Source organism: Thermopolyspora sp. NPDC052614 (assembly GCF_040678635.1).
In the GTDB taxonomy this organism is placed as follows: Bacteria; Actinomycetota; Actinomycetes; order Streptosporangiales; family Streptosporangiaceae; genus Thermopolyspora.
In genome coordinates this window covers 116,682-174,352 of record NZ_JBFATZ010000006.1, presented here as the reverse complement: position 1 = coordinate 174,352, position 57,671 = coordinate 116,682, and the positions used below count along the sequence as shown (strand labels likewise).

Here is a 57,671-nt window from a genome sequence, read left to right as displayed (position 1 = left end):
CACCCCCGCGTACGGCGAGCGGACCGATCGGCCGTGGACCGCCCCGGGCCGATCGCGGGCGAGGCCGAAATCGAGGTGCGGCTGCCGGCCGAATGGCTCGTGCCGGGACCGCATCGGCTCGCGGTGACCACCACGCTGGACCGAGCCGCCGCCACCGGCCTGCCGGAGGCGCTCGCGCGGAGCCTGGACGACGAGGCGGGGCGGGCGCGCGAGCAGTACGGCAACTGGTTCGGCAGCGGAATCACCTGGCGGGAGATCGTGCTGGTCGAAGCGCCGTCCGGGTCGGCCGAGCCCGCCGACGACCCGGAGACCGAGCCCGCGATCACGCCTGCCGAGTCCGCGATGACGCCTACCGGTACCGTGATGATGCCTGCTGGTTCCGCGATGATGCCTGCCGGGTCCGAGATCGCGTCTGCTGGTTCCGCGATCGCGTCTGCCGGGTCCGAGATCGCGTCTGCCGGGCCCGCGCCGACGCCGACCGAGCCGGGGAGGCGCGGAGCCGAGGCCGATCGTGGGGCACACGCGCCGTCAGTCGTGCCGGGCGCGCTCGCGGCGGATCTGGTGGCCACGCCCCTGTACGTCGAGCGCGAGGGCGAGCCGCAGGAGCTGATCGAGCTGACGGTGACGGTGCCCGCCGGACATGCCTGGCCGAAGACGGCGCTGGTGCGGATGGGCGGGCGGGAGGAGACACTCGGGCTGGAGCGCGACGGGCGGGCGTTCGGGCAGGTGCGGGTGCGGTTCCCGGTGCCGGAGTGGGACGGCGAGATCACGGCCGAAGTGCTGGTGGACGGGCGTCCGCTGGGGCGACGGACGCTGCGGGCGGCGCGTAAGTGGACGTTGCACCTGATCCCGCACGTGCACCTCGACGTCGGCTTCACCGACACGCAGGGGAAGATCCTCGAACTGCACAGCCGCAACCTGGACCGCGCGCTGGCGGCGGCGGACGGTGACTTCGCGTTCTCCGTGGACGGCTCCATGATCGTGCGGGAGTACCTGGCCACGCGGTCGCCGGGGCGGGCGGCGCGCGTGCTGGCGGCGCTGCGGGACGGGCGGATGGCCGTCAACGCCTTCGACAGCCTGTTCCTGTCCGGGGTGGCGGGGCTGGAGGAGATCTACCGCGCGGCGTACGGGGCGGCGCGGCTGCGCGAGGAGCACGGCGTGCCCGTCACCTACGCGAACCTGACCGACGTACCCTCCTACAGCGTCGCACTGCCGTCGATCCTGCGGGCGCTCGGCATCGACGCCTTCGTGGGCATCGCCAACCACGGCCGCGGCGGCAACGCCGAAAGCGACGGCCAGCACCTGCTCAGCCCGGTGCTGTGGGAGGGGCCCGACGGCTCGCGGGTGCTGGCCCACTTCGCCGACCACTACTCCCAGCTGCGGTTCATGGCCGCCGACCCGCAGACGATCAGCGGCGGCGCGCAGGCGATCGAACGCTACGTGGCGGCGTACGACCGTCCCGACCACCTCCCGTCCGACCTGGCGATCATCGGCACCCACGCCGACAACGAGGACCTGGGCGACGGCGACGCCGGCTTCGCCGCCCGCTGGAACGCCGTCTACGCGTACCCGCGGATCCGCGTCTCCACGCTCGCCGGATACCTCGACGCGGTACGCCCCCTGGCCGACCGGCTGCCGCTGTGGCGCGGCGACGGCGGCAGCTACTGGGAGGACGGCGTGGGCACCGGCGCGGCCATCACCGCCGAGCACCGCGCGGCCCAGGCGGCGCTCCCGGTCGCCGAGGCGCTCGGCGCGCTCACCACGCTCGCCGACGACGCCTACCTGCCGCACCGGGCCGAGCTGGACCGGGGCTGGGAGAACCTGCTGTACGGCTCGGAGCACACCTGGACCTGGGCGCACGGCTCCGCCCACCCGCACGGCTCCCAGGTGGGCGACCAACTCGACTGGAAACGGCACCGGGTGCACGACGCCCTGCGCGTCGCGATCGACGAGACGCGGCGCGCCATGAGCAGGCTCGGCGAGCTGGTGACCACCGAGGGGACGGCCCTGCTGGTGTTCAACGCGCTCAACTGGACGCGGCCGGTCGAAATCGAGACGGACGCGTGGCAGGGGACCTGCTACGGCGGGCTGCCACAAGAGATCATGACGGACTGCGGCGGCCTGCGCCGCGTCCGGCTCACCGTGCCCGACGTCCCCGCCTTCGGCTACCGCGTCCTGCCGCAGCGCGCCGCGCCACCCGAGGAGCCCGATTTGTCGGGTCGCGGCACGGGAGATTCCCCAGACGCCGGGGAGCACGCAGGGGCCGGGGGAGGGACCGGGGAGCCCGAAGGCGCGGCCGACCTCGCGCATGAGGGGAATGCAAGAGGCTCAGGGGACGCGGCGGACCCGACCGGCGCCGCCGCATACCGGCCCTCGCCCGAATGGCACCCGGTCCCCGCCACCCTGGCCACCGAGCGCTGGGAGGTGAGCTTCGACCCCTCCACCGGCACCGTGAACGGCCTGCGGCACCGGCGAACCGGGCGCGAACTCCTCGATCCGGACTCGCCATGGCGACTCGGCCAGGTGTTGTACGTCCTCGCTGCGGACGGCGATCCCGGCCCATCCCGCGCGGAGACGGCCCAGACGGGTACGGGCCAAACGGGTCCGGGTCAGGCGGGTTCGGGCCAGTACGCCTCTGGCCCCGGCCTGGCGGTGCGACCCGCGCATTCGGGGGTGCCGCACGAGCATCGCCGAGCCCCCGCCGACCGGCTTACCGACCGGCTCGTCGGAGGGCCGCCCGACCTGTCGGTCACGGTCGTGCCGACGCGACCGGTCGGCCTGCGCCGTACCCACGACGGCTGGCGGCTGCGCACGGTCGGACGGGGGCCGAGCCTGCCGCACGTGGAGGTGGACGTGCTGCTGCGGGACCGCGACGACCGGGTGGACGTGGCCGTGCGGCTGGAGAAGGAGTCGGTGCTCGCCAAGGAGTCGGTGTACGTCGCCTTCCCGTTCGCCGCGGACGAGCCCCGGCTGAGGTACGACCGGCAGCAGGGATGGGTGGATCCGGCCGTGGACCATTCGCCGGGCGCGTGCCAGGAGTGGTTCACGACGCAGCACGGGGTGGTCGTGGAGTCGCGGCAGGGCGCGATCGCCTGGTGCTCCGCCGACGCGCCGCTGTTCACGGCCGGTGACGTCGTACGCGGCACCTGGGCCACCCGGTTCGAGCCGCGCAACGGCACCGTGCTGTCGTGGGTGATGAACAACCACTGGCCCACCAACACCCCGCCCGAGCAGGAGGGCTCCCTGACCCTGCGCTACGCCTTCACCCCCATGCCCGCGTTCGACCCGGCGGCGGCGTCCAGGTTCGGCCTCGAGGTCCGCGGCGCCTCGGCGGTGTCCCGGGTAACCGCCCTGGACAAGTTCGACCGCGAGCCGAGGCGGCTCGGCGACTCCGGCTCGCTGGCAGACCTCGACGCGCCGCACGACCTGCACGTCACGATCGCCGAACCCCGCGATCGGCTGGGGCTCCTGCTGCGCGTGCGGGATCTCGCCGGTACGGCCCGCCAGGTGACGCTGCGTTCCCCGTACGGAGGATCCGGACGGGCGATACTGTGCCACGCCGACGAGCGGGAACTAGGCGACCTGCCGGTCCGCGACGGCCGGTTCGCCCTCGATCTGCGGGCATGGCAGGTTGCGACCGTGCGACTGCGGCCCTGAGCCGCCAACGACAAGAAACGGTACGCCCTGGAGAACGATCGCATCCGCGCCAACCAGGGCCACACCGTCCACGTCGACCTGGACCAGCCCGCCGTCGAGCCCCCCGCCCACCTGTACCACGGCACCGTCGCGGGCAACCTGCCCGGCATCCGCGCCGAAGGACTGCGCCCGATGAACCGGCACCACGTCCACCTCTCGCCCGACCGCGAGACCGCCACGCGCGTCGGCGCCCGCCGAGGCAAGCCGGTCGTCCTGACCGTCGATGCGGGCGCGATGCACGCCGCAGGCCACACTTTCCATGTGAGCGCCAACGGGGTCTGGCTGACGGCCCACGTTCCGACGGCCTTCATCGCGTTTCCTGCCGCCGGAGACCCGGCGCTGCAGCCCCGGAAGGGCGGGTGAATCCCCGGCGAAGCGGCACTGGACGTGCCGGGTCCTTCCGATGCGGTGGGCCCCCGATCATCGACGTCCGCTACCTTGAGATTCTCCCCCTCCCCGACGGAGGCCCCCGCCTCTCCTGCGAGGCACGCCTCCCCGACGAAAGCCACGAACTGCGCACCGAACCGCTCCCCGCTCCGGTCGGACCGGCCTCATGGCCGGACCCTCCGGCTCGCCTGCGGCCGGAGGCGGTGCGACCGTGCTCGCAGGCTTCCCAGCGACACGCCGTCGGCGGAAGCTGTGCAGCAGGCGTGGGCGCGATCGCCTCGCGATCGATCGTGCGTGACCAGCCGTCGGACGGACGTACGCGTCGTCGGCGGCGCGAAGATGAAAGGAACCATGATGAAGACGAGCGTGATGGCGCCGTGAACGTGATGCAGCGGTTCTCGCTGACCGGCCGGAAGGCGCTGGTGACCGGAGGCAACCGGGGGCTGGGGCAGGCGTTCGCGACGGCGCTCGCGCAGGCGGGCGCGCAGGTCGCGATCGCGGCGCGGGACGCCGGGCGGAACAAGGCGGCGGTGGACGAGGCCGCGGCGGAGGGCCTGCCGATCACCGCGTTCGACGCCGACATCACCGACGACGGCGAGGTCGAGCGGGTGGTGCGGGCCACCGTCGAGGCGCTGGGCGGCCTCGACATCCTGGTGAACAACGCCGGGGTCTGCTTCCACAACCCCTCCTGGGACGTCACCGACGAGGAGTGGTCGCAGGTGTTCGACCTGAACGTCCGCGCGCTGTGGAAGTGCAGCCTCGCGGCGGGGCGGCACATGGCCCAGGCCGGCGGGGGGTCGATCGTGAACATCGGATCGATCTCCGGCTACATCGTCAACCGCCCGCAGTGGCAGCCCGCGTACAACGCCTCCAAGGCGGCCGTGCACCAACTGACCAAGTCGCTCGCCGCCGAGTGGGCGAGCGTGGGAATCCGGGTGAACGCCGTCGCGCCCGGATACGTGAAGACCGACATGGCGCCGGTGGACCGCCCCGAGCTGCGCCGCTACTGGATCGAGGACGCTCCGCAGCAGCGGTACGCCCTGCCCGAGGAGATCGCCCCCAGCGTCGTTTTTCTCGCCAGTGACGCGGCGTCGTTCATCACCGGCTCCGTCCTGGTCATCGACGGCGGATACACCATCTTCTGACCCGCCGCGCCACCGTCGGCCGGCCCCGGCGGGTGGAAGGACCCCGCGGGGCCGGGCCGGGGCGGTGGAACGGGCCGTGCCCGGCCCCGGCGGGTGGAAGGACCCCGCGGGGCCGGGCCGAGGCGGTGGAACGGGCCGAGGCGGTGGAGCGGGCCGTGCTCGCGACGTAGGGTGGACGGGTGATCGATGACCTGTCCTCGCTCCCGTCGGATCTTCCGGTGCCTGAGGACGACGGGGCCTGCGATCACCTGCCTGGTACGGTCCTGCCGCCCATCCCCCTGCCCGCCACCGACGGCCGCGAGATCCGCCTCGACGACCCGGCCGAAGGCGCCCCCCGGCTGGTCGTGTACGCGTACCCGCGCACCGGCAGGCCGGGGGAGGACCCGCTGGTGGCGAACTGGGACGAGATCCCAGGGGCGCGCGGCTGCACCCCGGAGTCCTGCGGCTTTCGCGACCACGCGGCCGAGCTGCGCGGCGCGGGCGCCGCCGTGCTCGGCCTGTCCACGCAGGACACCGCCTACCAGCGTGAGGCGGTCGAGCGGCTGCGCCTGCCGTTCCCGCTGATCAGCGACGCCTCGCTCCGGCTCACCCGGGCGCTGTCGCTGCCGACCTTCGAGGCCGCGGGGCAGACCCTGCTCAAGCGCCTCACCCTGGTCATTCGCGACGGTGTGATCGAGCACTGCTTCTATCCGGTGTTCCCGCCCGACACCCACGCCGCCGAGGTGCTCGCCTGGCTGCGGGCCGGCGGGTGACCCGGCCCCTGGCGATCCGCCGGGCCTGAGCTCCGCCGATGCCAGAGGTTGCCGATATCGCCGCACGGCGTGCGGGTTTTTCGTAGGGTGAATGCCTGGTGTCATCGGAAGATTACGTGGCGTAGACGAATGCGTGGGGGAGCCTCGTGGACGGCTGGGGTCGTGGCGCGCCCTTGTTGGCCGGGCGGTATCGGCTCGACGAGCTGATCGGCCGGGACCGGATCGCGGAGGTGTGGCGGGGCCACGATCTGACGATGGGCCGATCCGTCACGATCAAGCTCCTGACGGGCCGGCAGGGGCCGTCCGAGGGAGACGTCCAGCCCCGGCTGCGCTCGCGCGTGAGCCGGCGGGTCGGGCATTCGATCGGCGACCGGGTGCTCGACGTGGGCACGCAGGACGGGCGCACGTTCGTCGTGCTGCTCGCCGACGACTCCGGCCTCGGGGCGGCGGCGTCCGGCTGGGCCGGTCCGCCTTCGCCCCATCTGGATCCGTACGGGGACAGCCACGGTCACGAAGGCTGGCCGACCGGATCCGCGCGACCGCGCGACCCGGCCGACCCGCCGCGGCGCAAACGATCGGACGGCTCGGCGGACGGCCCATCGGATCCGGGACACGACGCCGCGCCCGCGACGGCCGCGGGCCCCGCCGCCGAGGACGTCCCGCCATGGGAGGGCGGGGGCCTCTCCCTGTCTTCCGCCCACGCCCGGACGCCACGGCCTCGCCGGCTCCGGGTGGGCATGATCGTCGTCCAGGGCGCGGCGGCCATCGTCCTGATCGGCTCGTCGATCTGGCTCGTGACCACCGCCACCCCGTCGCGGCCGAGCGCGGCCCCACCCGTCCCCTCCGTCGTCGTCCCGACCTCGCAGCCCTCCCTCGTGCGGCCCACGGCGTCCCCGTCCCCGGCCTCGTCGCCCGCAGTTGTGCCGCCCGCCGTCACGCCCGCCATCACGCCGCCCGGGTCGGCTCCGCGCAGCCCGGCTCCGTCCGGCTCCGCACCCGCCACGTCCGCCACGCGGCCCGCCGCCGTGCCGACCACCAGGTCCACCGGACCCGCCACCAGGTCCACCGGGTCCGCCAGCGGGCCCGCCACCAGGCCCGCAGCCCGCCGTACGTCATCCCGGACCGCCCCGACGACCCGCAACCGCGTGAGCTCCCGGTCGTCCTCCGAACCCGAACCGTCCTCCGCCACCCGGGCGGCCTCCCGCAGCCCAAAGGTGTACGACCGGTCGGCCACGGTAGGCGGTCCGCCGAAGCAGCCACCAGGACGGTCGAAACATTCCGACAACGGACCGAAACTTCCGAACGGAAAGACCCCGCCGGGAAAGGCCAAGGGCAGGGTCCCGCCGGGCCTGGCAGACTAAAACATCGTTCGGATGACCGTCGCGCGACACGTCACGGCAGCCAGGACACCTTGCCCCGCAGCACGGCATAGCCGACGAAGGCGACCGCGTCGATGAGGGTGTGGGCCACGACCAGCGGCATCGCGCGCCGCCACCGGCGGTAGAGCCAGCCGAACACCACCCCCATCACCACGTTGCCGACGAACCCGCCGAACCCCTGGTAGAGGTGGTACGAGCCGCGCAGCAGCGACGAGACGGCGATCGAGCGCAACGGCGACCAGCCGAGCTGGTCCAGGCGGTGCAGCAGATAGCCGCAGACGATCATCTCTTCCAGCACGCCGTTCTGCGCGGCGGCGAGCAGCAGGACGGGTACGCGCCACCACTCGTCGGGCAGCGCGCCCGGCACCACGGTGAGGTTCACCCCCGCCGCCCACACCACGAGATAGAAGGCGAGCCCGGTCCCCCCGATCAGCGCCGCCACGGCCGCCCCGCGGACCAGGTCGCGCCCCGGCTCCCGCGGGTCCACCCCGATCGTGCGCATCGATTCGCCCGACCGGACCAGCAGGTAGGCGACGAGCGCGACCGGCGCCACGGAGATCGCGATGTCCGTCAGTTGCAGCGCCAGGTCGAGCCAGGGCCGCCCCGGCGCGAGCGACCCGACCAGGACCGCCCGCTGCCCCTGCAGCGATCTCGGCGCGGTCAGCGCCCCGATCAGCCGCACGAGCGCCACCAGGCCGCTGGCGCCCAGCGACACCGCGAACACCACGAAGATCTCGGCCCGGAGCAGTCTCGGGCCGGGGACGGTCATGTCGAGCTCACGCGGCTGAGTGTGCATGCCAGGAGCGTAGCCACCGGACGAGGTGGGCGGTGCGCGGTGGCCGGTCAGCGCCAGTCGACGGTCTCGGCCAGGAGGGTGCCGTCGAGGGCGGCGGCGTCGGCGTACTCGTGCATGTGGTCGCGCATGAGCCGCTCGGCCTCGTCGGCGTCGCCGGCGACGATGGCCTCGGCGATCGCGGCGTGGGCGCGGCGGCCCTCCCGGCACGACTCGGTGACGGCCATGTTCGGGACGCGCTCGACGAAGATGTCGCGTACGGCCTGGGCCATCAGGTTGAGCGGCCGGTTGCCCGGCGTGGACAGGATGACGTCGTGAAAGGCGTGGTCGGCCCGCCACTGCTCGTCGGCGTCCCCGGCGTCGAAGCCGGCCCGCACGAGGGCGCGCAGCCGCTCGTCCCGCTCCGGGTCGCGCCGTTCGGCCGCCAGCCGCGCCATCACCGGCTCCAGGATGAGCCGGGTCTCCATGAGCTCGGCGACCCGGATGTCCAGGGCCTGGAAGAAGAGGGTGGCCATGCGGCCGAAGTCGCCGCTGTCGATCCGGGTCACGACGGGACCGCCGCCGGGGCCCGGCTTGATCCGGATGATGCCGTGGATCTCCAGGATGCGCAGCGCCTCACGGAGCGAGGCGCGGGCGACCCGGTACCGCCGCAGCATCATGCCCTCGGACTCCAGGATGCTCCCCGGGGCCAGTCGCTGCCGGGCGATGTCGCGGACGATCTCCTTGGCGATGATCACTGAGACCTTCTCGGCGCGCCGCTCCCACGGCGGGGGGTGCGCCACCTGACTGGCTTCGCTCATCGTGCGCTCCTTCGCTGGGGACCCGGGCGTGCGCTCCGGGGAGAAAGCGAAACCGCTGCGTAGCGGCACAGGGGACGTCGGTGCGCCGCCGAGGCGGACCGGCAGGTCGGGCGAGTCGGGCAGGTCGGGTAGGTCGGGCGAGTCGGGGTGTGGCGGGGTGAGTCGGATGAGGCGTACGGCGGGCGTCGGCCGTGCGAGCGGCCGGCGGTCCCGGCGGGGACGACCGGGGCGGGGGAGGGCGGTCGCGCGGGATTCCCGCCCTCCCCCCGTGCCTGCACCCCTGGTGGGCGCGGCCATCACCGCCGGCGGCCTGTTCATCCTCGCCGGCTCAGCCCCCGGTCAGCCCTTGGTCGCCCCCGCCGTGAGCCCGCCGATGAGCTGGCGCTCGGCGATGGAGTAGAACGCGAGCGCGGGAACCATCGCCAGCACCACGTAGGCGAGCACCCGCGCGGTGTCCTCGGTGTACTGGCCGCTGAACTGCTGCACGCCCACCGGGATCGTCCACCAGTCCGCCTCGTTGAACACGACCAGCGGCAGGAAGAAGTTGTTCCAGCTCGTCACGATCGCGATCACGGACACGGTGGCGATCGCCGGCCGCGCCATCGGCAGCAGGATCCGCCAGAAGAACCCGAACGCGCTGCACCCGTCGAGCGTGGCCGCCTCCTCCACCTCGCGCGGAATCGTCCGGAAGAACGTCCGCAGGATGATGATCGTCATCGGCAGGCCGAAGGCGACCTGGGGCAGGATCACGCCGAACGGGTTGTCCAGCAGCCCGAGGGCCCGCAGCAGCACGAACAGCGGCAGGATCGCGACCGCGAACGGGAACATCAGCCCCATCGCGAAGATGGTGAACAGGAACTCCCGGCCGCGGAACGCGAAACGGGCGAAGACGAACGCCGCCATCGCCGAGATCACGACGACGAGCAGCGCCGTCATCAGGGCGATGAAGGTGCTGTTGAACAGCGGCCGCCAGAAGGTCTCAGAGCCGAGGATGCCGAGGTAGTTGTCGAACTTCCACGGGCTCGGCAGCCCGAACGGGTTGTCCGACAGCTGGCCCATGTCCTTGAAGCCGCCGAGCACGCCGTACACGATCGGCACGACGATGAAGGACCCGAGCCCGATCGCCGTGACGTGCAGGGCGATCGATTTGCCCACGCGTCGCCTGCGCGGGGACGTCGGCCGGGCGTGGGTGTGCGCGCTCATCGCAGGCCTCCCATCGAGGTGATGGCTCCCTGGGTGTCGCGGCGCAGCACGAACCGCTGGTAGGACAGCGCGAAGATGAGGCTGATGATGAACATCGCCACGCTGATCGCGCTGGCGTATCCGAACTGGTTGCGGTTGAAGCCGAAGTGGTACATGGTGACCGCCATCGTCTCCGAGGCGTGCACCGGACCGCCCTGGGTGAGCACCCAGACCAGATCGAACAGCTGGATGCTGCCGATGATGGACAGGAAGACGCTCATCCGGATCGTCGGCCCGAGCAGCGGCAGCGTGACGTGGCGGAACTGCTTCCACGGGCCCGCGCCGTCGAGCGCGGCGGCCTCGAGCAGCTCGTTGGGGATGCCCTGCCGCCCCGCCAAATAGAGGATCATGTGGAAGCCGAAGTACTTCCAGGTGATCACCAGGAACACCGAGTAGAGCACGATGTCCGGGTCGGCGAGCCATTCGGTGGCGCCCTCCGTGATCCCGAACAGGCCCAGCACGTGGTTGGCCAGGCCCGTCTCGGGCGAGAACACCATGGTGAACAGCACGCCGGTGATCACTTCGCTCAGCACGTACGGGGCGAAGAAGATCGCCCGATAGATCGCGCGGCCCCGCATGCGCTGGTTGAGCAGGAGCGCCAGGCCGAGCGCCATCGGGAGCTGGATCACCAGCGACAGGATGATGAGCACCGCCATGTGCCGCAGGTCGCCCCAGAAGATCGGGTCCTCGAACAGCCGGGTGAAGTTGCCCAGCCCGAGGAAGTTCTGCGCCCTGGGCCACCCTCCCAGGCCGTTCCAGCGGAACAGGCTGGTATAGGCGGCGATGACGATCGGCAGCAGCACCAGCAGCAGGAACAGGGCCAGCCCTGGCAGCAGGAACAGGGTGATCGTCGCCACGGTGCGCAGGGCACGGCGGCGACGCGTCGGCTCGCGGCGGCGGCTCCCTTTGACGGGTTTCGGCCGCGGCGGGCGGTCTCCGGTGGTGGGGACCGGGCGGACCTCCTGCAGGCGCCCGCCCGATCCCTTGCGCATCTCGACCACGAGGGTTACTCGGCCGTCTTCGCCGTCTCGGAGATCTCCTGCACGATCTGCTCGGGGGTCTTCTTGCCCGCGATCAGCTCGGCCACGCTGTCGTTCACCTGCTGCCCGACCGCCGGCGGGTAGGCCTGGTCGAGGTAGAGCTGGAACCCGCTCGCGCCGGCCAGGGTCTGACCGACCGTCTTGAGGTTCTCGTCCTTCAGGGCCTCCTCGGCGCCCTTGACGACCGGCTGGATCGCGCCCTCGGCCGCCAGGCGCTTCTGCTCGTCGACCGAGGAGATGAACTTGAGGAACTCCACCGCCGCCGGCGGGGCGTCCGCGGAGACCGCGTAGCCGTTGCCGCCGCCGAAGGCGTCGGCGCCGTTGCCCTTGCCGCCGTCGACCGCCGGGAAGGGGAACCAGCCGAGGTCGTCGCCGATGCCCTTGCCGGAGGCCTCCTTCTGCACGTTCGGCGCCCACTGGCCCATCAGCTCCATGGCCGCCTTACCGCTGCCGACCAGGGCCGCCTGGCCGTCGGGGGTGTTGTACTTGGCGCCGAGGAAGCCCTTCTGGAACGGATCGAGCGCGACCAGCTCCTGCAGGTGCTTGCCGGCCTGGATGAAGTCCGGGGTGTTGAAGTTGTGGTCCTGACCCGCCTTGGCCAGCGCCTCCACGCCGCCGACCCGCATCGACAGGTACGACCAGTAGAAGTGGCCCGGCCACTTCTCGGCGCCGGCGAGCGCGATCGGCGTGATGCCGGAGTCCTTGAGCTTCTTCACCGTGTCGAGCAGCCCGGACCAGGTGGTCGGCGGCTGCTCGATGCCGGCCTGCTTGAACAGCTTCTTGTTGTACCAGAAGCCGACCATGCCGTTGTCGAACGGGACGCCGTAGATCTTGCCGTCGATCGTGTAGGCCGCCCAGGCGCTGGGGGCGATGGTGTCCTTCCACGAGGCGACGTCGGCGGTGATGTCCTTCACCAGGCCGGCGTCGACCTGCTGCTTGAGCACGCCGCCGCCCCAGGTGTGGTAGATGTCCGGCAGTTCACCGCTCTGGGCGACCGTGGTCATCTTCGTCTTGAACGCGTCGTTCTCGATCGCCTGGACGTTGATCTTCACGTTGGGGTTGGCCTTCATGAAGGCCTGGGCCTGCTGGGTGCGGACGGTCCGGAACGGCTCCTGCGTCCCGATGTGCCAGAAATCGATGGTCGTCGTCTGCCCCGACGCCTGACCGCCGCCACCACCGCCGCTCTGCTGCTCGCCGCCGCCTGCACCACAGCCGCTCATCACCAACAGTGCGGCCGTCGCCCACAGCGCCACATTGCGCCGACGCCACGTCATCGCATGGTCTCCTTCCTCATGAACCCGAAGAGGAACGCGTGCATCGGACTCCGGGCGTTTCCGGGGTGCCGGACGGTTCCTCGAGGGTGAGGCTCTCTATGTGCTTGGGGGACGGATTGGGCCCGTGAGTCCGCCTCTGAAACTTTCGGAAGGATTCCGATAGTTTCTATTTCGCCGCTGACGCTACAGTCGCGTTTCCTCAAGGTCAACGCCCCGTTGTAGAGCTGTTACCCGCAGGGTCAGGCGGGAGGTCGTTCACGCAGCGCAACGGCCATCCGGGGAAGGCGACAACGGGGTCGTGGGGGGCCATCGTGCGTGGAAGATGCACGAACTACCCTGGAGCCCGGGCCGCGGGCGCACCGACGACGAGGAGCTGAGATGGCCGACCGAACGGGAGCTGTGGAGGTCACCTCCGAGGAGGAGCTGCGCGAGCTGCTCGGCCCTCCGATGCCGAGGGCGATCACCAAGGAACGCGCCGCGCTGCACGAGGTCGACCGCCAGTGGCTGGCCGCGTCGCCGTTCTGCCTGGTGGCGACCTCCGCGCCGGACGGCACCTGCGACGTCTCCCCCAAGGGCGACCCGCCCGGCTTCACCCTCGTCCTCGACGACACCACGATCGTCATCCCGGACCGGCCCGGAAACCGGCGCGTGGACGGCTTCCGCAACGTGCTCGCCAACCCGCACGTCGGCCTGATCTACTTCGTCCCGGGCCGCGGCGACACGCTGCGCGTCAACGGCCGGGCGCGGCTGGTGCGCGAGGCGCCGTACTTCGACCGCTTGGTGGTGAAGGGCCACCGCCCGGACCTGGCCCTCGTCGTGGAAATCGAGCAGATCTTCTTCCACTGTGCCAAGGCCTTCATGCGCTCACAGCTGTGGAACCCCGAGACCTGGAACCCCGGCGCCCTCCCCTCGACGGCCTGCATCGTCAAGGCGGTGCAGCGGACCGAGGAGACCCTGGAGGACCTGGAACGCTACTACGGCGAGCAGTACGCGAGCTACCTCTACCGCAGAGCCCCCGACTCGGCGGCGTCCGCGCCGCCGTCAGCGGTGATCGGCACGTAGCACGATCACGCCCCCGCCGTCGCCCGGCACGCTCTCGATGAGGTCGCGGGCCTTGGCGGTGACGTCCTCCTTGCTCAGGCTCGCGCCCATCGCCATCGCCTCCTCGCAGGTCTCCGGCGCGAGCCTGGAGCGTACGGCGGCGACGTTGCGCGGCCCGTCCAGCGGATCCATCGCGGTGGGGGAGTAGCCGATGCGCGCGCCGATCGCCCCGACCGCGCCGAGCAGCACCGCGCCCTCCATCGCCCGGCCGGCCAGGCCGAGCGCCCCGGCCAGCACGTGGGCGCAGGCGAGCCAGCCGGTGATGTCCTCGCCGCCGTCCAGCCGTACGACCAGCCGCGCGGCCTGCTGCACCGCCCGGTCCACCCACCCGAGGTCGATCGCCGCCTTGGCGGCGATCCACAGGCACGAGATGTGCGCCCAGTCGTGGCCGCACGCCTCGGCGATGTCGGCGGCCTGCACGAGCTGGGCGATGGCGAGCTCGGGGTCGCCGGCGACCCGGCTGATCTGCCCGCGGACCATCAGCAGCTCGCACTCCAGCCACGGCAGCCCGGACGCCTCCACCTGCCGCAACGCGTCCCGCAGGACCCGGTCCGCCTGCTCCGGGTCTCCGGTGAGCTGCAGGAAGAACGCACGGTACGGCAGCGCCCGGGACAGCACCTCCACGTCGCCGCCGCGTTCCGCCTGCGCGATCGCGGCCATGACGTCGTCGTTCCCGCCGAAGGGGTCGCCGGCGAGATAACGCAGCAGGGCGCGGCCCACCAGGGCGTGCCCGTGGGAGGGGTGGTCGCCGGGCGCTCCGTCGAGGGCGCGGGTGAGCCATTCGATGCCCTCGTGCACGAATCCGGCGCGGTACCAGTACCAGGACAGGGCCGAGGCGAGCCGCAGCGCCGGGTCGGCGGCGCCGGTGGCGAAGGCGTGGGCGAGGGCGACGCGGATGTTGGCCTGCTCGTGGCCGAGCCTGCGCATCCACTGGTCGCCGTCGAAGCTGCGCAGCCGCCGCTCGGCGGTCTCGGCGAGGCGTACCATCCACTCCAGATGCCGGTCGGCCCACCGCCGCCGCTCCTCGTCGGCCAGCGAACGCTCGCCGTACTGGCGCAGCGTCTCCAGCATCCGGTAGCGGCGCGGCCCGCCGCCGGTCTCCTCGACCGCGACCAGCGACTTGGTCACCAGCGCCGTGAGCGCGGGCAGCACCGGCCGGCTCCCGCACAGCCACTGCGCCCCCTCGACGTCGAAGCTCCCCTCGAACACGGCGAGGCGGGCGAACAGCCGTCGCTGCTGCGGGGAGAGCAGGGCCACGCTGGACTCGATCACGGCCTCCAGGCTGCGGTGCCGTTCGGGGGCGGTGCGCGATCCGGAGGCCAGCAGCGCGAAGCGATCCTGCAGTCCCTCCGCGACCTGTTCCAGCGACAGCACCCTCGTCTGCGCGGCGGCGAGTTCGATCGCCAGCGGCACCCCGTCGAGTTCGCGGCAGATCCGTGCGATCAGCTCCCGTTCGATGCCGCGCGGGCTCCAGGCCGGGCGGATCGCCGCCGCCCGTTCGATGAACAACTCCGCCGCCGCGCCCGCCGGGTCGAGGGGACGCGCCTCGAAGGTGACCTCGCCCGGAATGGTCAGCGTCTCGCGGCTCGTCGCCAGCAATCGGAGGTTCGGGCACCGCGACAGCAGCGACTCGGCGAGGGCCGCCGCCGCGTCCACCAGGTGCTCGCAATTGTCCAGGATGAGCAGCGCGTCCCGGTCGCCGATCACCGCCGCGAGCCCGTCGGTGTCCCCGGCGAGGGGAGCGCCCATGGCCGCGCCGACGACGTCGGCCAGCAGCGCGGGGTCGGTGAGCTCGGCGAGCAGGGCCAGCCACGGCCCCTCGCCGCCCTCGCGGCGGCGGCCCACCTCCAGGGCGGTACGGCTCTTGCCGACGCCGCCCGGGCCGGTGATCGTCACCAGCCGGTGCGCGGCCAGCAGGCGCGAGATCGCGGCCACCTCCTCCTCACGCCCGATCAGCCTGGTCAATGGGATGGGCAGCCGGGGCGTGGGGGAGGCGGCGGCGATGCTCCGCGTGCCGTCGGCGTCGGCGGCGAGGGTACGCCTGGCCGCGCCTCCGGCCGATGGGCTTCCATCGGCGGAGTCACCGGCTCTGCCTGCGGAGTCACCGGCCCCGCCTGCGGAGTCACCGGCCGGAACCGCGGCGGGATCGGCCGTTGGATCCCCGCCGGGCCGTACACCGGATTCGGCGGGGGCACCCGGCCCGACAAACGCGGCACCTGATGAACCGCTTGGTCCACGGTCTGGTCCGCCGTATGGTCCACCGTCTGGCCCGACGCCTGCTTCGGCGTCCGAGCCGGGACGCGGCGCGGCCCCTGGCGTGACGTCCGGTCCGTCGCCCTGCGCGGCGCCTGCCGCGACGCCCGCTGCCAACGAGGTGCCCGGCGCGTGCCCGGCTGCCGCGTCCGGCGTGGAAGCCGAGGCGTGCCCTGGCGTGGAGGACGGCGCGGTGTGCCCCGTCGCCGACCCGACCCCCTCGGACGCCGCGCCGGGCATCCCGCCGTCGGCGGAGACGTCGGCCGGGCCGGGTGGCTGCGCCTGGGGGCCGCCGGGGCCGGGGGCGGCGGGTGCCACGGAGTAGGCCGGTGGCCGACCCGCCGAAGCCTCATGAGATGGAGCGTGCCAATCCAGCGCCGGATCCTGACGCAGCACGGCGCTCTCCATTGCCCGCAGCGCGGGCCCCGGGTCCACGCCCAGTTCGTCGGCGAGGCGTTCCCGGGCGGTGCGCAGGGCGGCGAGCGCGTCCCCCTGCCGCCCGCACCGGTACAGGGCCAGCACGAGCAGTTCCCAGGAGCGTTCGGCGAGCGGGTGCTCCCGTACCAGGAACTCCAGGTCGCCGACGGCCTCGGCGGCGGCCCCGACCGCCAGGCGTGCCGCGGCGTGATCCTGCCGCGCGGTGAGCCGGGCGCCCTCCAGTCGCGCGATCTCCGCCGTGGCGAACTCGCTGTCGGCAAGATCGGCGTAGGCGGGGCCGCGCCACAACGCGAGCGCGGCCGACAGGCTCTCCCCGGCGGCGAACGGATCCTCGCCCAGCAGTCGCGCGCCCCGCTCGGCCAGGGCCGTGAACCGCTCGGCGTCCACCGTCTCGGGCGCGATCCGCAGCACGTACCCCGGCCCCTGCCGGTCCAGCACCCCGTGCGGCGTACGCGGCCTGCGATCGGGTTCGAGCACCCTGCGGAGCTTGGTGATGTAGGCGTGCATGCTGCCGAGCGCCGACTCGGGCGCCCGCTCGCCCCACAGCGAGTCGATGATCCGGTCGACCGTCACCATCTTGCCCTGCGCGATCAGCAGGGTGGCCAGCAGCGCCTTGGGCCGCTTGCCGCCCAGGTCGACGCGCTCACCGTCACGGGTCACCGCGAGCGGGCCCAGCACCGAGAAGTGGAGATCCGTCCGTGTCGCGCTCACCGGTGCCGCCCTCCACGTTCCTCCCACCCCATGCGGGACATGGGTATTTATACCGTTCAGATGTCACAAATGCGTATTAAGTTCGCGTTCGTAATCAACGTTGTCCGGTGCCGGCGACGGAACGAGGGAACGAGGGAACGAGGGAGGGGCGGCGGGCCTCCTCACGCGAGGCAGGTGAGGGGCCTCCCGCCGTTGTACTCGATCATGTCGAGCACGGCGGCGGTGAGGTCGATCGGCGCCCCCGGCTCGGCCCCGTCGAGCTCGGCGTAGGCGCGGTGCAGATTGCCGACGATCCGCTCGGCGTCGAGCAGCTCCGCGTACTCGCCGAGGTCGGCCTCGCGCCCCGCCTGCAGCGGGGTCAGCCCCGCCGCCTTGGCCTCGGCGGCCGTGCGCCGTACGAACCGCAGGTATCCGAGCACGAAGTCGATCGCCTCCGGGCCGCACGGCTCGCCGTGGCCGGGCACGATCGTGCGCGCGCCGAGCGTCGTGAGCGCCTCCAGCGCCTCGATCGCCCCCGACACCGAGCCCATCAGCACGAACGGCGTGCCCCCGTTGAACACCAGGTCCCCGGAGAACAGGATGGACTGCTCCGGAATCCACACGATCGAGTCGTTGGTGGTGTGCGCCGCCACCCCGACGTGACGCACCTCGCACCGCAGCTCGTCGCGATAAAGCGTGATCTTGTCGGCGAAGGTCAGGAACGGCGGGCACGCCTCGATCGCCCCCCAGTCCACCTTCGTCCAGGCGAGATTGCGGTACTCCGGGATGCCCTCGGCGAGGATCTGCTCCCGGGTGCGCTCGTGCCCGACGATCGTCGCCCCCGGGAACGCGAAGTTCCCGAAGGTGTGATCGCCGTGGTGGTGGGTGTTGACCAGCGTCGTCACCGGCCGGTCGGTCACCGACGCGATCGCGGCCAGATAGTCCCGGGTGCGCCGCTCCGTCGCGCAGGCGTCGATGCTGATCACCCCGCGCGAGCCGGTGAGAAACCCGGTGTTGTTGATCCACCAGCTCCCGTCGGGCTGGACGTACGCGTAGACCCCGTCGCCCACCTCCTCGATACGCGGCGGGGCGATCGACCGGTCGCAGGGGGCATCGACATGTGATGAGGACATGAGCGCAAGTGTGGTCCCTGCGCGCCCCCGATTGCACCGGCTTGAACACATCCGCCCCTACGTGTCGCCCGGAACCATCGGCGATCCGGCCCGTCGCGGCGGTGTCGGCGGCGGGAATCCGGAAAAACGTCTGATCCTCCGGCGGAGGGGAATCATGCCCAGAGCGCGGCCCGCCGGATCGGGCCGCGGCGGAACCGCTACCGTGCTCTCGACGGCCCCTCCGGCCGGAGGGCGCCCACGTCGGCGTGAGGAGAATCGATGGTGCACGAGCGTGCCGGACTGCCTGCCCAACCCTCCGACCTTGTGGACGTGGCCCGGCTCGTCACCGCGTACTACGCGCTGCGGCCCGACCCGGCGCGGCCGGGGCAGCGGGTGACGTTCGGCACCTCCGGGCACCGGGGGTCCTCGCTCGCGGTCGGCTTCAACGAGGACCACATCCTCGCCACCAGCCAGGCCATCTGCGAGTACCGGGCGCTGCAGGGCGTGACGGGACCGCTGTTCCTCGGGGTGGACACGCACGCGCTGTCGGAGCCGGCCCGGGTGTCGGCGCTGGAGGTGTTCGCCGCCAACGACGTGACCGTGCTGCTGGACTCCCGCGACGGCTACACCCCGACGCCCGCCGTGTCGCACGCGATCCTCACCCACAACCGGGGCCGGACCACCGGGCTCGCGGACGGCGTGGTCATCACCCCGTCGCACAACCCGCCCTCCGACGGCGGGTTCAAGTACAACCCGCCCAACGGCGGCCCGGCCGACACCGACGCCACCTCCTGGATCCAGGACCGGGCCAACGCGCTCATCGCCGACGGCATGAAAGAGGTACGGCGCATGCCGTACGCGCGGGCCGTGCGCGCCGAGGGCACCGGCAGGTACGACTTCCTCGGCGCCTACGTCGACGACCTGCCCGCGGTGCTCGACCTGGACGCCATCCGCGCGGCCGGCGTGCGCATCGGCGCCGACCCGATGGGCGGGGCCAGCGTGCACTACTGGGGCGAGATCGCCGAGCGGCACCGCCTCGACCTCACCGTGGTCAACCCCGAGGTGGACCCGACCTGGCGGTTCATGACCCTCGACTGGGACGGCAAGATCCGCATGGACTGCTCCTCGCCGTACGCGATGGCCTCGCTGATCGCCGGCCGCGAGGCGTACCAGGTGGCGACCGGCAACGACGCCGACGCCGACCGGCACGGCATCGTCACCCCCGACGGCGGGCTGATGAACCCCAACCACTTCCTCGCCGTGGCCATCTCCTACCTGTACGGCCACCGGCCGGACTGGCCCGCCGACGCCGGGGTCGGCAAGACGCTGGTGAGCAGCGGCATGATCGACCGGGTCGCGGCGGACGCGGGACGCCGCCTGGTCGAGGTGCCGGTCGGGTTCAAATGGTTCGTCGGCGGGCTGCTCGACGGCTCGCTCGGGTTCGGCGGCGAGGAGAGCGCGGGCGCCTCGTTCCTGCGCCGTGACGGCTCGGTGTGGACCACCGACAAGGACGGCATCATCCTCGCCCTGCTCGCCTCCGAGATCACCGCGGTGACCGGGAGCTCGCCGAGCGCCCTCTACCGCGAGCTGACCGCCCGGTTCGGCGAGCCCGCGTACGCCCGGGTGGACGCCCCGGCCTCACGCGAGGAGAAGGCGCGGCTGGCGAGACTGTCGGCCGACGACGTCAAGGCCGGGACCCTGGCCGGAGAGCCGATCACCGCCGTGCTCACCGCCGCGCCCGGCAACGGCGCCCCGATCGGCGGCATCAAGGTCTGCACCGAGAACGCCTGGTTCGCGGCCCGGCCCTCGGGCACCGAGGACGTCTACAAGATCTACGCCGAGTCCTTCCGCGGCCCCGGCCACCTGGCGGAGGTGCAGCAGGAGGCGCGCGCCCTGGTCACCGCGTCGCTGTAGACGCCGTCGCCCGCCCGGCCGTACGACCCCTGCGGCGAACGGCGCGTCCCCACCCCGACGGCGGGGGACGGGGGCTGGGGAGGGCGCCGTCCACCGTGATGGGTGGTCCGGTGCCCGAGGCCGCACGTCGGTGGCGCGGCGTTTGACAGATCCGTTCGTGATGTTTACGTTTCGTGTGCGATTCGGTGCCGGGTGGCGCCGGCGCGCGGGGCCTCCGCTCCCCGGACCGACGGTCCGGGGCCTCTTCCCGCCGCCGTTCCCGGCCCGCCGGGCCGCACGGGTAACCGGCCTCCCGGGATCGGATCACGCGCACCACGCGTGCCGCCGTCCCGGGACGAGCACCGCCGGGACCGGTGTGCCCATACCGTTCGGGGCGCGCCGATGCACGGGTCCACTCCTGATTTCCGCCAAGGTCACTGCCAGGGAACGGTGGGGAGCGATGGGTTACGGCTATCGAATCAGTGCCGCGAGCGCCGGGGCGTCGCCGCCGGACGGCACGGCCGCCGGTATGGCCCTGCGCGCCACGACACCCACCCCGGCCCCGGCACCCACCCCGGCACCCACCCCGGCTTCGGCACCGACACCGCGCGGCGTGGCCGAGGCGGTGATGCATTCGCCGGACGAGCCGACCTTGCTGCCGCCGGGCCGTACCAACTCGATCGGGTACATGATCTCGGTGCTCGGCGACGAGTGGAACCTGCTGATCATCCGGTGCGCGGTGTTCGGGGTGACCCGCTACTGCGAGTGGAAGCGGAAACTGCCGATCTCCGACGCGGTGCTGACCCGGCGGCTGGCGGGGCTCACCGAGCTCGGCGTATTCGAGCGGGTCGAGTACCAGAGCCGTCGGTACGAGTACCGTCTCACCCGGCGGGGACGCGGCATCTGGCCGATCCTGCTCGCCATCTACTCGTGGGAGTTCCGGTGGGTCCCCGTGCGCCTGCACAAGCTGCCGCAGGTGATCCACCGGGGCTGCGGCGAGCTCCTGTCGGTCGTGGTCGTCTGCGCCGACTGCGGGCAGCCCGTGCGCCCGCGCGACGTGGACGCACGGCTCGGCCCGAGCGGCGACTGGTCGCGCTGGGCGCCCGAGTCGACGACCCGCCGCCGGGCCGCCCCGCCGCAGGAGCGTCCGCCGATGATGTATGCCCAGACGACGGCCCTGATCGGCAACCGTTGGTCGGCGGTGATCCTCGGCGGGGCCTTCCTGGGGCTGCGCCGCTTCCACGAGTTCGAGCAGGGCCTGAGCGCGCCGCCCACGATCGTCGCCGACCGGTTGCGGGCGTTCTGCGACATCGGCGTGTTCCGGCAGGTCGCGGAGGGCGGACGGGCCGACCGGCCGGCGTACCGGCTCACCGGGAAGGGGCACGCGTTCTTCCCCGTGATCCTCATGAGCACCGACTGGGCCGAGCGCTGGTTCCACGCCCCCGAGGGGCCCGCGGTCGTGGTGCGGCATCCCCGCGGAGGGCACCCGTTCCGGCCGCGTCTGGTCTGCGCCGGTTGCGGCGTGACGCCCCGCGCCACCGACGTGGACGTGGTGGGATGCACCTGACCGGGGATGAAACACGATCGGGCGCCTGACCGCCGGTCGGCCCCCGCGCGTCGCGCGCCGGATGTTTCGGGCTTGTTTCTTCCATGTCGCGATCAGGCTCTTGCCGCACCTCGGCGGAGGGGTGATGATGGCGAGCACCCAACCGAGCGTGGTTCTCCATGTCGGGCCGGCGACCCCTGCCGACCCGATCGGTACGGCCTCGGGCGAGGCCGATCGGGGAGGACCGTTCGGAGTTCAACCGGTTGACGTGCCCGTCGAGGCGCATGCCATCGAAGCCGAGAGGACGACCATGAAGACCAAGGCAGCAGTCCTGTGGGAGTACGGCAAGCCGTGGAGCGTCGAGGAGGTCGAGCTCGACGCCCCGAAGGCCCACGAGGTCCTGGTCAGGCTCACGGCGAGCGGCCTATGCCACAGCGACGACCACGTACGCACCGGTGACCTGCCCGTCCAGCTTCCGATGGTCGGCGGTCACGAGGGCGCGGGCGTGGTGGAGGAGGTCGGCCCCGAGGTCACCGGCGTCAAGCCCGGCGATCACGTGGTGCTGGCGTTCGTGCCCGCGTGCGGTCGCTGCAAGTGGTGCGCGACCGGGCACTCCAACCTGTGCGACCTCGGCATGTACCTGATGATGGGCGAGGAGATCGGCGGCGGCCACCGGGTGCACGCCCGGGACGCGGACATCGGCACCATGTGCCTGCTCGGCACCTTCAGCCCCTACACCACGGTGCACGAGGCGTCCGTCGTGAAGATCGACGACGACATCCCGCTGGACAAGGCGGCTCTGGTCGGCTGCGGCGTCACCACCGGCTGGGGGTCGGCCGTCTACCTGGGGGAGACCCGCGCCGGGGACACGGTGGTCGTGGTCGGCATCGGCGGCATCGGCGCCGCCGCGCTCCAGGGCGCGCGCATGGCCGGGGCCAAGAACATCATGGCCGTCGACCCGGTGCCGTGGAAGCGTGAGATGGCCCTCAAGCTCGGCGCCACGCACGTCGCCGAGAGCATGGAGGCGGCGCACGGCCCGCTGACCGAGCTGACCAGGGGCCAGATGGCCGACGTCACGATCCTCACCGTCGGCGTGGCCCTGGGCGAGCTGATCGCCCCGCTGCTGGCGCTGACCGGCAAGAACGGCCGGGCCGTCGCGACCGCCGTGGCCCCGGCCCTGCAGACGCAGGTCACGCTCTCGCTGGCCGACCTCACCTTCATGCAGAAGTCGCTGCGCGGCGGGCTGTTCGGCGGCGCCAACCCGCGCTCCGACATCCCCAAGCTCCTGGACCTGTACCGCTCCGGCCAGCTCCTGCTCGACGAGATGGTGACGACCACCTACAAGCTCGACGAGGTCAACCAGGGCTACGACGACATGCTCGCCGGCAAGAACATCCGCGGCATGATCATTCACGAGCACTGATTCGCGACGCGGAGGGGTCCCTCGCCCGCTGGCGAGGGACCCCTCTCCTCTTGAACCGCCACGTCACGCCCACATCGCGCCCACATCGCGCCGCGCGCCGCCGCGCCGGACGTTCCGGCGAGGGCCGCCCGCGGCGCGTTGCCTCGCGATCCTTGGGGGAAGGGTGCCGATACGGGCGCCGCGCGAGCAGGGCGGCGGGCGGTGCCCGCCGGGTGCCGCTTCCCGTGATCATCAGCGAGCGCGGCGCGGACCTGGCACAGTAGGCCTGAACAGTAGGCCTGAAGAGCACGGAGGGCGCCGCGGTGCGACGGCGGCCAAATCGGCGACCCCTGTCGCCGGGGTCCGGCGGAACCGGTGGAGGATCGGTGAGCGACGGTTCGACGTCACAGAGTGCCACGTCTCGGCAATCGGCGTACCAGCCCTTCGCGGAGAAGGCGCTCCGGAGCCAGGAGGCCGCGGACCGGGAGGCCGGAGGTCACGGCCCGGTCCGCCCGGACGCCGCGCCCCCCGGGTCGGTGTACACGGTCGAGCCCTGGCGGGTGCGGGAGCTCTCCCTCGACCTTGAGGTGCTCGCCCAGAGCGAGTCGGTGTTCGCGCTGTCCAACGGACACGTCGGCCTGCGCGGCAACCTCGACGAGGGCGACCCGCACGGCCTGCCGGGCACGTACCTGAACTCGGTCTACGAGATCCGCCCGCTGCCGTACGCCGAGGCCGGCTACGGCTACCCCGAGTCCGGCCAGACCGCGATCAACGTCACCAACGGCAAGCTGATCCGCCTGCTCGTGGACGACGAGCCGCTCGACGTCCGATACGGCACGCTCCACTCCCACGTACGCGTCCTCGACATGCGCGCGGGCACCCTGACCCGCGAGATGGAGTGGACCTCGCCGGCCGGCGACACCGTCCGCGTGCGCTCCACCCGCCTGGTGTCCCTCACCCAGCGCGCCGTCGCCGCGATCTGCTACGAGGTCGAGCCCGTGGACCAGGCATTGCGCGTGGTCCTGCAGTCCGAGCTGGTCGCCAACGAGTCGGTGCCCCAGCTCGGCAAGGATCCGCGCGTCGCCGCCGCGCTGGAGTCGCCGCTGGTGAGCGAGGAGCACGTGGTACGGCGGGCCGGCGTCGTCATGGTCCACCGCACCAAGGTCAGCGGCCTGCGCGTCGCCGCCGGCATGGATCACGTGATCGAGGGACCGAAGGGCAAATCGGTCGAGGTGGAGAGCTTCGACGACGTGGGCCGCGTCACCGTGCCGTGCGTGCTGCAGCCGGGGCAGCGGCTGCGCGTGGTGAAGTTCATCGCCTACGGCTGGTCCAGCCAGCGGTCCCGGCCCGCCCTGCACGACCAGGTGGTGGCGGCGCTGGCCGGGGCCAAGCGCACCGGCTGGGAGGGGCTGCTCGCCGAGCAGCGGGAATTCCTCGACGACTTCTGGGCCGGTGCGGACGTCGAGATCGAGGGCGACGACGAGGTGCAGCAGGCGGTGCGCTTCGCGCTGTTCCACATCCTGCAGGCCGGGGCGCGGGCCGAGCGGCGGCCGATCGCCGCCAAGGGCCTCACCGGCACCGGCTACGACGGCCACACCTTCTGGGACACCGAGTCGTTCGTGCTGCCGGTCCTCACCTACACCCGGCCCGCCGCCGCCGCGGACGTGCTGCGCTGGCGGCAGATGACGCTGCCGCTCGCCGCCGAGCGGGCCCGGCAGCTCGGGCTGGGCGGGGCCGCGTTCCCCTGGCGTACCATACGGGGGCAGGAGTGCTCGGGCTACTGGCCCGCCGGCACGGCCGGCTTCCACATCAGCGCGGACATCGCCGGGGCGGTGATCCGCTACGTGGACGCGACCGAGGACGTCCGCTTCGAGCGTGAGACCGGGCTGGAACTGCTGGTGCAGACCGCCCGGCTGTGGCGCAGCCTGGGCCACCACGACGCCAAGGGCCGCTTCCGCATCGACGGCGTGACCGGCCCGGACGAGTACAGCGCGCTGGTCGACAACAACGTCTACACCAACCTCATGGCCCAGCGGAACCTGCGCGAGGCGGCCGAGGCGGCCGACCGACACCCGGACCTGGCCGAGGAACTGGACGTCACCCCGCAGGAGATCGGATCCTGGCGGGACGCCGCCGACTCGATCTTCATCCCGTACGACGACCTGCGGCGCGTGCATCCGCAGAGCGAGGCGTTCACCGAGCACGCCGTGTGGGACTTCGAGGGGACCAAGCCGGAGCAGTACCCGCTGCTGCTGCACTTCCCCTACTTCGACCTGTACCGCAAGCAGGTGGTGAAGCAGGCCGACCTGGTGCTGGCCATGCACATGTGCGGGGAGTCCTTCACCTTCGAGCAGAAGGTGCGCAACTTCGCCTACTACGAGCCGCTGACGGTGCGCGACTCCTCCCTGTCGGCGTGCACCCAGTCGGTGATCGCCGCCGAGGTGGGCCAGCTCGAACTCGCCCACGACTACCTGGGCGAGGCCGCGCTGATGGACCTGCACAACCTGCAGCGCAACACGCGCGACGGGCTGCACATGGCCTCGCTGGCCGGGGGTTGGATCGCGGTCGTCGAAGGGCTGGGCGGAATGCGCGCCTGGCGGGGGCGGCTCAGCTTCGCGCCCCGGCTGCCGCGCCGGATCACCCGCCTGGTGTTCCGGGTGCGCTATCGGGGGCGGCTCATCCGGGTCACGGTGACCCCGCGGGAGGCCCGGTACGAGCTGCTGGAAGGCGAGCCGTACGAGATCGGGCACCATGGCGAGCGGCTCGTGCTCGACGAGCGCGGGGTGCGCCGCCCGATTCCTCCCGCGCCCTCCTACCCGCGGCCGACGCAGCCGCCCGGCCGCGAACCGAGGCGGCGCGGCGTGGAGCCGAATCCGGCCGATGAGGACGCCGGCGGCGTGTAGCGCGGTCGCCGTGCCTGCGCCACACCACTACGTCACACCACTACGTCACACCACTCCGTCACACCGCTCCGTCACACTGCGGTCGGCGGCGATCGGCCGGAGGGCCCGAAGGCTCGTCGACGGGGGCGGTCACTCTGGACGTCACTCCGGTGGCCGCCGAGGATGAGGCGACCGCGGACAGTGACCCCTCCGCCGAGGACCCCTCCGACTCCGCCGCGTCATCCTCCACCGACGGGCTGGTCTCGCGATGCGTGAACAACGCCAGCAGGCCGTCGATGCGCAGGTCGGACTCCGCGGGGTGGCGGAAGCGCCGCTTGGGATCGACGGTGTAGCGATTGCGCCGTCCCACCCGGGTGCGGGTGACGTAACCCGCCGCCTCAAGATCGGCGACGATCGCCTGTGCCGCTCGTTCCGTGATGCCTGCGACGTGCGCCACGTCCCGCAACCGAACATCCGGGTCGCGGGCGATCTCCAGCAGCACGCGGGCGTGGTTGGTCAGGAACGTCCAGCGACCTGTCGTTCGGTTATCACCTGGGCTCGCCATGCCCCCCAATATACGATGTCCTCTTCGTACGTCGCGTCCGACTGGCCGGTAAGCTGGAAGAACCGTTCCTGAAGGTCATATTACGAAATTTGTTTCGTGAATACGTTGACATGTATGGTGTTGGCCAGCGATGCTCTAGAGGTGGTGAGTATGGCCGGTGGTGCGCCGGGACTCACGGGATGACCGCCCGGCTGGGGTGATCGACCGCTCACGACCTTGACCGGCAGGTACCGCCGTCCGCAGGACGGCGTCGGCAGGTGACTTCGGGGGAAGGGGCAGGGACATGATGGACAATCAGCAGCTGGAACGCCAGGGGAGCGCCGCAGCGGATGTGATCTACCATGACGCCCAGTTGCGCGTCGTCCGCACCGGTGCCCGAGCGGTGGCGATGTACGGCGAGATCGACATCTCCAACAGCCAAGCCGTCGCCGACGTCCTCGCCCTGGTCCACGCCGATGCCGGAGATGTGATCGTGGCCGACGTCGGCGGGCTCGCCTTCGTCGACGTCTCCGGAATGCGGATCCTCGCGTTGCCGCACCTGGAGGTGACGGCGCGCTGGCTGTGGCTCTGCAACGTCCCCCACAACCTGCGACGGCTGCTGACCATCCTCGACTGGGACCCCGTCAGCGCGCTGCTGAGGTGAGCGCTCCTTTCCCGGCGGGTATGCGAATTCACCATGAGCGACGTATCCGACGCCCCACTGGCCGACCTCGACCCCTTCGACCTCTTCGACGCCGAGGCGGCACGACTCAACGACTTCTTCTCCTCCCTGGACCAGGACGGCTGGGCGCGGCCCTCCCGCTGCGAGGGCTGGTCGGTACGCGACGTCCTCGCCCACCTGGCGGGGGAGGAACTGTACAACCACGCCTGCCTCGACGGAGAGGTCGGCGGGCTGTTCGAGATGCTCGACCGGGAGGGCGTGTCCGGCTACGACGAGTTCAACGAGTGGTGCGTGCGGCAGCGGCGCGACCTGCCCGTCGGCGAGGTGCTGGAGGAATGGCGGGAGAAGAACGGCGAGACGCGGCGGCGCATGCGCGAGCTCGGCCGCCACGCCATGCTGGAGACCTCGGTCGGCCCCTACCCGGTCGGCCTGCAGACCTTCCACTACGCCTCGGAGTACGCCACGCACGCCGACGACGTGGGCGCTCCGGTCGCGGACGAGGAGGAGGCCGACAGGATCCACTGGCGCGTACGCGTCGGACTGTTCGTGCTCGGGGAGCAGGGCGCCAAGGCGCGCATCGAGCCCACGGCCGAAGGGCTCCTGGTGTACGGCGTCGGCAGCGAGGCGGTGCTCTCACGCCAGGAGTTCGTCGAGGCCACGGTCGGCCGACTGCCCGGCGACCATCGCCTTCCGGCTGAGATCAGGACCGCCCTGCGCGTCCTGGCCTGATCGCCGCGGTACCAGTGATCAGGCGGGTTTGCTGTTGGTGACCCGCCGCGCGGGCTTGGCCTTCCGCTCATGACCGGACGTCCTGGCCACCGCGCCATGCGGCGCCTGGGCCGCCCGCCCGGCACGCCGTCCCTCGGCTGCCTGGTCCTGAACCGCTTGGAGTCCTTGGGGCGCCGAGACAGGTGTGTCGTGAGCCGCCGCCTCGTGTGCCGCGTCGTCCCCGGCGCCGTCGGTGGCCGCGTCCGCCTTCTCGGCGCTCGCGGGCTTATCCGAGCGGCCGTCATCGCCGCGGGCACCGGCGGCCGAGCCGTTCGGCGCCTCGGCGGAGACGGCCGGCATCTCGATGGTCTGGTCCTGATCCACCGTGTTCCGCGCGACGCGTACCTTTGCGACAGGCTCCGACGCGAGTTCCGCGCCCTGATCCGGCTCGACGCGCAGCGGCATGGACGAGTTTCGTGGGGTGGGGCCGACGCCGGCTCGACGGCTCGCCGGGACGCGGATGGGAGTGATCGGGGCGGTCGCGGTCGCGAGGTCCGCAGCGTGTTCCGGCACCGACGCGGCGGGCTCCTTCGCCTGCGTGGACTCCTTCGCCCGTACAGGTTCCGTCGCCCGTACAGGCTCCTTGGCCCGTACAGGCTCTTTTGCCTGGACGGGTCCCTTGGCCTGAGCGGGAACGGTCACCCGCTGAACGAACGTGGAACCGCGTGGACCCACCCTGCCGCCGAGCCCGCCGCTCGGGGCGGGAGCCGTCGTGACGTCCGGCTTCGGGACCGCCCTTGACATGGTCCCGTCCGGTACGCTCGCCACCGTCGTCCTGGTCGCCGTGGCGGCCTTCTGCGCGCCGCCCCCGACCAGACGCCATACGCGGCGGCAAAGCCGTACCACCCGCTTGACGAGCGACGGTTTGCCGTCCCGGCCCGTGGCCGCGATCAACGCGGTCATGCACGCCAGGACCAGCACCGAGATTCCGAGCACCGCCGCGAGGATCAGCACCAGAACCGCCCCCAGTGAGATGGCGACGCTGATCAGTTCCAGCATCGGTTCCTCCCCTGTCCTGTCTCCAAACCTCCACCATGCCCCGGTTTGCCGCTTCGTTACCCAACGGAGGGATAGGACGTGGATCTCCCTATCCCTCACCCAATCAGATGGCCTCTCAACAGGACAGAGGGGGGTACAGAGAACTTCACGTGACGGGAACGATCCGTGCCTCGATCACCCGCCCGTCCGCCACGCGCAGCAACCCGATCGTGCCGTGCGGCTGGCGGCGGCGGTCGGTGGGCGAACCCGGATTGAAGATGCGCACCCCGTCGCCGGTCTCGTCCATGGGAATGTGCGAGTGGCCGAAGACCACCAGATCGGCGTCGGGGAAGCGACGACGCATCCGGGCGGTACGGCGGGCGGCGGGACCGGCGTCGTGGATCATCGCGATCCGCAGCCCGTCCACCTCGAACTCGGCGGTCTCCGGCGCGCCCCAGGCGGCCACGTCCGCCCCGTCGTTGTTGCCGAGCACCACCCGCACCGGCGCGTACGCGGCCAGTTCGTCGAGCACGCCCGCCACGCACACGTCCCCGGCGTGCAGGATCAGCTCCGCCCCGCGCAGGTGCTCGGCCACCCGGGGCGGGCACTCCTTCCAACGCCAGGGCGCGTGCGTGTCCGACAGGACCACGATCATCATCGTGCGATGCGCCCGCCGCGACCCGTGCCCGAGCGCGTCGGCACGGACCTCACGTGTCCGCCGGGGCGACGTCGATCAGCACTTTGCCCACGGCCCCCGCCTCCACGGCGGCGTGCGCATCGGCCGTGCGTTCCAGCGGGAAGCGATGCAGCGGCAGGCCCGCCGCCTTGCCGACCCGCAGCGCCCCCTCGGCGACCGCCGCCGCGACGTCCGCGACCGCCGCCTGCTTGGCGTCCTCGGGAACCGTGTAGACGAGCACGAACTGGTAGCGGACGTTCGGGCCCATCAGCGTGCGGATGGGCAGGACGAGCTGGTCGCCCCCGTTGTTGGCGTACACGGCGATGGTGGCGTGCGGGGCGACCACCTTGTGGTTCACCTCGGCGTTCACGGCGGGGGCCACCTCGACGATCATGTCCACGCCGTCCGGCGCGGCCAGGCGGATCGCGCGGGCCGCGTCCTCGGTCTTGTAGTGGACCACGTGGTGCGCCCCGGCGGCCCGCGCCAGCGTCGCCTTCTCCAGGCTGCTCACCGTCGTGATCACCGTCGCGCCCGACCAACGCGCGAGCTGGATCGCCGCGTTGCCGACCGCGCCCGCGCCGCCCGCCACCAGCACCGTACGGCCCGTAAGCGCCCCCGGCCCCAGCCGCCTCGGCCCCCCGCCGGCGACGGTGAGGCAGCGGTGCGCCGTCAGCGCCGGGATGCCGAGGCTCGCCCCCAGCTCGAACGAGGCCTCGTCGGGCAGCGGCACCACCTGGCGCTCCGGCAGCACGACGTACTCCTGCGCGGTGCCGTCGGCGCGTTGCCAGGCCGCCTCCCACAGCCACACCCGCCGCCCCGGCTCCAGGCTCTTCACCCCCTCGCCGACGGCGTCGACGACGCCCGCGCCGTCCTGGTTGGGAACCACGTCGGCGTCCACGGACCCTCCGGCTCCGCCGCCGCGCCGCACCTTCCAGTCGGTCGGGTTGACCCCGGACACCACGACCTTGACGCGGACCTCGCCGGGGCCGGGCTCGGGAACGGGCCGCTCGACCATGCGCAGCACCTCGGGGCCGCCGATCTCGGAATAAACGATCGCTCTCACGATGACTTCATCACCTGCCGTCCTGCGGTTATTCCTGGTCACGCTCGCCGTCCGGCGGCCAATCGGCCCGGTCGCCGGAGCGGTTGTCCGGCCGGGTCTCCACCGGGGTGCCGCCAGGGACGCTCGCAGCCGTGTTCTGCGAAGGCGTGTTCACCCAAGCCGTGTTCCCCCAAGCCGTGCCCGCCGACGGCACGGGGGCGGCGGTCGGCTCCGGCCCGGAACGCAGCGAGGCCAGTTCCGCGGCGGCGTCCGCGCAGGGGACGCCGAGCTCATGGGCGCCGAACTGGTACAGGTCGTCCTCGGTCTCGATCTCCAGCAACCGCCACCGCAGGCCGTACCGGGTGTGCTCGCGCACCTCGGTGCGCTCCACCTCGGCCCAGGCCAGCCGCCGCCGATCGGCGAAGCCGGACACGACGGTCAGGCCCGTGTGATCGGCGGCGAGCCGTTCGGGCGCGACCACGTCGCGCAGGGCGAGCACGCCCAGCAGCACCGCGGCTCCCGCGGCGAGGAACGCCCCCGCCTTGTCGAAGGACACCCAGGCCACAACCGCGAGGGCCCCGAAGGCGACCGCCCCGGCCGCCTTGGCCAGCATCAAGTCGCGGCGTACCCGCCAGCGGATGCTCACGCTCATCACGCCCACCCACCCAGACACGACGGTGATTCCGCCGCAAACGCCACCGGACCGGACAGGAATGCCCTCATGCCAAGAACGCTACCGGTATTCGCCGGCGTGGTGAGTGGCCGGCGGCGGGGGCGGAGGGGGCTTGTCCGCGGGTCAGCCGAGGCTTTCGACGGCCTTGGCGAGAAGGGGGAGCAGGGTGAGCACCTGCCTGCGGCTGTCGGGGGGCAACTCGTACCACACGTTGGTGAGCCGCCGGTGCACCTCGACCGTCTTGTCCCCCAACAGGCGGGCGCCCTCCTCGGTGAGGGCGACCTGGGTGCTGCGCCCGTCGCCGGGATGCCGGTCGCGGCGGACGAGCCCGCGCCGGTGCAGGGCGTCGAGGGTGCGGGTGACGCTGGGCTGGGCCAGCCCCGCCTCCTCGGCGATCGCCGAGATGCCGCGGCTTCCGGCGGTGCCGACGGCGGAGAGGACGACGAGCTGGGAGAGCGAGATCGCGGGATCGCCGACGGCGCGGGCGAATCCGCCCATGCGGCGCACGGTGCGGATCAGGTCGAGCACGGCCGTGACGAAGGTGGCGGAATCACACGGTTCGTCGAGGTCTGCCGGGAACGGGGGAACCGCTGAAGCGCCCGGACCGCCGGCGGGGCCGGGGTCCGGGGTGGAATCCGGGTTGGCGACCGGCATGCCCTTTCCCCTCCCGATCTCACTAGCGTACTATGAAGGGGGAAATATAGCATGCTATGAATATGTTCCCCGCACGTGACACGGGACGTGATGAGGATGATCTCCAAGCCGCGGCCGATCAGCGGTGACACCGGGAGTTCCTACGCGGACGGGACCGTGGTCGTGGGGGTGGACGGCACGTCATCCGGCCTGGCGGCGCTGACCGAGGCGGTCGCCGACGCGGTCGAGACGCATGCCCGGGTGGTCTGCGTCCACGTGCGTGCCGAGCCGATGTTCGCCGAGATGATGGTGATGATGGCCCCGTACGCCGCCGCCATCGCCAACGAGTGGCGCGACGCCCTGGAACTGGAGGCCTGGCTCCAGTGCGCACAGGTCGTGGAGCCGCACGGCCTCAAATGGGACTTCCAGGTCAGTCTCGGCCGCCCGGCCGAGGCCCTCGACGAAATCGCCGCCGCCCGCCACGCATCCGCGATCTACGTCGGCGCCCGGCGCCGCGGCGGCTGGGCCCGTCGCCTGCACCGCTGCCCCGCCCTCGAACTCGCCCGTTCCTGCCACTGCCCGGTCCGCCTGGTCGCGCACGCCGCGGACGACTCGCCTCAGCTCTGACCCGGCCCCGGCCCCGGCTCGGGTGGGGTCCGGCTCGGGTCGGGTCCGCGATTCCCTCGGGCCTCTCGCGTCGCCCGCGCGTTCCGCCTGCCGACACCGGCCGCATGCGCCGGCGGGCGCGAATCGGGGTAGGTGAGTCGCATGCCGCTGTACGTCGGGACCTCGGGGTGGCAGTACGCCGACTGGCGCGGCGTGCTCTACCCACCCGGGCTGCCGCTGCGCCGCTGGCTCGAACGCTACGGCGAGGCCTTCGCCACCGTCGAGAACAACAACGCGTTCTATCGGCTGCCCCGCCGGGAGACCTTCGAGGACTGGCGCTCGCGCACGCCGGAGGGCTTCGTGATGGCGGTCAAGGCCAGCCGCTTCCTCACGCACGTCAAACGGCTCAAGGATCCCGAGGAGCCGGTGCGGCGGCTGCTGGGCGTCGCCGACGGGCTGGGGGAGAAGCTCGGGCCGGTCCTGCTGCAGTTGCCGCCGACGCTCCGGGCCGACCCCGGGCGGCTGGAGCGCTGCCTGGCCTGCTTCCCCCGGCGGGTCCGGGTCGCGGTGGAGCCGCGCCACGACTCGTGGTGGACCGGCGAGGTCCGCGACGTCCTCGCCGCCCACGGCGCCGCGTTGTGCTGGGCCGACCGGCTCGGCCGCCCGCTGACGCCGTTGTGGCGTACGGCGGACTGGTGCTACCTGCGGCTGCACGAGGGCCGGGCCGAGCCGTGGCCCTCGTACGGCGACGCGGCGCTGCGCTCCTGGCTGTCCCGGCTGGGCGCGGACGGCGCGCGTGGCGACGCGTACGTGTACTTCAACAACGACCCGGGCGGCGCGGCCGTCCGGGACGCGGTGCGCTTCGCGGCGCTGGGCCGTACCGCCGGATGGGACGTCACCCGCACCCCGACCGCGCACGACCTGGCCGCCGCCTCCCGGAGCTGACCGCCCAAAAACACCCCAAAATCCCGACTTTTCTGCCCATAGCTTGGCATTTCGGCATGCACCCTCCTACGGGACTGATGCCGCTTCCCATTAGGCTCCGAAATCGACCATGCTGGAGCGTCAACCCAAATGCTCAACGAGGAGACGAACCCTATGCGCACCCTGCCCCCGTTCCGCGCGGATCACGTGGGAAGCCTGCTCAGGCCGCCCGCGCTGCTGCAGGCCAGGGAGGACTTCAAAGAGGGCCGCATCGGCGCCGAGGCGCTGCGGGAGATCGAGGATCAGGCGATCAAGGACGCCGTCCGCATGCAGGAGGAGGTCGGCCTGAAGTCGGCCACCGACGGCGAGTTCCGCCGTTCGGCCTGGCACATGGACTTCATCTACGCGATCGGCGGCATCGGCCAGGCCCCGGGCAACATCAAGGTGCAGTTCCGCAACGAGAAGGGCCTGATCGAGTGGACCCCGGCCGCGCTGCACATCGGTGAGCGCCTGCACCTCAAGGACACGATCTTCGGCGACCACTTCACGTTCCTCAAGGAGCAGGTGAACACCGCCACGCCCAAGCTCACCATCCCCTCGCCGAACATGGTCCACTACCGGGGCGGCCCGGCCTCCATCGACAAGGCCGTCTACCCCGACATCGAGGAGTTCTGGACCGACCTCGCCGCCGTGTACGCCGAGGAGGTCCGCCGCCTCGGCGAACTCGGCTGCACGTACCTGCAGTTCGACGACACCAGCCTCGCCTACCTCAACGACCCGGCGCAGCGCGCCGCGATCGCCGAGCGCGGCGAGGACGCCGACCACCTGCACCTGCGCTACATCAAGCAGATCAACGCCGCGGTGGCGAACAAGCCGGAGGGCATGGCGATCACCACGCACATGTGCCGCGGCAACTTCCGCTCCTCCTGGGCGGCGTCCGGCGGCTACGACTTCGTCGCCGAGGCGCTGTTCAGCGAGCTGGCGGTGGACGGGTTCTTCCTGGAGTATGACGACGAGCGCTCGGGCGGCTTCGAGCCGCTGCGGTTCGTGCCCAAGGACAAGATGGTCGTGCTCGGCCTGGTCACCACCAAGCGCGGCGAGCTGGAGTCGAAGGACATGCTCAAGCGCCGCATCGAGGAGGCGAGCAAGTACATCGACGTCGACCAGCTCTGCCTGTCGGGCCAGTGCGGCTTCTCCTCCACGGTGGAGGGCAACGCGCTCACCCAGGAGGAGCAGATCGCCAAGCTCCGCCTGATCATCGAGACGGCCGAGGAGGTCTGGGGCTGATCGGCCGCTAGCCGGGCTCGGCGCACGGAGGCAGGTTCAGCATCGCCTCCAGGCCGGTCCGGCGCAGGACGCTGCGCATGTGGGGCGTGACGGCGACCACGGTCACCGTCATGCCCCGCTCCTTCGCCTTGCCGTACAGGTTGACGAGCGCACCGAGGCCCGAGGAGTCGAAGAAGTCGAGCCCGGCCAGGTCCATCTCCAGCCGGTGGCCGTCGCCGGCGAGCAGGTCCGCGGCCGCCCGCGCCGGCTCCTGCCGGGTCGTGAAGCCGAGGTCGCCGCTGAGCACCAGCCGCGTGGTCTCCGGAGCGGGGCGCCGGACTTCGATGCTGAGGGAGGTCTGGTCGGGCATTCCTTCTCCGGTCGTGGATCGACCCGGTCGGCGCCCGGCGACGGGCGCGGGGCACTCGGGTCCTCTGTCACCACCCTGTCCTGCCAGGGGGCGGGGGAACAGGGGAGATCTCGCACTGTGATGAGGTTGTTCTCGTGCGTACGACCCTATATGTGACAGTTGGCGGCAAAGACGTCCGTACTGCCCAAGACGTCCGTACCATCTGAGTACGCTCGTCGCGTGCCCCGGGGCCACGCCGACGCGGAGGAGCGTCTCCAGCCGCCATGGAGGCGTGCGCGGTGTCAGAGAGGATCGTCATGCCGCTCGTGTTGGGCCTCGTCGGTCTGGTGTTCGGCCTCATCGGACTGTGGGTGCTGCTGTCGGCCAGGAACTTCAAGCGCCGGGCCGTACGGGCGCAGGGGCATGTCGTGGCGCTGCGGCCCGACAGGTCGGGCTCCGACGGCGTGGTCTACTACCCGACCGTGCGCTTCACCACCGCCTACGGCCAGGTCGTCGAGGCGGAGGCGAACTTCGGCAGCAAACCGGCGATCGGCCCGGTCGGCCACCCGGTCAAGGTGCTCTACGACCCCACGAACCCGGTCGAATACCGCATCGACAGCCTCTGGGGCCGCGGAACCATGTTCGCCGCCATCTTCCTCGGCATCGGCCTGGTGCTCCTCGGGGCGATGACCGCCGACGTGCTGTCCGGCGGATGAGACGCGCCGGGCGGGGAGTGGCCACTGAGGCAGGATGATCCTCGGCGACATCGGGCCGAGATCCGCGGGTAGTAGCTTTCGCACTATGAGACTTGGCGTACTCGACGTGGGCTCCAACACGGTCCACATGCTCGTGGTGGATGCCCACCAAGGCGCGAGGCCGCTGCCGGCCTACTCCCACAAGGTCGAACTGCGGCTCGCCGAACACCTCGCCGACGGCGCGCTGCTGTCCAAGGAGGGGGAGCGGCGACTGCGCGACGCCATCGACGACGCCCTGCGCATCGCGGAGGACAAGGGCGTGGAGGACCTGATGGCCTTCGCCACCTCGGCGGTCCGGGACGCGGCCAACGGCCTGGACGTGCTGTCCCGCATCCAGGCCGACACCCGGCTCGACATCCACGTGCTGTCCGGGTCGGCCGAGGCGCGGCTGACGTTCCTGGCCGTGCGGCGGTGGTTCGGCTGGTCGTCGGGGCGGCTGCTCGTGCTGGACATCGGCGGCGGCTCGCTGGAGCTCGCCACGGGCATCGACGAGGACCCGGACGCCGCGATCTCACTGCCGCTGGGCGCGGGCCGGCTCACCCGCGACCGGTTCACCGCCGACCCGCCCCCGCCGGACGAGGTGCGGAGCCTGCGCAGGTACGTACGTGCCGCGATCGGCCGCGCGGTCGGCGACATCGTCCGGTACGGCCGGCCCGACCATCCGGTGGCGACGTCGAAGACCTTCCGCCAACTCGCGCGCATCGCCGGGGCCGCGCCCTCCAGCGAGGGGCCGTACGCCAAGCGGGTGCTGCGGCAGGACGACCTGCGCGAGTGGACCGAGAGGCTGGCCACGATGAGCGCGGCCGAACGGGCCCAGTTGCCGGGCGTCTCGGAGGGGCGGGCCCCGCAGCTCCTCGCCGGGGCGATCGTGGCCCACGCCACCATGGACCTGTTCGAACTGCCCGAGGTGGAGCTGTGCCCGTGGGCGCTGCGCGAAGGCGTGATCCTGCGCCGCCTGGACTCGATGCCCGGCCAGCCCGCCAGAAACGGCGTCCCCGCCGTGACCGACTCGACGCCCGCGTGACGTTCTCTCGGCCGGGCTCTCCCGCCGTACGCGACGCACCCGCCGGTTCGCTCTCGACGCCGCGCATGCCCGCATCTCCCCGCATGAGGTCATCCGCTTCCGGCGGGTCGGTTCCGATTTGGTGTGATTCAGTTCGTTCAGTTCCGTTCAGTTGATTCGGTGCGGTTTTCAGCTCGGCGAGCGGCCGTTGGCGGACACCGTGTGCAGCCGCTCGCCCGGCGCGTCCGGCGCGAAGTGCAGGGTCTTCTCCAACCGCACGCTCAGGCCCTTGTGCGGCAGGTCGGCCACCCGCATGCCGTCCGCCAGGGCCCGCATGATCTGGATGCCGCGGCCGCCCTCGGCCAGGCCGCAAGCGGGGGAGAGCGCGTCGTCGGGGAGGCCGCAGCCGTCGTCGGCCACCTTGAGCACGCACTGGTCCTCCGACACCTCCGCCTCCATGGCGTACTCGACGCTGTCGTCGGCGTGCCGGATGACGTTGGAGCATGCCTCGGCGAGCATGAGTTGTATGTCGTCGCGAATCCGCGGCTCGACCCCGATCGCGACGAGCGCGGCGTTCAGCATCCTCCTGATCACCGGTACGCTCGCGGCGTCGCGGGGGAGCCGCAGCGCGATCATCACCTCCATGACACCTCCTCACAGGCGCACCGATTCACCTGCCCCGAAATATGAGGCGAAACATTGATAATCGGGCGCATTTGGTGCATTCGGGAGATCATGGAGGGCGGGCGATGAGCGGGCGGCGGACGACCGCCCGAGCGCCCTCGCGTCACCCCGGCCTGTGGCCCCGGCGGGAGATGTCCTCGCCCAGCGCGTAGGCGATCGCGTCGATCAGGTCGAGCCGCCTGCCCTCCTCCAGCACCGCCTCGTACGCCGCGTCGCCGAGCGTGTCCCTGGCGATCCGCTCACACTCGGCGTGCTGCGGGATGTCGAACGGCGAGCCGGAATGCGACAGCCCGAAAACGCTCCAATTCTCCTGCGCGGCCCCCATCAGGCGGGCGGCCCGCTCCGCGTTGCCCTGCCCCGCCGCCACCCACGCCAGCAGTTCCAGGCACAGGGCGCTGCCGGCCACGTCCTCGAACAGCCGCTTGATGCGCAGCGCGTCCCGCGCGTGCGCCCACGCCGCGTCCAGGTCCCCGGCGCGGAAGGCCGCCACGCCGCGCACGTGCACGGCGAAGCCGCGAGCCCACAGCTCGCCCGCCTCGTTGCACTTGGCCAGGCACTCGGCGAGCAGGTGGCGGGCGTGCTCCGCCACGCCGGTCCGGTCGTACGCCGCGGCGAGCTGCGACAGGCCCAGCAGCAGGCCGGGCGTGAGCTCGCCGGTGGCACGATGGCGGCCGATCGCCTCGGTGATCCGGATGATCGCGGTGTCGTCGTCGCCGGACAGCAGGGAGACCACGCCCAGCACGTGCGTGCCGTACCCGGCGGCGGCCAGATCGCCCTCCTGGCCCGCCCTGCCCAGGCACTCGGTGGCCCGCCTGCGCGCCCAGTCCAGGTCACCCTGCACCGCCGCGACGCCCCCGCACACCCACAACGCCTTCGTCCGGGTGGCCGAGGGCGCGGTCGCCACCTTCAGCAGCCGGTCCAAAAAGTGGCGGCCCTCCCGGGCGAGACCGCCGGCGAGCCATAGGTACCACAGCGAGCAGGCCATCAGCAGGCCCGCCTCGTGCTCGGCGGGCCTGCGCAGGCAGTATCCCAGGGCCGCCCGGATGTTCGGCAGGTCCCGGCCGAGCCTGCGCTGCCAGCGCACCTGCTCGCCGCCGGCCCAGGCCACCTCGCCCTCCCGCGCCCGGCGCAGGTAGAAGTCGCGATGCGCCTCCAGCACGAGCGACTCGTCGCCCAGCTCGCGCAGCCGGTGCCGCCCGTACTCGGCGAGCGCCCCCGGGACGTGGTGGCGCATCTCGCCGGCGTGCTCGCGCGCGACCACCAGCCCGGCGGCGACCAGGCGGCCGAGCGGCGGGCCGTCCGGACCGGAGGGCCGCCCGCTGTGGCGCGACACGTACCGCGCGGCCTGCGCGTCGAAGTCCGGCGCGAAGACCGACAGCTCCAGCCACAGCCGCCGCTCCTCCGGCTCGCACAGCTCGTACGTCCAGTCCAGCACCGCCCGCAGCGTCCCGGCGTGGGAGATCACACCCGGGGCCTCCTCGTGCCGCGCGACCCACTTGCCAAGACCGGCGAGCGCCAGGCTCGCGGGCAGGTGCGCCAGGCGGGCCGCGACCAGCTCGATCCCCAGCGGGACGCCGCCGACCAGGCGGCACAGCTCGCGCAGGTCGGCCCGATCATGCGGATCCGGCTCGCGCCCGGCGCCGCGGCGGGCCACGTCGAGGCGTTCGCGCAGCAGCGACATCGCCTCCGCGTCGTCATCGGGCAGGGCGCCATTGGGTTGGGCGCCATTGGGTTGGGCGCCATTACGCGGGGCGGGGACGGGCAGGGTGGGATCGGGCAGGGTGGGATCGGGCAGGGCGGCATTGGGCAGGGCGGTATTGGGCAAGGCGAGGGGAGGAACCACGCACTCCGTCTCACCCGGTACGCCGAGCGCGCCGGTGGCCGTGGCGAGCACGGTGAGCCCGGGAGCCGCGGGGAGCAGGACCTCCAGCAGCGCGGCGCAGGCGTCGGCGAGATCCTGGCAGGAGTCGAGCACCAGCAGCAGGCGCTTGCCCGCCAGGTAGTCGGCGAGCGCCTCGACGGCGGGCCGCGCCGTCTGGTCCTGCGCCCGCAGGGCGCGCATCACCACCATGGGCAGCAGTTCCGGATCGGACAGGCCGGCGAGGCCGACGAACCAGGCCCCGTGGGTGAAATCCCCGCGCAGGCCCGCCGCCGTCCGGAGGGCGAGTCGCGTTTTGCCGATTCCCCGCGCGCCGGTCAGTGTGACCAGCCGAGACACGGTCAAAAACCGGTTTATCTCGGAAAGCTTCTCGGAGCGTCCGATAAAGCTCGTCGTGTCGGTGGGCAGGTAACCCGCCCACCGTTGATTGTATGGGACGGCCACCTCTACCCCACGGCGGAAGAATCGCAAAAACGCGACGCGCCCAATACTAATCCACCCAGGAAGGGGGAAGGTAAGCCCTTTTGGGGCATCGGCGGAAAACCAATGGTCAGGGCGCTGTTTTGCCGCCGCGCCGTACCGTGTCGTACCGCCCAGGAGATCACCCGCCGAAGCGCGCGAACCTGCCCTTGACGCACGCGTGCCCGAGCGTGGCCTTATACAGCCACAGCCCCGCCGCCAGACAGCCCACGTCGAGCAGGACGGCCGGAGTCAGCCCGTCCCACGGCATCGCCCCACCGGACAGCACGTGCGCATCCCCTCGAAGACATGGGTCGCGGGCACCGCGGCGGCGACGGCCCGCAACGCCTCCGGGCAGGACCGACACCGGGTGGAAGATCCCGACGACGGGCTGGAACACGAACACCAGGCACCAGCCGATCACCGACACGCTCTCACCGAACCGCCGCACGCACAAGATGGACACGATCGCCGCCGACCATCCCATGATCAGCAGTAACGCCATGAACGGCACCAGGCCGACGCCGATGGCGAGCAGGCCGAAGACCGCGCCGAGCAGCATCGACACCACGAACGGCACCTTGTCGGCCGCCGGGAACACCGTCAGTTCACGATGCCGCGCATGCAGACGTCCTGGTTGAACGTCGACAGGACCGAAATGATGAATATTTCACTCCGCCGATCAGAGTGAATCCGATCCTTTCTGGATATCGGGCAGACACGCCGTGTATGTCTGTCCGAAATGACGCCCGGTGCCCGGGAAGCCGCCCGGAGGGGTGGGGGAGGCGCGCGGCTTCCCGGGACTTACCGGGATGGTTCTACGACCCGGAGGTGGCGGTGGGCCCGCCGGCGAGGTCGAGTTCGTGGACGCGGGGGTCGCCCTCGTCGGCGGTGTAGTCGTCGGGACGGGTGCGGTCGGGGCCGGGGGCGACCCCGGCGGCGCGGGCGATCAAGGTGCCGAGGGCGGCCACGACGACGTTGACCAGGAGGGCCAGGAACCCGGCGTAAATGGTCACCGTGCTGTCGAGGCCGAGTTTGGCGAGGGGGAAGGCGGAGCCGCCGAAGTGGGCCTGGCCGGTCGCCGGGTTGGCGATGTTGTAGAGCATCAGCATTCCGGTGACCATGCCGGCGATCCAGCCGGCGATGAGGCCGTGCCGGTGGAACCAGCGCGTGTAGAGCCCGAGGGCGACCGACGGCAGCGTCTGCAGGATGATGACGCCGCCGATCAGCTGCAGGTCGATGGAGAACTGCGGGTCGATGAGGAGGATGACGGCGACCGCGCCGACCTTCACCAGCAGCGAGACGAGCTTGCTGACCGACGCCTCCTGGGCGTCGGTGGCGTTCGGGCGGAAGTACTCGCGGTAAATGTTGCGGGTGAACAGGTTCGCCGCCGCGATCGACATGATCGCCGCCGGGACCAGCGCGCCGATGCCCACCGCCGCGTACGCCACGCCGGTGAACCAGTCGGGGAACATCGCGTCGAACAGGCGGGGAATGATCGTGTTGGCGTCGGCCTTGCCGTCGATGGTGATCGGGGTGATCTTGGCCGCGATCGCCATGAATCCCAGCAGGGCGATGAGGCCGAGCAGCAGGCTGTAGGCCGGCAGCGCCGACATGTTCCGCTTGATCACGTTGCGGTTGCGGGCCGCAAGCACGCCGGTGACGCTGTGCGGGTAGAGGAACAGCGCCATCGCCGAGCCGAACGCCAGCGTGACGTACTGCAACTGGTTGTTCTGGTTGAGCAGCAGCCCGTCCCCGGGAGCCGGGGTGGCGGCGAACTTCGCCTCGGCGGCGTCGAAGATCGAGCCCCAGCCGCCGAGCCGCGTGGGAATGTAGAAAATCGCCACCAGGATCACGACGTAGATGAGCGTGTCCTTGATGAAGGCGATCAGCGCCGGTGCCCGCAGGCCGGACTGATAGGTGTACGCCGCCAGGATCGCGAAGGCGATGACCAGCGGCAGGTCGCCGAGCAGGCCGCTGCCCGCGACGCCCATCGCCTTCAGCACCGCCTCGATGCCCACGAGCTGCAGGGCGATGTACGGCATCGTGGCGACGATGCCGGTCACGGCCACCAGCAGGGCGAGCGTGGGCGAGCCGAACCGGGCCCTGACGAAGTCGGCCGGGGTGACGAACCCGTGCACGTGCGACACCGACCACAGCCGGATCAGGAACAGGAACACCATCGGATAGGTGATGACCGTGTACGGCATGGCGAAGAACCCCATGGCCCCCGCCCCGAACAGCAGCGCAGGCACGGCCACGAACGTGTAGGCGGTGTAGAGGTCACCCCCCACGAGGAACCAGGTGATCCACGACCCGAATCTGCGCCCGCCGAGCCCCCACTCGTGCAGGCTGGCCAGATCCTGTGGCTTGCGCCACCGCGCGGCGACGAAGCCCATGCCGCTGACCACCGCGAACAGCAGCGTGAATATGACGATCTCGGTGACGTGCTCACTCATGCGGCCCTCCGCGGTCGCCCGGCCGCTTGCGGGTCATCAGGTAGACGGTCGTGGTGGCGGCGATGCCGAGCAGGACGAACGCGAGTTGCAGCCAGTAGAACCGGGGGAATCCGCCGATTCGCGGGTCGACACCGTTGTAGAGGGCGGGGATCAGGGGGACGACGATCGGCACCAGCAGCAGCCAGTTCCAGGGGCTGCGATCCCGATGCCGCGCCGGTGGCGTGGCGCCGGGCCTGTCGCTTCCGGTGGTGGTCAAACCGACTCCTCACGCGATCGAGGGCGGTGCCCGGCCTCCGGATGGCGGCCGCGCCCGCCGTAGTAGAGCCGTACATGCCGCACGAAATCAACCGACACCAGGTCAATCGACATGACGCCGCCGGTCAATTTCGAGCCCGAGTTTAAGATCACACGCGACGAACGGCGATTGTTAATCGCCGAGTGGCGCGTTTCCCGCGACGAACGGCACTCGCCCGCGGCGGACGACTCCTCGCAGGCCGTGTCTGGCGCCGTGCGCGGCACACCTCGCGGGAACGGTGCCGGGCCGCGCCCCGCGTGAGGGCCCCGGCGGGGCCTCGTGACCGCGCGAAGGGGTCGTCCCGCCATGGTCGGCCCGGTGTGCCGGCCATGGCCGCGGACGACCCCTCGCAGGCCGTGTCGATCGTGGTCCCCGTCGCGTCGGTTCCTGATCGAACTGGCGTGATCTTTCTTCCCCGTCGTCGGTCGGCGATCGGTAGCCGCTTGTTCACAGACCGGTCAACCTTCGCCGCGTTTCCGGTCACCGTGCCTTCGGGACCCGGAGGAACCGCTCGGAGGGAACCGATCGAAGGAACCGATCGGCGGGCATCCCGCCCTGGGCGCGTGCGTGTCCGTGTTGCCGCTGCGGTCGGGGATCGCTACCATTCAGCGCATGCGAACCTTTCCGTACCAGCAGTGGTGGCGCCGCTTCTAGGCGGCGTAGGTTTCGCATTCACAACGAGTGAGAACGGCCGCCCGGAGAGGCGGCCTTTTTCGTGTCCGCCGTCCGGGCGTCAGGCGATCATCGAGACGACGCAGGGGTGACGGAGTGGAGACGAGCGGATATACCACCGCGGGCGGAGTCGCCGTCGAGGTGCAGACCCTCGACGTGCCCGAGACGGTCCTGGAGGAGGTCGTCAGCACGCTGGGGGAGCGGCGCGGAGGCGTGCTCTCCTCCGGGATGGAGTACCCCGGCCGCTACAGCCGGTGGCACCTGGCCTACGTCGATCCCTGCCTGGAGATCGTCGCGCGCGGGCGGCGCATCGCGGCGCGGGCGCTCAACGACCGCGGCCGGGTGGTGCTCCCGGTCGTGACGTCCTGCCTGCTCGCGGCCGGAAAGCCCACCGGTGAGCCGACGGCGGACCACGTCGAGGTGCACGTCCCGGAGAGCGAGGACATCCTCCCCGAGGAGATGCGCAGCCGCCGCCCGACGGTGTTCACCGCGATCCGCGAGGTGATCGCGGCCTTCGCCGGGCCGACCGGGCACCTCGGCCTGTACGGCGCCTTCGGCTACGACCTGGCCTTCCAGTTCGAGCCGGTACGGCAGGCGCTGACCCGCCCGGCCGACCAGCGCGACCTCGTGCTGCACCTGCCCGACCGGATCATGGTGATCGACCGGAAGCGGGAGACGAGCAAGGAGTACCGCTACGAGTTCACCGTGGACGGCACGTCCACGCACGGCATGGAGCGCAGCGGCGAGACCATCCCGCTTCCCCCCGCCCCCGCCGAGATCCCGAAAAATCCGGAAAAGGGGGAGTACGCCGCCGTGGTCGAGGCGGCCAAGGAGAAGTTCCGCCGCGGCGACCTGTTCGAGGTCGTGCCCGGCCAGGTCTTCCACGCCGCCTGCACCGACCCGGCCGCCTTCTACCGCAGCCTGCGGACCAGCAACCCCGCCCCGTACGAGTTCCTGTTCAACCTCGGCGACGGCGAGCACCTGGTCGGCGCCTCCCCCGAGATGTACGTGCGGGTCCAGGGCGACCGCGTCGAGACCTGCCCCATCTCCGGCACGATCGCCCGCGGCGCCAACCCCGTCGAGGACGCCGACGCCATCCGCACCCTGCTCAGCTCGGTCAAGGAGGAGTCCGAGCTGACCATGTGCACCGACGTCGACCGCAACGACAAGTCCCGCGTCTGCGTGCCCGGCTCGGTCCAGGTGATCGGCCGCCGCCAGATCGAGATGTACTCGCGCCTGATCCACACCGTCGACCACATCGAGGGCCGGCTGCGCCCCGAGTTCGACGCCCTGGACGCCTTCCTCACCCACATGTGGGCCGTCACCGTCACCGGCGCCCCCAAGAACTGGGCGATGCAGTTCATCGAGGACCACGAGCCCACCACCCGCCGCTGGTACGGCGGAGCCGTCGGCTGGCTCGGCTTCGACGGCTCGATGAACACGGGCCTGACCCTGCGTACCGCGCAGATCCGCGACGGCGTCGCCACCGTGCGCGCGGGCGCCACCCTGCTGTTCGACTCCGACCCGGCCGCCGAGGAGCGCGAGACCGAGCTGAAGGCGAGCGCCCTGCTCGGCGCCCTCGCCGCCGTCGAGCGCGCCGCCCGCGAGCGCGCGGCCCAGGAAACCGAGCGGGAGGCGGCCCCGGCCGTCACCGCCGCCGAGCGCCCGGGCACCGGCATGAAGGTGCTGCTCGTCGACTACGAGGACTCCTTCGTCAACACCCTGGCCGACTACTTCCGCCAGCAGGGCGCGGAGGTGACCACCCTGCGACACGGCTTCCCGCTGGAGATGATCGACGAGGTCGCCCCCGGCCTCGCGGTGCTGTCGCCCGGCCCCGGCTGGCCGTCCGACTTCGGCACCTCGACGCTCCTCGACGCCGTGTACGCCCGGGGGCTGCCGGTCTTCGGCGTGTGCCTGGGCCTGCAGGCGATGGTCGAGCACGCCGGCGGCACCCTGGAACTACTGCCCGCACCCGAGCACGGCAAGCGCGGCCGGGTACGCCGACTGGGCGACTCCGGCGAACTGCTGAAGGGCCTGCCGCAGGAGTTCACCGCCGCGCGCTACCACTCCCTGCACGCCAAGCGCCCCGGCGTAAAGGGCTTCGACGTCACCGCCCTCACCCCCGACGACGCGGTCATGGCCATCGAGGACACGCCCAACCGCCGCTTCGCCGTGCAGTTCCACCCAGAGTCGATCCTGACCACCGAGGGATCGGCAGGCGCAAAGATCATCGCCAACGTCCTGCGCCTGTCGCGCCGCCCATAAACCGCGCCTAGGCCGCACAAGGGCCGCTCATAGGTGAGGCCGTGCTCCGCGGCGTTCACCGCTCACCGCCCGGTTCCCGGCGACCCGCCCGGTGCCGGGCGGTCCCAAGCGGCCACCCGAGCCGGGCTCCGAATGGTCACCCGAGCGGGGCTCCGAGCGGGCACGCGAGCGGGGCTCCGAATGGTCACCCGAGCGGGGCTCCCAGCGGGCGTCCGAGCGGGGCTCCCAGCGGGCGTCCGAGCGGGGCTCCGAACGCGCACCCGAGCGGGCACGCGAACGGGGCTCCCAGCGGGCCTTTGAACGGCCACCAGAGCCGGACTCCGACCGGCAACGGTAAAGAGCCGGTCTAACCGCGAATCCGGTCCCTGCCGCGTCCCTAGAGTCTTCCTCCCAGGGGCGCGGTCGCGCGACCGAGACCCGTCCGCGCGACCGCGCGGGCGGGCCGGCGGCGACGGGCCCCCGGCCGCACCGCGGGCAGGGCGCTGGCGACCCCGGCCCGCGTGCGGTGGACCTGGCGCGGGACCGCCGCGCGGGAGGAACGGGCGGAAGGGCCAGGTGGGGGATGACAGCGGGCGACGTGCTTGCCGAGCGGCTGCCCGAAACGGTCCGCGCGGCGTTGCTCGCGCCGCTGTTCGACCACCACAGTTGCCCGGTACGGCGCGACGACCTGGTCCGGTCGCAGTTCGAGCTGCTCATCGGCCAGGCCGGGGCGCCGGCGCCGCCGGGGACGACGCATTTCGACACCCCGGTGGGGATGGCGATCCGGCGCTGGTGCGGTCCGGTGCTGGGGCTGGAGCCGCATGTGAGCCCGGCCGTCTACCTGGCCGCCCGCGCCGAACTCGGGGCGGTGGAGGTGAACCGGCGGCTGCTGCGGGCGGCCGGGGTGGTGGCGTTCCTCCTCGATCCGGCCGACGCCGGGCCGGACGTGTTGTCGGTCGCCGAGATGGGACGGCTCGGCGGAGCCGCGGCGGACGAGATCGTGCGCATCGAGGAGGTCGAGCAGGAGATCGCCGAGGAGGGCCCGGCGGCCGTGGAGTACATCGGGGAGCTCTACGACGAGCTGGCCGCCCGGGCGGTGCGCGCCGTCGGCCTGAAGTCGGTTGCCGTCCGCCACCACGGCCTGGACCTCGACCCGGACCGCCCGACCCGGGCGATGGTGATCGCCGCCGCGGGCCGCCGCCTCGCCGACCCCAAGGCACGCCTCGCCGACCCGGTGCTCCTGCGCCACCTGCTGTGGACGGCCGTGGACGTGGCCCGCGACCGCGGCCTCCCGCTCCAGCTCGTCACCGGGTACGGCGACGCCGACATCGACCCCCGCCGCACCGATCCCGCGCTGCTGACGGGCTTCCTGCGCGCGGTGCGGCCCGCCGGCGTGCCCATCATCCTCGTCGGCTGCTACCCGTTCCACCGCCGCGCCGCGCATCTGGCGACGGTCCTGCCGCACGTCTACGTCGACGTCGGCCCCACCCTCGCGCACGCCTGCGCCGGATCCGCGGCGATCATCGGCGAGCTGCTCGAACTCGCCCCGTTCCACAAGCAGCTCTTCGGCTCGGCCTGCCGAGGCGTCGCCGAGATGTGTCATCTCGGCGCCTTGTTCCACCGCCGCGGCCTGGCCCGCGCCCTGGCGGCCCGCCTCGACCGGGACGAGTGGAGCCCCGCCGACGCCGCCCGCGTCGCCCACATGATCGGCTCCGGCAACGCCCGCCGCCTCTACCGCCTCTAGCCCACGCCCCGTAGGCCGCGATCTACGCTGTAAAGGCGGCGGCTTGATCCGCCACACAGACACTCACGGGACGCACGGCACCACCGGCGAGGGCCGTACCCGCACCGGCGTGCGGCCGCCTCCGCGCCGCCGCGACGCGTCAGGGAGCGACGCGTCCGGCGGCCTCGAACGCCTCGTGTGTGAGCGGCATCAGCTCCGCCCACAGGGCCTCCATCTGCTCGGCCACCATCTCGATCTCCCGCTGCGGGAAGGACGGGAACGCCGAACCCTCGCGCTTGGTGCGCAGCGACAGGAAGTTCATCAGGGCGCGGGCGTTGCAGGTGGCGTACATCGAGGAGTACAGCCCCACCGGGAGGACGGTGCGGGCCACCTCGCGGGCGACACCGGCCTCCAGCATCTCCAAATAGGCGGCGTAGGCCTGGCGGCAACTGTTCCGCGTCGCCTCCACGACCAGTTTGTGCTGCTCGGGGGTGCCTTCGACGAAGTCGTACTTGCCGGGCTTGCCGATCTGCACGAGGCGCCGCTCGGGCGCGGGCACGTAGAACTCCGGCTCCAGCTTGCGATAGCGCCCGGACTCCTCGTTGTAGCTGAAGGTGCGGTGCCGCATGAACTCCCGGAACACGAAGATCGGCGCGCGGACGTAGAAGGTCATCGAGGAGTGCTCGAACGGCGTGCCGTGCCGGTCTCGCATGAGGAACCGGATCAGTCCCCGGGACCGCTCCGGATCGGCCTCGATCTCCTCAAGGGAACTCTCGCCTTTGGTGGAGACCCGCGCCGCCCACAACACGTCGGCGTCGGAGGCCGCGTGCTTGACCAGTTCCACCGTCACGTCGCTGCGGAACCTGATCTCGGTCTCGTCCACGCCGTTCACCCGTGATCGCCCTCCCGTCGGTCGCTCCCGCAACTTTAATGCCACCGTACGGCGGGCGACGCCGGAGGTCAGGGGGCGGGGGACAGAAGCGCCGGGAGGATGTAGATCTCCGCGGCCGGGGGGAGGGCGCAGTCGAGGCCGCCGAGCCGCCCGGCGTGCTCGCCGCACACGAACATGCTGATGTGCCGCCTGATGTCGCCGTAGTCGTCGCGTAATCGCTGCTCCAGCGCGGGCTGCACGCGGCGCAGCGTGTCGAGCGCCGAGCCGAGGGTGGGGACCTCCTCCCCGGCGCCGGCGACGGCGAACACCTTGACCTCGGTCTGCCCGGCGGCCCAGTGCCGAAGCGTACTGGGCAGCACGAAGGTGACCAGCGTGACCGGCTTGGCCATGGATTCAGAGCCCTTCGACGCAGTCTCCGCTGCGGCGCACGGTGGGGTCCGGAGCGGGGGGCGCACTTGGGGGGTCTCCGGTCCGGCGCGCATCGGTCTCCATGGTTTCACGTCGCCGCGCTCACTGCCGGGGACTACGCGATTTGCGCGATGGATTTAGGGCTCTAATCCGCCAATATCGGGATCTTTAGGGCCGGTCGGCGGTGATGTCGCGGTGGATGCGCGCCTCCGGGACCCCGGCCTGCCGGAGCCTGCGCACGGTGAGGGCGACCATGCCCGGCGGCCCGCACACGAACACCTCGTGCTCGCGCCAGCAGCCCAGCCCCGGCACGACGTCGGGCAGGCATCCCCGCACGCCCGGATAGCCGGGCTGCGCCGACACCGCCGGGAGCACCCGCAGCCGGGGGCAGCGCCTGGACATCTCGGTCAGATCGGCCAGGTCGTACAGCTCGGCGTCGGTGCGCGCGCCGTGCACCAGCAGGATGCCCGGCGCGCGGCCGGAGGCGACGACGTGCTCGACGATGGCCTTCAGCGGCGCGAGCCCGGTCCCGCCCGCGACCGCGAGGATGTCGCGGTCGCCCTCGGGCGGCACCATGGTGCCCATCGGCGGCCCCAGCGTCACCGTGTCCCCGACCCGGGTGTGGGCCACCAGCGCGGTGGAGACCCAGCCGCCCGGCAGGGCGCGCACGTGCAGCCGGATCGTGTTGTCCGGCCGGGGCGCGTTGGCGATCGAGTAGGTGCGCCAGACCCGCGGCCAGCGCGCGCTCTGCACGTTGACGTACTGGCCGGGCCGGTAGTCGAACCGCCGCCCCGGCCGCAGCGTGAGCACGGCGATGTCGCAGGTGCGCCGCTCGTGGCCGATGACCTCGGCGGGCCACCAGGCGGGCTCGTCGCCGGGTTCGGCGTCCGCGGCCGCGATCATCTGGTTGGCCGCGATCGTGTACGCCGCGACCCACGCGGCCTCGACCTCGGGATTCCACATCTCGGCGGCGAAGCGCCTGACGGTGGCGATCAGCGCGTTGCCGAGGGCGGTGTAGTGCTCGGCGAGCACGCCGTATTTGCGATGATCGCGGCCGAGCTGTGCCAGGTAGGGGGCGAGGCTCTCGGGGCTGTCCAGGCTCCGGACGATGCGGGTGAGAGCGCCGAACAGCCGATCGCGCTGGACGTCCATCGCCGGCGGGAACATGCCGCGCAGGTGCGGATTCTCGGCGAACAGCCGGCCATAGAAGTAGGCCGTGGCCTTATCCGCGACGGGCTCGATGAGTGAGAAACTCTCCTTCACCAGATGTGGCTTCAATGGCATTTAAGTACCACCCCTAACGATCGGAAAATCCGATCCTGTCGTGCGCCTCCCGGTGGTCTCGGCGGCCGGAGGTCCGGTCTGTACCGGCACGTCCGGTCGCCTGAATATGAGTCTTTCACTGGTACTGGGACGTCACAACCTATTCATCGCGATGTAGTGCGAAATCCTACCCGGGGTGGGGAGAACTTGATTCCCGTAATTATGATCCGTCACCGCATTGGATTGAGAAGATAATTCACTTTCACCTTCGCCGGTTATTGGCGTGCGGTTTCCGGATTTTGGAGTGGCATTAACGCCCTGCTCGCCCCGAGGCACGCACGATCGCGGTCACCGGCTCCCATCGCAGGCCCCGATCGCGGCTCCGCCCACCGGCTCCGGTCGCGGCTCCGCGCATGGACGGCGCCACCCGGCTTTGGAGCGTTCCGTTTTCCGGGCCGCCGGCTCCCGGCGCCGTCCGCGCGGCGATCCCGCGCGTTCTCGCGAGCCTGACATCGATCCTTGTCCCTAGGTCAGGCCGATCATCACGGATAAGGGGCGCCGCCGCGGCGGACGCTCCTCGCATCTCGGGCAAGGGTCACAAACCAAGTGGGAGGAACAGAAACCTTCAGAGCAGTGACATCAGGGAAAAGTTGTGCGCCATGATGGTCCCGTTACCCGGCGGGCCCGTGTGCCGGAGCCGTGAGCCGGGTGACGTACCGCGCGTGAACCACTGGAGATCCCATGCCTCGACCGTTGATCGGTGTCACCGCCTACCTCGAAGCCGCCCGCTGGGGGACCTGGGTCCGCGAGGCCGTGCTGTCCCCGCCGGCGTACGCGCGTGCCGTGGAGAAGGCCGGTGGCGCGCCCGTCGTGCTGCCGCCGCTGGGCGCCGTGGGGATCGACGACTACCTGCGGGGCCTCGACGGCCTGATCCTCGCGGGCGGTGTGGAGATCGACCCCGGCGCGTACGGCGAGGCGAGGGACGAGCGGGTGGACGAGCCGCAGCCGCACCGGGACTACTTCGAGTTCGCCCTGTGCCGCGCCGCCGTCCAGGCCGACCTGCCCATCCTGGCGATCGACCGCGGCATGCACGTGCTCAACGTCGCGCAGGGCGGCAGCCTGATCCGCTGGCTGCCCGACGTGGTCAAGCACGACCGGCACAGCGCGAACACCCCGCACCCCCTTCAGGTGAGCGTGTCGAGCAGGCTCGGCAAGGCGGTCGGCGACCACACCGAGATCGCCTTCACGCACCGCCAGGCCATCAACCGCCTCGGCGCCGGCATGCTCGCCGTCGCCTGGGCCGACGACCAGATCGTGGAGGGCATCGAGCTTCAGGGACACCGCTTCGCGGTGGGCGTGCAATGGCACCCCGAGCGCGCGAGCGACCTCGCGCTCTTCGAGGCCCTCATCGAGGCGGCGGGCTAGCCGCGGGGATCGCGGACCGGGCGGGTCAGCGTTCCGGCACGGGCCGGGGGCGGCGGGCGTGGTAGACGAACGCCGGCGGCAGGTTCCGCCAGATCGTACGGCCCGGCACGACCTCCTCGAACGCGCCGCGCAGCCGCTGCCGGAAACTGATCGCGGGACCGAGCGCCTGGGCGTGCACGTAGGAGAAGGTGGTGAACGCCCCATCCGGCCGCATCGCCCCCAGCACGGCGCGCAGCAACCGGATCTGCGTCCCGGCCGAGAACGCCGCCCACGGCAGGCCGCTGACGATCACGTCGGCGGCGGGCGCGTCGCGGTCGGCGAGCAGGCGCGGCAGCTTCACCGCGTCGTCCACCACGAGCTCGACCTCCGGATGCCGCTCGGCCAGGTGCCGCGCGAGCAGCGGGTTGATCTCGATGGCGATGTGCCGCCCGCGCCCGCCCAGCCTGCGCTGGATCTCGGCGGTGAACGGCCCGGTGCCGGGCCCGAGCTCGACCACGACGGGATCGCCGCGCTCTGGGATCGGGGTGGTCACGGCCGCCGCCAGGTATCGCGAACTCGGCGCGATCGCGCCCGTGGCGATGGGGGAGCGGAGGAACTGCCGGAGGAAGAGTGCTGATTCCTTTGCCATGGCCTGTCACGGTAAGGGGGTGGACGGGACGCCGCCTCCTGCCTGCGGCCCGTTGCCAGGACCGCCGCGAGGATGACGGGCATTCCTCCCTGGGCAGGAGGCCCATCGGGAGGAGGGGTGGCACCCGGCCAACGCTACCGTCTCCCGAACCGGCCTTTCCCGCGTCGGCGCGAAATTCCGCTGCGTGTTACCGCAGGGTTCCGGGGCCGCACCTGAAGATCGGGCGCGTCCTCGGCACGCGGCCGGTCACCGGCGGGCCGGGACGGGCGGCGAGGCCGGTGGGCGGCGTCCGGCGGATCGCGCGGCGACCCGCCGCGTCGCTCGGGCACCGCCCCCCGGCGTGCGCGAGCGGACGCTATAGGGTCGAAACGTGGATGGCGCGGAAGACCGTTTGTGGACGATCCCGAACCTGCTGAGCCTGCTCCGCCTGCTCGGCGTCCCGGTGTTCCTGTGGCTGGTGCTGGGCCCGCAGGCGGACGGCTGGGCGGTGCTGCTGCTGATGCTGGCGGGCTTCTCCGACTGGCTCGACGGCCACCTGGCCCGGGCCTGGAACCAGGTGAGCCGGATCGGCCGCCTGCTCGACCCGCTCGCCGACCGCCTGTACATCCTGGCCACCCTGGTCGGGCTCACCCTGCGGGAGATCATCCCGTGGTGGCTGGCGGTGGCGGTCGTGGCACGTGACGTTTTCCTGCTATGGATTCCGCCGGTTTTGCGTAAATATGGACATGGTCCTGCCCTGCCGGTGCACTTCCTCGGCAAGGCGGCCACGGCCGCTCTGTTGTACGCCTTCCCACTGCTGTTCCTGGCCGGTCACGACGGGTGGTACGCCGAGGCGGCCCGCGTGTTCGGCTGGGCCTTCGCCATCTGGGGAACAGGTCTGTATTGGTGGGGCGGAGTGTTGTATGTGATACAGGTACGCCGGCTCATCACAGCGTATGCGGACACGGGCGACGGGGAGCGCGGCCGTGGGCGCGGTGAGGTGCAGACCACCGGAGGGTGACCCGTGAAGGCCGTCGTCATGGCGGGCGGGGAGGGGACACGGCTGCGGCCGATGACCGCCAACCAGCCCAAGCCGCTACTTCCCGTGATCAACCGTCCCATCATGGAGCACGTGCTGCGCCTGCTGAAGCGCCACGGCTTCACCGAGACCGTCGTCACCGTGCAGTTCCTGGCGGCGCTGATCCGCAACTACTTCGGCGACGGCGAGGAACTCGGCATGTCGCTGCACTACGCCACCGAGGAGATGCCCCTCGGCACGGCGGGCAGCGTCAAGAACGCCGCCGACAAGCTCCGCGACGACCGCTTCCTGGTCATCTCCGGCGACGCGCTCACCGACATCGACCTCACCGACATGATCCGGTTCCACCGGGAGAACCGGGCCCTGGTCACGATCGGCCTCAAGCGCGTGCCGAACCCGCTGGAGTTCGGCATCATCATCGTCGACGAGAAGGGCCGGGTGCAGCGCTTCCTGGAGAAGCCCACCTGGGGCCAGGTGTTCTCCGACACCGTCAACACCGGCATCTACGTGATGGAGCCGAGCGTCCTGGACGAGGTCGCCACCGACCGCCCGGTGGACTGGTCCGCCGACGTCTTCCCCCGCCTGCTGGAGCGCGGCGCCCCCCTGTACGGGTACGTCGCCGAGGGCTACTGGGAGGACGTCGGCACCCACGAGAGCTACCTCAAGGCCCAGGCCGACGCCCTGTCCGGCCGGGTGCGCCTGGAGTTCGACGCCTTCGAGCTGTCGCCGGGCGTGTGGGCCGCCGAGGGCGCCTCCATCGACCCCGAGGCCATCCTGAAGGGCCCCCTGTACATCGGGGACTACGCGAAGGTGGAGGCGGGGGCCGAGCTGCGCGAGTACACCGTGCTCGGCAGCAACGTCGTCGTCAAGAGCGGCGCGTTCGTGCACCGCGCGGTCATCCACGACAACGTCTACATCGGCCCGGGCGCCAACCTGCGCGGCTGCGTGATCGGCAAGAACACCGACGTGATGACCTCCGCCCGCATCGAGGAGAGCGCCGTCGTCGGCGACGAGTGCGTCATCGAGGCCGAGGCGTACGTCTCCTCCGGCGTCAAGATCTACCCCTTCAAGACCGTCGAGGCCGGCGCGGTCGTCAACACCAGCGTCATCTGGGAGTCGCGCGGCCAGCGCAACCTGTTCGGCCCGCGCGGCGTCTCCGGCCTGGTCAACGTCGAGATCACCCCCGAGCACTGCGTACGGCTCGCCAGCGCGTACGCCACCACCCTGAAGAAGGGCGACGCGGTCGTCACCTCGCGCGACACCTCCCGGGCGGCCCGCGCGCTGAAGCGGGCGGTGATCAGCGCCCTCACCGCGGGCGCGATCGACGTGCTCGACCTGGAGGCCGCCGCGCTGCCGGTGGCCCGCTTCCACACCGCGGCCGAGAACGTCGGCGGCGGCATCGCGCTGCGCACCACCCCCGGCGACCCGCAGAGCGTGGACATCGTGTTCATGGACCCCAACGGCGCCGACCTGTCCCAGGGCGCCCAGCGCAAGCTGGAGCGGGTGTTCTCCCGGCAGGAGTACCGCCGCGCGTTCCCCGGGGAGATCGCCGAGCTGAGGTTCCCGCCGCGCGTCGTGGAGACCTACGTGAACGCGCTGCTGCGGTGCGTGGACATGAGCGGGGTGCGCGAGGCCGGGATGAAGGTCGTCGTCGACTGCGCCGGCGGCACCGCCTCGCTGGTGCTGCCGAGCCTGCTCGGCCGGGTCGGCGTGGACGTGCTCACCGTCAACAACCGCCTCGACGACGCCTCGCCCACCGAGACCATCGCCGAGCGGCGGCGCGACCTGCAGCGCCTGGCCGAGCTGGTCGGCTCCTCGCGGGCCGCGTTCGGCGTGCGGTTCGATCCGGTGGGGGAGCGGGTCTCGCTCGTGGACGAGATGGGCCAGCTGATCAGCGAGGAGCGGGCGCTGCTCGTCGTGCTCGACCTGGTGGCCGCCGAGCGGCGGGGCGGCTCGGTCGCGCTCCCGGTGACCACCACCCGGGTGGCCGAGCAGGTCTGCCGCTTCCACGGCGTCCAGGTGCAGTGGACCTCCACCGCGCTCGACGCCCTCACCACGGCGGCCTCCTCCGACCCCTCCATGATCTTCGCGGGGGACGGCCGGGGCGGTTTCATCGTCCCGGAGTTCGCCCCCACCGTGGACGGCCTGGCCGTGTTCCTGCGCCTGCTCGGCCTGGTCGCCCGCACCCGCCTGTCGCTCAGCCAGATCGACGCCCGGATCCCCGAGGCCAAGATGCTCAAACGCACCGTGCCGACGCCCTGGGCGGCCAAGGGCGCGGTCATGCGCTCGGTGGTGGAGGCCGCCGAGGGGCGCAGGATCGACACCACCGACGGCGTACGGGTGGTGGAGGAGGACGGGAGCTGGGCGCTGGTGCTGCCCGACCCCGCCGAGGCGGTCACCCACCTGTGGGCCGAGGGCCCCGACTTCGACTCGGCCCAGGCCCGGCTGGAACGCTGGGCGGCCGTGGTGGAACAGTCCGCCGGGTCCTCGTAGGGCCTCCCTCGCCGGGAAACGCGCCGGGAGCCGCCGAACCCGGATGGGCGGGGCGGACCGGGCGGGCCGGACGGACAGGGTGGGCCCGGCGGTCCCGGCATACCGCCGGCGATCCGGCGGACCTGGCACGAGTGTCCGGATTCGGACGCCCGCCGTCCTCTTCGGAGGGGGTGTGGCGTGATGCGCGCGCCCTCGCGTGTCATAAGATCGAATGCGAGAGGTAAAGCTCAGGACGAGGAGTCGTGGACCACGTGTCGTCGCCAGTGGCGGAGAGCGCCGGGGCGCCCCCCGGCGGCCGGCGCCCCCGGGATGCCCGGTGGCCCGTCCGGCCGATCTCCCGCCGCGCCGGACCGGCCGTCTGCCGACGTCGCCCGGTCGTGAGCCAGGCCCTGTGGCAGGCCGTGTGCCTGGCCGTGTGCGCGGTGGCGGCGTGCGGGCTCCGGCGTCGCCCGGCCCGCCGGAAGGATCATCCGGGCGGCGCGGCGGCATGGACCTTACGACCGCCCCGGCGGTACCTTTGGGACCGTACCAACAGCCGTTCAGCATTCTGTCTTGACCTTTGCGCCTCATCAGCGTAAGTTGCGGCATTCGCAGTCTGAGGAAGTCTTGAGTAGCGAAGAAGCGAGGCGCGTCCACAGCACCGTAGCCGCGACTTCGCGGTAGGAGGCCGAGCCGATCGATGCCCAGCGTCTACTGCACGCAGTGCGGTCATGCCAACCCCGAGGATGCCCGTTTCTGTTCGAGATGCGGGTCGCCGCTCACCCGTGAGACCCCCGGCGACACCACCTCCACGATCTCCATAGCGGGCATCGAAGCGTTGGACGCCGAGGCTGGGCAATCCCCGCTTCCCGATCGGACGACGGTCGACGAGCTCCGTCCCGGCACCTCGCTCCTGGTCGTCATGCGCGGGCCGAACGCCGGCAGCAGGTTCCTGCTCGACAGCGACCTCACCACCGCGGGCCGCCACCCGGAGAGCGACATCTTCCTGGACGATGTGACCGTCTCCCGCAGGCACGCCGAGTTCTACCGGCGTGGCGGCTACTTCACCGTGCGCGACGTGGGCAGCCTCAACGGCACCTACGTGAACCGGGAGCGCATCGAGGAGCACCCGTTGACCGGCGGAGACGAGGTGCAGATCGGCAAGTTCCGCCTCGTCTTCTTCACCCGCGGCCCGGGAGGGGCATAGGGCACATGGGCGGAGCGGCCGCACGGGCGTACATGAGCATCGGGGAGGTGCTCGCCCTGCTGCAGGGCGAGTTCCCCGACGTCACCGTCTCCAAGATCCGTTTCTTGGAGGGCGAGGGGCTCATCGAGCCCGAGCGCACCCCTTCCGGCTACCGCAAGTTCACCCACGCCGACGTGGAGCGGCTGCGCTACATCCTGACCGCCCAGCGTGACCGGTACCTCCCGCTCCGCGTGATCAAGGATCACCTGGAGGAGGCCGACCGGCGCGTCTTCCACCGGCCCAGGCCCGTCGCCGATCCCGCCCCGCCTCCCCAGGTACGGCTCAGCCGGGAGGAGCTGCTGGAGGCGGCGTCCATCGACGCCGACACGCTCGACGAACTGGAGTCCTACGGCCTGATCGCGCCGCAGGCCCGCCGTTACGACGCCGACGCCCTGCAGATCGCGCGCGCCGCCGGAGAGCTGGCGAGATTCGGCGTGCATCCCCGGCACCTGCGCGCCGTCAAGGCGGCGGCCGAGCGCGAGGCGGGCCTGGTCGAGCAGGCCGTCGCGCCGCTGCTGCGCCGCCGCGCCCCCGGCGCCGCCGCCGAGGCGGAGGAGTCGGCCCGCGAGCTTTCCGGGTTGCTGCTGGACCTGCATGCGGCTTTGCTTCGTGTGGGGGTTCGGGGCGTTCTCGGAAGGTAAGTGAACCTTCGGGGCGCTCATGCGCTGGAGGGTGTTAGGTTGAATTGCGGCGAAGGTCAGCCGCAGGAAGGGAACGCGAAGCCGGCGTGCTGAGCGAACGGGCCATGCCGCCAGTCAAGGCTTCCCGCGGAGCAAGCGAGAGGTGCTGAGCGGCCAGGGAGTGTGGAGTCGCCTGTGTTGCAGATGGAGGTTGTGGGGGTTCGCGTTGAGATGCCCTCGAACCAGCCGATCGTCCTGCTGAAGGAGGCGAGCGGGGATCGCTACCTGCCGATTTGGATTGGGATGACCGAGGCGACGGCCATCGCACTCGCCCAGGCAGAGGAACCGCCGCCGCGGCCGCTCACCCACGATCTGTTCAAGAACGTGCTGGAGGCGCTCGGCGTGCGCCTGCGCACGGTGAACATCGTGGCGTTGCGCGACGGGATCTATTTCGCGGATCTGGTGTTCTCCAACGGAGTCGAGGTCAGCGCGCGGCCGAGCGACTCGATCGCGCTCGCGCTGCGCACGGGGGCCACGATCTTCGCGAGCGAGGACGTCGT

General features: G+C 71.7%; 47 protein-coding genes and 1 pseudogene (2 of these 48 cut by a window edge). 24 read left to right on the top strand and 24 right to left on the bottom strand.

The annotated features are described in order from the left end of the window. The 4 genes and pseudogenes from AB0K60_RS15330 to AB0K60_RS15315 all read left to right on the top strand — a co-directional run. Nucleotides 1–3,657: the 3' portion of a hypothetical protein gene (locus AB0K60_RS15330; protein WP_364053961.1), read on the top strand. 201 nt of this gene lie to the left of the window's left edge; the window shows 3,657 of its 3,858 coding nt (coding positions 202–3,858); the start codon falls outside the window, past its left edge; its stop codon occupies nt 3,655–3,657. A 27-nt stretch (nt 3,658–3,684) separates the two neighbouring features. Continuing rightward, nucleotides 3,685–3,927, top strand: a pseudogene (locus tag AB0K60_RS15325) (RNA 2'-phosphotransferase); the annotation flags it as partial. Between the two features lie 542 nt (nt 3,928–4,469). Next, on the top strand, nt 4,470–5,228 hold the full coding sequence (locus tag AB0K60_RS15320; RefSeq protein ID WP_364054838.1) for a glucose 1-dehydrogenase: 759 nt from the start codon (nt 4,470–4,472) through the stop codon (nt 5,226–5,228). Between the two features lie 179 nt (nt 5,229–5,407). Further along, a complete protein-coding gene (locus AB0K60_RS15315) occupies nt 5,408–5,980 on the top strand; it encodes a peroxiredoxin (protein WP_364053958.1) in 573 nt (190 codons plus the stop codon). A 508-nt stretch (nt 5,981–6,488) separates the two neighbouring features. On the opposite strand, the gene AB0K60_RS15310 is transcribed toward AB0K60_RS15315, so the two are convergent. The 6 genes from AB0K60_RS15310 to AB0K60_RS15285 all read right to left on the bottom strand — a co-directional run bounded on the left by AB0K60_RS15310 (nt 6,489) and on the right by AB0K60_RS15285 (nt 12,508). After that, the gene (locus AB0K60_RS15310) at nt 6,489–7,214 is read right to left on the bottom strand and encodes a hypothetical protein (protein ID WP_364053956.1); all 726 of its coding nucleotides are present in this window, start codon (nt 7,212–7,214) and stop codon (nt 6,489–6,491) included. 158 nt (nt 7,215–7,372) lie between these two features. Next, complete coding sequence (locus tag AB0K60_RS15305) at nt 7,373–8,155, bottom strand: CPBP family intramembrane glutamic endopeptidase (RefSeq protein ID WP_364053953.1); 783 nt, start codon at nt 8,153–8,155, stop codon at nt 7,373–7,375. A 47-nt stretch (nt 8,156–8,202) separates the two neighbouring features. Then, complete coding sequence (locus AB0K60_RS15300; RefSeq protein WP_364053950.1) at nt 8,203–8,952, bottom strand: FCD domain-containing protein; 750 nt, start codon at nt 8,950–8,952, stop codon at nt 8,203–8,205. Nucleotides 8,953–9,291: 339 nt separating this feature from the next. Further along, nucleotides 9,292–10,155 (bottom strand): carbohydrate ABC transporter permease, encoded by an 864-nt coding sequence (locus AB0K60_RS15295; RefSeq protein WP_364053947.1) that lies wholly within the window; start codon nt 10,153–10,155, stop codon nt 9,292–9,294. Next, nucleotides 10,152–11,186, bottom strand: coding sequence for a sugar ABC transporter permease (locus AB0K60_RS15290; protein WP_364053944.1), 1,035 nt, complete (start codon nt 11,184–11,186; stop codon nt 10,152–10,154). Before AB0K60_RS15290 ends, AB0K60_RS15295 begins: the two co-directional genes overlap by 4 nt. Nucleotides 11,187–11,200: 14 nt before the next feature. Beyond that, nucleotides 11,201–12,508 (bottom strand): extracellular solute-binding protein, encoded by a 1,308-nt coding sequence (locus AB0K60_RS15285; protein ID WP_364053941.1) that lies wholly within the window; start codon nt 12,506–12,508, stop codon nt 11,201–11,203. Nucleotides 12,509–12,886: 378 nt separating this feature from the next. On the opposite strand from AB0K60_RS15285, the gene AB0K60_RS15280 reads away from it, so the two are divergent. Then, nucleotides 12,887–13,570, top strand: a complete 684-nt coding sequence (locus tag AB0K60_RS15280) for a pyridoxamine 5'-phosphate oxidase family protein (RefSeq protein ID WP_364053938.1) — start codon at nt 12,887–12,889, stop codon at nt 13,568–13,570. Here the strand turns inward: AB0K60_RS15280 and AB0K60_RS15275 are convergent. Next, on the bottom strand, nt 13,550–17,011 hold the full coding sequence (locus tag AB0K60_RS15275) for a BTAD domain-containing putative transcriptional regulator (protein WP_364053935.1): 3,462 nt from the start codon (nt 17,009–17,011) through the stop codon (nt 13,550–13,552). The two genes, AB0K60_RS15280 and AB0K60_RS15275, sit on opposite strands and share 21 nt — an antisense overlap. A gap of 161 nt (nt 17,012–17,172) precedes the next feature. Next, complete coding sequence (locus tag AB0K60_RS15270) at nt 17,173–18,123, bottom strand: MBL fold metallo-hydrolase (RefSeq protein WP_364053932.1); 951 nt, start codon at nt 18,121–18,123, stop codon at nt 17,173–17,175. A gap of 258 nt (nt 18,124–18,381) precedes the next feature. Here AB0K60_RS15270 and pgm point away from each other — a divergent pair, with 258 nt between their 5' ends. The 4 genes from pgm (at nt 18,382) to AB0K60_RS15250 (ending at nt 25,846) form a co-directional block, all read left to right on the top strand. Next, complete coding sequence (gene pgm / locus AB0K60_RS15265; protein ID WP_364053929.1) at nt 18,382–20,016, top strand: phosphoglucomutase (alpha-D-glucose-1,6-bisphosphate-dependent); 1,635 nt, start codon at nt 18,382–18,384, stop codon at nt 20,014–20,016. A 439-nt stretch (nt 20,017–20,455) separates the two neighbouring features. After that, a complete protein-coding gene (locus AB0K60_RS15260) occupies nt 20,456–21,562 on the top strand; it encodes a helix-turn-helix domain-containing protein (RefSeq protein ID WP_364053926.1) in 1,107 nt (368 codons plus the stop codon). 289 nt (nt 21,563–21,851) lie between these two features. After that, complete coding sequence (locus AB0K60_RS15255; protein WP_364053923.1) at nt 21,852–22,964, top strand: NDMA-dependent alcohol dehydrogenase; 1,113 nt, start codon at nt 21,852–21,854, stop codon at nt 22,962–22,964. A gap of 365 nt (nt 22,965–23,329) precedes the next feature. After that, nucleotides 23,330–25,846, top strand: coding sequence for a glycoside hydrolase family 65 protein (locus AB0K60_RS15250; protein WP_364053920.1), 2,517 nt, complete (start codon nt 23,330–23,332; stop codon nt 25,844–25,846). Between the two features lie 58 nt (nt 25,847–25,904). Here the strand turns inward: AB0K60_RS15250 and AB0K60_RS15245 are convergent, their stop codons facing one another. Further along, a complete protein-coding gene (locus tag AB0K60_RS15245; RefSeq protein WP_364053918.1) occupies nt 25,905–26,390 on the bottom strand; it encodes a winged helix-turn-helix domain-containing protein in 486 nt (161 codons plus the stop codon). 283 nt (nt 26,391–26,673) lie between these two features. On the opposite strand from AB0K60_RS15245, the gene AB0K60_RS15240 reads away from it, so the two are divergent. Both AB0K60_RS15240 and AB0K60_RS15235 read left to right on the top strand, forming a co-directional pair. After that, nucleotides 26,674–27,033, top strand: coding sequence for a hypothetical protein (locus AB0K60_RS15240; RefSeq protein WP_364053915.1), 360 nt, complete (start codon nt 26,674–26,676; stop codon nt 27,031–27,033). Nucleotides 27,034–27,066: 33 nt separating this feature from the next. Beyond that, nucleotides 27,067–27,780, top strand: a complete 714-nt coding sequence (locus AB0K60_RS15235) for a maleylpyruvate isomerase family mycothiol-dependent enzyme (RefSeq protein ID WP_364053912.1) — start codon at nt 27,067–27,069, stop codon at nt 27,778–27,780. Nucleotides 27,781–27,798: 18 nt separating this feature from the next. On the opposite strand, the gene AB0K60_RS15230 is transcribed toward AB0K60_RS15235, so the two are convergent. The 5 genes from AB0K60_RS15230 to AB0K60_RS15210 all read right to left on the bottom strand — a co-directional run bounded on the left by AB0K60_RS15230 (nt 27,799) and on the right by AB0K60_RS15210 (nt 31,842). Beyond that, a complete protein-coding gene (locus tag AB0K60_RS15230; protein WP_364053909.1) occupies nt 27,799–28,818 on the bottom strand; it encodes a hypothetical protein in 1,020 nt (339 codons plus the stop codon). A 145-nt stretch (nt 28,819–28,963) separates the two neighbouring features. After that, entirely contained in the window at nt 28,964–29,455 is a 492-nt protein-coding gene (locus AB0K60_RS15225) for a metallophosphoesterase family protein (RefSeq protein ID WP_364053906.1), read from the bottom strand. 49 nt (nt 29,456–29,504) lie between these two features. Next, nucleotides 29,505–30,536 (bottom strand): NADPH:quinone reductase, encoded by a 1,032-nt coding sequence (locus tag AB0K60_RS15220; protein ID WP_364053903.1) that lies wholly within the window; start codon nt 30,534–30,536, stop codon nt 29,505–29,507. A gap of 28 nt (nt 30,537–30,564) precedes the next feature. After that, on the bottom strand, nt 30,565–31,167 hold the full coding sequence (locus AB0K60_RS15215; protein WP_364053900.1) for a PH domain-containing protein: 603 nt from the start codon (nt 31,165–31,167) through the stop codon (nt 30,565–30,567). Nucleotides 31,168–31,311: 144 nt separating this feature from the next. Beyond that, nucleotides 31,312–31,842: a MarR family transcriptional regulator gene (locus AB0K60_RS15210; protein WP_364053898.1), complete on the bottom strand. Its 531-nt coding sequence runs from the start codon at nt 31,840–31,842 to the stop codon at nt 31,312–31,314. Nucleotides 31,843–31,938: 96 nt separating this feature from the next. Between AB0K60_RS15210 and AB0K60_RS15205 the strand changes: the two genes are divergently transcribed. From AB0K60_RS15205 to AB0K60_RS15195, 3 genes are all read left to right on the top strand, one after another. Next, nucleotides 31,939–32,448: a universal stress protein gene (locus AB0K60_RS15205; RefSeq protein WP_364053896.1), complete on the top strand. Its 510-nt coding sequence runs from the start codon at nt 31,939–31,941 to the stop codon at nt 32,446–32,448. A 141-nt stretch (nt 32,449–32,589) separates the two neighbouring features. After that, nucleotides 32,590–33,372: a DUF72 domain-containing protein gene (locus tag AB0K60_RS15200; RefSeq protein ID WP_364053893.1), complete on the top strand. Its 783-nt coding sequence runs from the start codon at nt 32,590–32,592 to the stop codon at nt 33,370–33,372. Between the two features lie 153 nt (nt 33,373–33,525). Continuing rightward, a complete protein-coding gene (locus tag AB0K60_RS15195; protein WP_364053890.1) occupies nt 33,526–34,638 on the top strand; it encodes a 5-methyltetrahydropteroyltriglutamate--homocysteine S-methyltransferase in 1,113 nt (370 codons plus the stop codon). A 7-nt stretch (nt 34,639–34,645) separates the two neighbouring features. Here AB0K60_RS15195 and AB0K60_RS15190 read toward each other — a convergent pair whose 3' ends face one another. Then, nucleotides 34,646–34,987, bottom strand: a complete 342-nt coding sequence (locus AB0K60_RS15190; RefSeq protein WP_364053887.1) for an STAS domain-containing protein — start codon at nt 34,985–34,987, stop codon at nt 34,646–34,648. Nucleotides 34,988–35,265: 278 nt separating this feature from the next. Here AB0K60_RS15190 and AB0K60_RS15185 point away from each other — a divergent pair, with 278 nt between their 5' ends. Together AB0K60_RS15185 and AB0K60_RS15180 are read left to right on the top strand one after the other, a co-directional pair. Further along, entirely contained in the window at nt 35,266–35,682 is a 417-nt protein-coding gene (locus AB0K60_RS15185; protein ID WP_364053884.1) for a DUF3592 domain-containing protein, read from the top strand. Nucleotides 35,683–35,767: 85 nt separating this feature from the next. Next, nucleotides 35,768–36,745 (top strand): Ppx/GppA phosphatase family protein, encoded by a 978-nt coding sequence (locus AB0K60_RS15180; RefSeq protein WP_364053881.1) that lies wholly within the window; start codon nt 35,768–35,770, stop codon nt 36,743–36,745. 168 nt (nt 36,746–36,913) lie between these two features. On the opposite strand, the gene AB0K60_RS15175 is transcribed toward AB0K60_RS15180, so the two are convergent. The 5 genes from AB0K60_RS15175 to AB0K60_RS15155 all read right to left on the bottom strand — a co-directional run bounded on the left by AB0K60_RS15175 (nt 36,914) and on the right by AB0K60_RS15155 (nt 42,461). Further along, a complete protein-coding gene (locus AB0K60_RS15175) occupies nt 36,914–37,369 on the bottom strand; it encodes an ATP-binding protein (protein ID WP_364053878.1) in 456 nt (151 codons plus the stop codon). Between the two features lie 142 nt (nt 37,370–37,511). Further along, nucleotides 37,512–39,632: a hypothetical protein gene (locus tag AB0K60_RS15170; RefSeq protein ID WP_364053875.1), complete on the bottom strand. Its 2,121-nt coding sequence runs from the start codon at nt 39,630–39,632 to the stop codon at nt 37,512–37,514. A 256-nt stretch (nt 39,633–39,888) separates the two neighbouring features. Further along, the gene (locus tag AB0K60_RS15165; RefSeq protein ID WP_364053872.1) at nt 39,889–40,347 is read right to left on the bottom strand and encodes a hypothetical protein; all 459 of its coding nucleotides are present in this window, start codon (nt 40,345–40,347) and stop codon (nt 39,889–39,891) included. A 217-nt stretch (nt 40,348–40,564) separates the two neighbouring features. After that, nucleotides 40,565–42,205, bottom strand: a complete 1,641-nt coding sequence (gene mctP / locus AB0K60_RS15160) for a monocarboxylate uptake permease MctP (RefSeq protein ID WP_364053869.1) — start codon at nt 42,203–42,205, stop codon at nt 40,565–40,567. Next, nucleotides 42,198–42,461: a DUF3311 domain-containing protein gene (locus AB0K60_RS15155; RefSeq protein WP_364053866.1), complete on the bottom strand. Its 264-nt coding sequence runs from the start codon at nt 42,459–42,461 to the stop codon at nt 42,198–42,200. The genes mctP and AB0K60_RS15155 overlap by 8 nt, the downstream gene beginning before the upstream one ends. A gap of 807 nt (nt 42,462–43,268) precedes the next feature. Here AB0K60_RS15155 and AB0K60_RS15150 point away from each other — a divergent pair. Next, nucleotides 43,269–45,437, top strand: a complete 2,169-nt coding sequence (locus AB0K60_RS15150) for an anthranilate synthase component I (protein ID WP_364053863.1) — start codon at nt 43,269–43,271, stop codon at nt 45,435–45,437. 562 nt (nt 45,438–45,999) lie between these two features. Continuing rightward, on the top strand, nt 46,000–47,160 hold the full coding sequence (locus tag AB0K60_RS15145; RefSeq protein ID WP_364053860.1) for an amidohydrolase family protein: 1,161 nt from the start codon (nt 46,000–46,002) through the stop codon (nt 47,158–47,160). A 139-nt stretch (nt 47,161–47,299) separates the two neighbouring features. On the opposite strand, the gene thyX is transcribed toward AB0K60_RS15145, so the two are convergent. The 3 genes from thyX to AB0K60_RS15130 all read right to left on the bottom strand — a co-directional run bounded on the left by thyX (nt 47,300) and on the right by AB0K60_RS15130 (nt 49,723). Further along, the gene (thyX, locus tag AB0K60_RS15140; protein ID WP_364053857.1) at nt 47,300–48,022 is read right to left on the bottom strand and encodes an FAD-dependent thymidylate synthase; all 723 of its coding nucleotides are present in this window, start codon (nt 48,020–48,022) and stop codon (nt 47,300–47,302) included. A gap of 77 nt (nt 48,023–48,099) precedes the next feature. Beyond that, nucleotides 48,100–48,420, bottom strand: a complete 321-nt coding sequence (locus AB0K60_RS15135; protein WP_364053854.1) for a hypothetical protein — start codon at nt 48,418–48,420, stop codon at nt 48,100–48,102. A gap of 187 nt (nt 48,421–48,607) precedes the next feature. Beyond that, nucleotides 48,608–49,723, bottom strand: coding sequence for a globin domain-containing protein (locus tag AB0K60_RS15130; RefSeq protein WP_364053851.1), 1,116 nt, complete (start codon nt 49,721–49,723; stop codon nt 48,608–48,610). A 720-nt stretch (nt 49,724–50,443) separates the two neighbouring features. Here AB0K60_RS15130 and AB0K60_RS15125 point away from each other — a divergent pair. After that, nucleotides 50,444–51,127, top strand: coding sequence for a gamma-glutamyl-gamma-aminobutyrate hydrolase family protein (locus tag AB0K60_RS15125; protein ID WP_364053848.1), 684 nt, complete (start codon nt 50,444–50,446; stop codon nt 51,125–51,127). A 25-nt stretch (nt 51,128–51,152) separates the two neighbouring features. On the opposite strand, the gene AB0K60_RS15120 is transcribed toward AB0K60_RS15125, so the two are convergent. Next, on the bottom strand, nt 51,153–51,755 hold the full coding sequence (locus AB0K60_RS15120) for a methyltransferase domain-containing protein (protein ID WP_364053845.1): 603 nt from the start codon (nt 51,753–51,755) through the stop codon (nt 51,153–51,155). 370 nt (nt 51,756–52,125) lie between these two features. On the opposite strand from AB0K60_RS15120, the gene AB0K60_RS15115 reads away from it, so the two are divergent. The 5 genes from AB0K60_RS15115 to AB0K60_RS15095 form a co-directional block, all read left to right on the top strand. Then, complete coding sequence (locus tag AB0K60_RS15115; RefSeq protein ID WP_364053842.1) at nt 52,126–52,755, top strand: CDP-alcohol phosphatidyltransferase family protein; 630 nt, start codon at nt 52,126–52,128, stop codon at nt 52,753–52,755. Between the two features lie 3 nt (nt 52,756–52,758). After that, on the top strand, nt 52,759–55,266 hold the full coding sequence (locus AB0K60_RS15110; protein WP_364053839.1) for a mannose-1-phosphate guanyltransferase: 2,508 nt from the start codon (nt 52,759–52,761) through the stop codon (nt 55,264–55,266). Between the two features lie 679 nt (nt 55,267–55,945). Beyond that, a complete protein-coding gene (locus AB0K60_RS15105; RefSeq protein ID WP_364053836.1) occupies nt 55,946–56,452 on the top strand; it encodes an FHA domain-containing protein in 507 nt (168 codons plus the stop codon). Nucleotides 56,453–56,484: 32 nt separating this feature from the next. Continuing rightward, nucleotides 56,485–57,132, top strand: a complete 648-nt coding sequence (locus AB0K60_RS15100) for a MerR family transcriptional regulator (RefSeq protein ID WP_364053833.1) — start codon at nt 56,485–56,487, stop codon at nt 57,130–57,132. A gap of 174 nt (nt 57,133–57,306) precedes the next feature. Next, on the top strand, nt 57,307–57,671 hold the 5' portion of the coding sequence (locus AB0K60_RS15095) for a bifunctional nuclease family protein (protein ID WP_364053830.1). 106 nt of this gene lie beyond the right edge of the window; the window shows 365 of its 471 coding nt (coding positions 1–365); the start codon lies at nt 57,307–57,309; its stop codon lies beyond the right edge, outside the window.

Coding starts and splice junctions, on each gene's coding strand:
- AB0K60_RS15320 (WP_364054838.1), top strand. CDS start 4,470: ATGCAGCGGTTCTCGCTGACCGGCCGGAAGGCGCTGGTGACCGGAGGC.
- AB0K60_RS15305 (WP_364053953.1), bottom strand. CDS start 8,155: ATGCACACTCAGCCGCGTGAGCTCGACATGACCGTCCCCGGCCCGAGA.
- AB0K60_RS15300 (WP_364053950.1), bottom strand. CDS start 8,952: ATGAGCGAAGCCAGTCAGGTGGCGCACCCCCCGCCGTGGGAGCGGCGC.
- AB0K60_RS15295 (WP_364053947.1), bottom strand. CDS start 10,155: ATGAGCGCGCACACCCACGCCCGGCCGACGTCCCCGCGCAGGCGACGC.
- AB0K60_RS15290 (WP_364053944.1), bottom strand. CDS start 11,186: ATGCGCAAGGGATCGGGCGGGCGCCTGCAGGAGGTCCGCCCGGTCCCC.
- AB0K60_RS15285 (WP_364053941.1), bottom strand. CDS start 12,508: ATGACGTGGCGTCGGCGCAATGTGGCGCTGTGGGCGACGGCCGCACTG.
- AB0K60_RS15280 (WP_364053938.1), top strand. CDS start 12,887: ATGGCCGACCGAACGGGAGCTGTGGAGGTCACCTCCGAGGAGGAGCTG.
- AB0K60_RS15270 (WP_364053932.1), bottom strand. CDS start 18,123: ATGTCCTCATCACATGTCGATGCCCCCTGCGACCGGTCGATCGCCCCG.
- pgm (WP_364053929.1), top strand. CDS start 18,382: ATGGTGCACGAGCGTGCCGGACTGCCTGCCCAACCCTCCGACCTTGTG.
- AB0K60_RS15260 (WP_364053926.1), top strand. CDS start 20,456: ATGGGTTACGGCTATCGAATCAGTGCCGCGAGCGCCGGGGCGTCGCCG.
- AB0K60_RS15255 (WP_364053923.1), top strand. CDS start 21,852: ATGAAGACCAAGGCAGCAGTCCTGTGGGAGTACGGCAAGCCGTGGAGC.
- AB0K60_RS15245 (WP_364053918.1), bottom strand. CDS start 26,390: ATGGCGAGCCCAGGTGATAACCGAACGACAGGTCGCTGGACGTTCCTG.
- AB0K60_RS15240 (WP_364053915.1), top strand. CDS start 26,674: ATGATGGACAATCAGCAGCTGGAACGCCAGGGGAGCGCCGCAGCGGAT.
- AB0K60_RS15235 (WP_364053912.1), top strand. CDS start 27,067: ATGAGCGACGTATCCGACGCCCCACTGGCCGACCTCGACCCCTTCGAC.
- AB0K60_RS15230 (WP_364053909.1), bottom strand. CDS start 28,818: ATGCTGGAACTGATCAGCGTCGCCATCTCACTGGGGGCGGTTCTGGTG.
- AB0K60_RS15225 (WP_364053906.1), bottom strand. CDS start 29,455: ATGATGATCGTGGTCCTGTCGGACACGCACGCGCCCTGGCGTTGGAAG.
- AB0K60_RS15215 (WP_364053900.1), bottom strand. CDS start 31,167: ATGAGCGTGAGCATCCGCTGGCGGGTACGCCGCGACTTGATGCTGGCC.
- AB0K60_RS15210 (WP_364053898.1), bottom strand. CDS start 31,842: ATGCCGGTCGCCAACCCGGATTCCACCCCGGACCCCGGCCCCGCCGGC.
- AB0K60_RS15205 (WP_364053896.1), top strand. CDS start 31,939: ATGATCTCCAAGCCGCGGCCGATCAGCGGTGACACCGGGAGTTCCTAC.
- AB0K60_RS15200 (WP_364053893.1), top strand. CDS start 32,590: ATGCCGCTGTACGTCGGGACCTCGGGGTGGCAGTACGCCGACTGGCGC.
- AB0K60_RS15195 (WP_364053890.1), top strand. CDS start 33,526: ATGCGCACCCTGCCCCCGTTCCGCGCGGATCACGTGGGAAGCCTGCTC.
- AB0K60_RS15190 (WP_364053887.1), bottom strand. CDS start 34,987: ATGCCCGACCAGACCTCCCTCAGCATCGAAGTCCGGCGCCCCGCTCCG.
- AB0K60_RS15180 (WP_364053881.1), top strand. CDS start 35,768: ATGAGACTTGGCGTACTCGACGTGGGCTCCAACACGGTCCACATGCTC.
- AB0K60_RS15175 (WP_364053878.1), bottom strand. CDS start 37,369: ATGGAGGTGATGATCGCGCTGCGGCTCCCCCGCGACGCCGCGAGCGTA.
- mctP (WP_364053869.1), bottom strand. CDS start 42,205: ATGAGTGAGCACGTCACCGAGATCGTCATATTCACGCTGCTGTTCGCG.
- AB0K60_RS15145 (WP_364053860.1), top strand. CDS start 46,000: ATGACAGCGGGCGACGTGCTTGCCGAGCGGCTGCCCGAAACGGTCCGC.
- AB0K60_RS15135 (WP_364053854.1), bottom strand. CDS start 48,420: ATGGCCAAGCCGGTCACGCTGGTCACCTTCGTGCTGCCCAGTACGCTT.
- AB0K60_RS15130 (WP_364053851.1), bottom strand. CDS start 49,723: ATGCCATTGAAGCCACATCTGGTGAAGGAGAGTTTCTCACTCATCGAG.
- AB0K60_RS15125 (WP_364053848.1), top strand. CDS start 50,444: ATGCCTCGACCGTTGATCGGTGTCACCGCCTACCTCGAAGCCGCCCGC.
- AB0K60_RS15120 (WP_364053845.1), bottom strand. CDS start 51,755: ATGGCAAAGGAATCAGCACTCTTCCTCCGGCAGTTCCTCCGCTCCCCC.
- AB0K60_RS15105 (WP_364053836.1), top strand. CDS start 55,946: ATGCCCAGCGTCTACTGCACGCAGTGCGGTCATGCCAACCCCGAGGAT.
- AB0K60_RS15100 (WP_364053833.1), top strand. CDS start 56,485: ATGAGCATCGGGGAGGTGCTCGCCCTGCTGCAGGGCGAGTTCCCCGAC.